The sequence below is a fragment of the Rhizobium albus genome (genome assembly GCA_030160035.1).
Lineage (GTDB): Bacteria > Pseudomonadota > Alphaproteobacteria > Rhizobiales > Rhizobiaceae > Georhizobium > Georhizobium albus.
In genome coordinates, this window is sequence record BSNO01000001.1 from 1534381 (window position 1) to 1589469 (window position 55089).

General features: G+C 62.3%; 55 protein-coding genes and 1 tRNA gene (2 of these 56 cut by a window edge). 33 read left to right on the forward strand and 23 right to left on the reverse strand.

The window, feature by feature from the left end; all coding sequences use genetic code 11:
- The 3 genes in view from QQL76_RS07390 to QQL76_RS07400 are tightly spaced (at most 42 nt apart) and all read right to left on the reverse strand, a layout consistent with a single transcriptional unit that may run on beyond the window.
- On the reverse strand, positions 1 to 421 hold the 5' portion of the coding sequence (locus QQL76_RS07390; protein WP_499207014.1) for a type II toxin-antitoxin system VapC family toxin. Its footprint begins 8 nt before the window's first position; only the first 421 of its 429 coding nucleotides appear in the window; the start codon lies at positions 419 to 421; its stop codon lies off the left edge, out of view.
- 10 nt (positions 422 to 431) lie between these two features.
- Complete coding sequence (locus QQL76_RS07395; protein ID WP_499207015.1) at positions 432 to 638, reverse strand: hypothetical protein; 207 nt, start codon at positions 636 to 638, stop codon at positions 432 to 434.
- 42 nt (positions 639 to 680) lie between these two features.
- Complete coding sequence (locus QQL76_RS07400) at positions 681 to 1613, reverse strand: DUF4238 domain-containing protein (RefSeq protein ID WP_499207016.1); 933 nt, start codon at positions 1611 to 1613, stop codon at positions 681 to 683.
- A 135-nt stretch (positions 1614 to 1748) separates the two neighbouring features.
- Here QQL76_RS07400 and QQL76_RS07405 point away from each other — a divergent pair, with 135 nt between their 5' ends.
- The gene (locus QQL76_RS07405) at positions 1749 to 3926 is read left to right on the forward strand and encodes a DUF1217 domain-containing protein (protein ID WP_499207017.1); all 2178 of its coding nucleotides are present in this window, start codon (positions 1749 to 1751) and stop codon (positions 3924 to 3926) included.
- Positions 3927 to 3963: 37 nt separating this feature from the next.
- Here QQL76_RS07405 and QQL76_RS07410 read toward each other — a convergent pair whose 3' ends face one another.
- From QQL76_RS07410 to QQL76_RS07420, 3 genes are all read right to left on the reverse strand, one after another.
- Positions 3964 to 4695 carry a cobalamin B12-binding domain-containing protein gene (locus QQL76_RS07410; protein ID WP_404861709.1) on the reverse strand — a complete coding sequence of 244 codons (732 nt, stop codon included), beginning with the start codon at positions 4693 to 4695 and terminating at the stop codon, positions 3964 to 3966.
- Between the two features lie 375 nt (positions 4696 to 5070).
- Positions 5071 to 5904 (reverse strand): S-formylglutathione hydrolase, encoded by an 834-nt coding sequence (gene fghA / locus QQL76_RS07415; RefSeq protein WP_126010111.1) that lies wholly within the window; start codon positions 5902 to 5904, stop codon positions 5071 to 5073.
- Positions 5905 to 5946: 42 nt separating this feature from the next.
- The gene (locus QQL76_RS07420) at positions 5947 to 6417 is read right to left on the reverse strand and encodes a YaiI/YqxD family protein (RefSeq protein WP_499207018.1); all 471 of its coding nucleotides are present in this window, start codon (positions 6415 to 6417) and stop codon (positions 5947 to 5949) included.
- 212 nt (positions 6418 to 6629) lie between these two features.
- Here QQL76_RS07420 and rpiA point away from each other — a divergent pair, with 212 nt between their 5' ends.
- The 6 genes from rpiA to QQL76_RS07450 all read left to right on the forward strand — a co-directional run bounded on the left by rpiA (position 6630) and on the right by QQL76_RS07450 (position 12823).
- Positions 6630 to 7340: a ribose-5-phosphate isomerase A gene (rpiA, locus tag QQL76_RS07425; RefSeq protein WP_499207019.1), complete on the forward strand. Its 711-nt coding sequence runs from the start codon at positions 6630 to 6632 to the stop codon at positions 7338 to 7340.
- A gap of 7 nt (positions 7341 to 7347) precedes the next feature.
- Positions 7348 to 7935, forward strand: a complete 588-nt coding sequence (locus QQL76_RS07430; protein ID WP_126010114.1) for a DUF2059 domain-containing protein — start codon at positions 7348 to 7350, stop codon at positions 7933 to 7935.
- Positions 7936 to 8054: 119 nt separating this feature from the next.
- The gene (gene gor, locus QQL76_RS07435) at positions 8055 to 9443 is read left to right on the forward strand and encodes a glutathione-disulfide reductase (protein WP_499207020.1); all 1389 of its coding nucleotides are present in this window, start codon (positions 8055 to 8057) and stop codon (positions 9441 to 9443) included.
- A 98-nt stretch (positions 9444 to 9541) separates the two neighbouring features.
- The gene (locus QQL76_RS07440) at positions 9542 to 10594 is read left to right on the forward strand and encodes a TadE/TadG family type IV pilus assembly protein (RefSeq protein WP_499207021.1); all 1053 of its coding nucleotides are present in this window, start codon (positions 9542 to 9544) and stop codon (positions 10592 to 10594) included.
- Positions 10595 to 10680: 86 nt separating this feature from the next.
- On the forward strand, positions 10681 to 11331 hold the full coding sequence (locus QQL76_RS07445; protein WP_499207022.1) for a gamma-glutamylcyclotransferase family protein: 651 nt from the start codon (positions 10681 to 10683) through the stop codon (positions 11329 to 11331).
- A 112-nt stretch (positions 11332 to 11443) separates the two neighbouring features.
- Positions 11444 to 12823 (forward strand): class II 3-deoxy-7-phosphoheptulonate synthase, encoded by a 1380-nt coding sequence (locus QQL76_RS07450; RefSeq protein ID WP_499207023.1) that lies wholly within the window; start codon positions 11444 to 11446, stop codon positions 12821 to 12823.
- Positions 12824 to 12834: 11 nt separating this feature from the next.
- On the opposite strand, the gene QQL76_RS07455 is transcribed toward QQL76_RS07450, so the two are convergent.
- From QQL76_RS07455 to QQL76_RS07470, 4 genes are read right to left on the reverse strand one after another with little or no spacing between them, the layout of a single operon-like run.
- A complete protein-coding gene (locus tag QQL76_RS07455; protein ID WP_499207024.1) occupies positions 12835 to 13446 on the reverse strand; it encodes an ATPase in 612 nt (203 codons plus the stop codon).
- Positions 13430 to 13666, reverse strand: coding sequence for a hypothetical protein (locus tag QQL76_RS07460; RefSeq protein WP_499207025.1), 237 nt, complete (start codon positions 13664 to 13666; stop codon positions 13430 to 13432). The genes QQL76_RS07455 and QQL76_RS07460 overlap by 17 nt, the downstream gene beginning before the upstream one ends.
- 60 nt (positions 13667 to 13726) lie before the next feature.
- Positions 13727 to 14383, reverse strand: coding sequence for a DsbA family oxidoreductase (locus QQL76_RS07465; protein WP_499207026.1), 657 nt, complete (start codon positions 14381 to 14383; stop codon positions 13727 to 13729).
- 39 nt (positions 14384 to 14422) lie between these two features.
- Positions 14423 to 16252 (reverse strand): extracellular solute-binding protein, encoded by a 1830-nt coding sequence (locus QQL76_RS07470; protein ID WP_499207027.1) that lies wholly within the window; start codon positions 16250 to 16252, stop codon positions 14423 to 14425.
- Positions 16253 to 16588: 336 nt separating this feature from the next.
- Between QQL76_RS07470 and QQL76_RS07475 the strand changes: the two genes are divergently transcribed.
- Entirely contained in the window at positions 16589 to 17230 is a 642-nt protein-coding gene (locus QQL76_RS07475) for an invasion associated locus B family protein (protein WP_499207028.1), read from the forward strand.
- A gap of 82 nt (positions 17231 to 17312) precedes the next feature.
- Here the strand turns inward: QQL76_RS07475 and hspQ are convergent, their stop codons facing one another.
- A complete protein-coding gene (gene hspQ / locus QQL76_RS07480; RefSeq protein WP_499207029.1) occupies positions 17313 to 17642 on the reverse strand; it encodes a heat shock protein HspQ in 330 nt (109 codons plus the stop codon).
- 126 nt (positions 17643 to 17768) lie between these two features.
- Here hspQ and QQL76_RS07485 point away from each other — a divergent pair, with 126 nt between their 5' ends.
- On the forward strand, positions 17769 to 18731 hold the full coding sequence (locus tag QQL76_RS07485; protein WP_499207030.1) for an AEC family transporter: 963 nt from the start codon (positions 17769 to 17771) through the stop codon (positions 18729 to 18731).
- Here the strand turns inward: QQL76_RS07485 and QQL76_RS07490 are convergent.
- Positions 18675 to 19913 carry a UbiH/UbiF family hydroxylase gene (locus tag QQL76_RS07490; protein WP_499207031.1) on the reverse strand — a complete coding sequence of 413 codons (1239 nt, stop codon included), beginning with the start codon at positions 19911 to 19913 and terminating at the stop codon, positions 18675 to 18677. The two genes, QQL76_RS07485 and QQL76_RS07490, sit on opposite strands and share 57 nt — an antisense overlap.
- Before the next feature lie 217 nt (positions 19914 to 20130).
- Here QQL76_RS07490 and pcsA point away from each other — a divergent pair, with 217 nt between their 5' ends.
- The 6 genes from pcsA to QQL76_RS07520 all read left to right on the forward strand — a co-directional run bounded on the left by pcsA (position 20131) and on the right by QQL76_RS07520 (position 26741).
- Complete coding sequence (gene pcsA, locus QQL76_RS07495; RefSeq protein WP_126010127.1) at positions 20131 to 20886, forward strand: phosphatidylcholine synthase; 756 nt, start codon at positions 20131 to 20133, stop codon at positions 20884 to 20886.
- Positions 20887 to 20916: 30 nt separating this feature from the next.
- Positions 20917 to 21894 (forward strand): quinone oxidoreductase family protein, encoded by a 978-nt coding sequence (locus tag QQL76_RS07500; RefSeq protein ID WP_499207032.1) that lies wholly within the window; start codon positions 20917 to 20919, stop codon positions 21892 to 21894.
- Between the two features lie 95 nt (positions 21895 to 21989).
- A complete protein-coding gene (locus tag QQL76_RS07505) occupies positions 21990 to 23564 on the forward strand; it encodes an ABC transporter ATP-binding protein (protein ID WP_499207033.1) in 1575 nt (524 codons plus the stop codon).
- Positions 23554 to 24675 (forward strand): ABC transporter permease, encoded by a 1122-nt coding sequence (locus tag QQL76_RS07510; RefSeq protein ID WP_499207034.1) that lies wholly within the window; start codon positions 23554 to 23556, stop codon positions 24673 to 24675. Before QQL76_RS07505 ends, QQL76_RS07510 begins: the two co-directional genes overlap by 11 nt.
- The gene (locus QQL76_RS07515; RefSeq protein ID WP_499207035.1) at positions 24675 to 25595 is read left to right on the forward strand and encodes an ABC transporter permease; all 921 of its coding nucleotides are present in this window, start codon (positions 24675 to 24677) and stop codon (positions 25593 to 25595) included. The genes QQL76_RS07510 and QQL76_RS07515 overlap by 1 nt, the downstream gene beginning before the upstream one ends.
- Before the next feature lie 69 nt (positions 25596 to 25664).
- The gene (locus QQL76_RS07520; RefSeq protein WP_499207036.1) at positions 25665 to 26741 is read left to right on the forward strand and encodes a BMP family ABC transporter substrate-binding protein; all 1077 of its coding nucleotides are present in this window, start codon (positions 25665 to 25667) and stop codon (positions 26739 to 26741) included.
- A gap of 169 nt (positions 26742 to 26910) precedes the next feature.
- Here QQL76_RS07520 and QQL76_RS07525 read toward each other — a convergent pair whose 3' ends face one another.
- The gene (locus tag QQL76_RS07525) at positions 26911 to 30003 is read right to left on the reverse strand and encodes an efflux RND transporter permease subunit (RefSeq protein ID WP_499207037.1); all 3093 of its coding nucleotides are present in this window, start codon (positions 30001 to 30003) and stop codon (positions 26911 to 26913) included.
- On the reverse strand, positions 30000 to 31214 hold the full coding sequence (locus QQL76_RS07530) for an efflux RND transporter periplasmic adaptor subunit (RefSeq protein WP_499207038.1): 1215 nt from the start codon (positions 31212 to 31214) through the stop codon (positions 30000 to 30002). Before QQL76_RS07530 ends, QQL76_RS07525 begins: the two co-directional genes overlap by 4 nt.
- A gap of 195 nt (positions 31215 to 31409) precedes the next feature.
- Between QQL76_RS07530 and QQL76_RS07535 the strand changes: the two genes are divergently transcribed.
- The gene (locus QQL76_RS07535) at positions 31410 to 31973 is read left to right on the forward strand and encodes a TetR/AcrR family transcriptional regulator (protein WP_245451272.1); all 564 of its coding nucleotides are present in this window, start codon (positions 31410 to 31412) and stop codon (positions 31971 to 31973) included.
- A gap of 7 nt (positions 31974 to 31980) precedes the next feature.
- On the opposite strand, the gene QQL76_RS07540 is transcribed toward QQL76_RS07535, so the two are convergent.
- From QQL76_RS07540 to folE, 3 genes are all read right to left on the reverse strand, one after another.
- Positions 31981 to 33000 carry a patatin-like phospholipase family protein gene (locus QQL76_RS07540; protein WP_499207039.1) on the reverse strand — a complete coding sequence of 340 codons (1020 nt, stop codon included), beginning with the start codon at positions 32998 to 33000 and terminating at the stop codon, positions 31981 to 31983.
- 85 nt (positions 33001 to 33085) lie between these two features.
- Positions 33086 to 33535, reverse strand: coding sequence for a phosphoribosyl-AMP cyclohydrolase (hisI, locus tag QQL76_RS07545; protein ID WP_499207040.1), 450 nt, complete (start codon positions 33533 to 33535; stop codon positions 33086 to 33088).
- 33 nt (positions 33536 to 33568) lie between these two features.
- Positions 33569 to 34198: a GTP cyclohydrolase I FolE gene (folE, locus tag QQL76_RS07550; protein ID WP_126010137.1), complete on the reverse strand. Its 630-nt coding sequence runs from the start codon at positions 34196 to 34198 to the stop codon at positions 33569 to 33571.
- Between the two features lie 280 nt (positions 34199 to 34478).
- On the opposite strand from folE, the gene QQL76_RS07555 reads away from it, so the two are divergent.
- From QQL76_RS07555 to thrS, 3 genes are all read left to right on the forward strand, one after another.
- On the forward strand, positions 34479 to 34928 hold the full coding sequence (locus QQL76_RS07555; RefSeq protein ID WP_499207041.1) for an iron-sulfur cluster assembly scaffold protein: 450 nt from the start codon (positions 34479 to 34481) through the stop codon (positions 34926 to 34928).
- Complete coding sequence (gene yidD / locus QQL76_RS07560) at positions 34928 to 35230, forward strand: membrane protein insertion efficiency factor YidD (protein ID WP_499207042.1); 303 nt, start codon at positions 34928 to 34930, stop codon at positions 35228 to 35230. Before QQL76_RS07555 ends, yidD begins: the two co-directional genes overlap by 1 nt.
- A gap of 187 nt (positions 35231 to 35417) precedes the next feature.
- Positions 35418 to 37406 carry a threonine--tRNA ligase gene (gene thrS / locus QQL76_RS07565; RefSeq protein ID WP_499207139.1) on the forward strand — a complete coding sequence of 663 codons (1989 nt, stop codon included), beginning with the start codon at positions 35418 to 35420 and terminating at the stop codon, positions 37404 to 37406.
- A 49-nt stretch (positions 37407 to 37455) separates the two neighbouring features.
- Here the strand turns inward: thrS and QQL76_RS07570 are convergent, their stop codons facing one another.
- A complete protein-coding gene (locus QQL76_RS07570; RefSeq protein WP_499207043.1) occupies positions 37456 to 38403 on the reverse strand; it encodes an RgsD C-terminal domain-containing protein in 948 nt (315 codons plus the stop codon).
- Positions 38404 to 38516: 113 nt separating this feature from the next.
- On the opposite strand from QQL76_RS07570, the gene QQL76_RS07575 reads away from it, so the two are divergent.
- Together QQL76_RS07575 and QQL76_RS07580 are read left to right on the forward strand one after the other, a co-directional pair.
- Entirely contained in the window at positions 38517 to 39107 is a 591-nt protein-coding gene (locus QQL76_RS07575) for a nitroreductase family protein (protein ID WP_499207044.1), read from the forward strand.
- 3 nt (positions 39108 to 39110) lie between these two features.
- On the forward strand, positions 39111 to 39731 hold the full coding sequence (locus QQL76_RS07580; RefSeq protein ID WP_499207045.1) for a flavin reductase family protein: 621 nt from the start codon (positions 39111 to 39113) through the stop codon (positions 39729 to 39731).
- A 13-nt stretch (positions 39732 to 39744) separates the two neighbouring features.
- On the opposite strand, the gene QQL76_RS07585 is transcribed toward QQL76_RS07580, so the two are convergent.
- Positions 39745 to 40632 (reverse strand): HpcH/HpaI aldolase/citrate lyase family protein, encoded by an 888-nt coding sequence (locus QQL76_RS07585; RefSeq protein WP_499207046.1) that lies wholly within the window; start codon positions 40630 to 40632, stop codon positions 39745 to 39747.
- Positions 40633 to 40822: 190 nt separating this feature from the next.
- Here QQL76_RS07585 and QQL76_RS07590 point away from each other — a divergent pair, with 190 nt between their 5' ends.
- A complete protein-coding gene (locus tag QQL76_RS07590; protein WP_499207047.1) occupies positions 40823 to 41965 on the forward strand; it encodes a DUF2336 domain-containing protein in 1143 nt (380 codons plus the stop codon).
- On the opposite strand, the gene parE is transcribed toward QQL76_RS07590, so the two are convergent.
- Positions 41966 to 44023 carry a DNA gyrase/topoisomerase IV subunit B gene (parE, locus tag QQL76_RS07595; RefSeq protein WP_499207048.1) on the reverse strand — a complete coding sequence of 686 codons (2058 nt, stop codon included), beginning with the start codon at positions 44021 to 44023 and terminating at the stop codon, positions 41966 to 41968. It lies immediately after the preceding gene.
- A gap of 190 nt (positions 44024 to 44213) precedes the next feature.
- On the opposite strand from parE, the gene QQL76_RS07600 reads away from it, so the two are divergent.
- The 5 genes from QQL76_RS07600 to sugE all read left to right on the forward strand — a co-directional run bounded on the left by QQL76_RS07600 (position 44214) and on the right by sugE (position 46410).
- Positions 44214 to 45107, forward strand: a complete 894-nt coding sequence (locus tag QQL76_RS07600) for an alpha/beta hydrolase (RefSeq protein ID WP_499207049.1) — start codon at positions 44214 to 44216, stop codon at positions 45105 to 45107.
- 76 nt (positions 45108 to 45183) lie between these two features.
- The gene (locus QQL76_RS07605) at positions 45184 to 45396 is read left to right on the forward strand and encodes a YMGG-like glycine zipper-containing protein (RefSeq protein WP_499207050.1); all 213 of its coding nucleotides are present in this window, start codon (positions 45184 to 45186) and stop codon (positions 45394 to 45396) included.
- 144 nt (positions 45397 to 45540) lie between these two features.
- Positions 45541 to 45616 (forward strand) — tRNA-Lys (locus tag QQL76_RS07610).
- Positions 45617 to 45711: 95 nt separating this feature from the next.
- The gene (locus QQL76_RS07615) at positions 45712 to 45849 is read left to right on the forward strand and encodes a hypothetical protein (protein WP_499207051.1); all 138 of its coding nucleotides are present in this window, start codon (positions 45712 to 45714) and stop codon (positions 45847 to 45849) included.
- Positions 45850 to 46092: 243 nt separating this feature from the next.
- Complete coding sequence (sugE, locus tag QQL76_RS07620; RefSeq protein ID WP_126010190.1) at positions 46093 to 46410, forward strand: quaternary ammonium compound efflux SMR transporter SugE; 318 nt, start codon at positions 46093 to 46095, stop codon at positions 46408 to 46410.
- Positions 46411 to 46523: 113 nt separating this feature from the next.
- On the opposite strand, the gene tyrS is transcribed toward sugE, so the two are convergent.
- The gene (gene tyrS / locus QQL76_RS07625) at positions 46524 to 47777 is read right to left on the reverse strand and encodes a tyrosine--tRNA ligase (protein WP_499207052.1); all 1254 of its coding nucleotides are present in this window, start codon (positions 47775 to 47777) and stop codon (positions 46524 to 46526) included.
- Between the two features lie 117 nt (positions 47778 to 47894).
- On the opposite strand from tyrS, the gene QQL76_RS07630 reads away from it, so the two are divergent.
- The gene (locus QQL76_RS07630; RefSeq protein ID WP_499207140.1) at positions 47895 to 49040 is read left to right on the forward strand and encodes an anhydro-N-acetylmuramic acid kinase; all 1146 of its coding nucleotides are present in this window, start codon (positions 47895 to 47897) and stop codon (positions 49038 to 49040) included.
- On the opposite strand, the gene QQL76_RS07635 is transcribed toward QQL76_RS07630, so the two are convergent.
- A complete protein-coding gene (locus QQL76_RS07635) occupies positions 49006 to 49464 on the reverse strand; it encodes a GNAT family N-acetyltransferase (RefSeq protein WP_499207053.1) in 459 nt (152 codons plus the stop codon). The genes QQL76_RS07630 and QQL76_RS07635 overlap by 35 nt on opposite strands.
- 20 nt (positions 49465 to 49484) lie before the next feature.
- Positions 49485 to 50162, reverse strand: coding sequence for an alpha/beta hydrolase (locus QQL76_RS07640; protein WP_126010193.1), 678 nt, complete (start codon positions 50160 to 50162; stop codon positions 49485 to 49487).
- 420 nt (positions 50163 to 50582) lie between these two features.
- Between QQL76_RS07640 and QQL76_RS07645 the strand changes: the two genes are divergently transcribed.
- The 5 genes from QQL76_RS07645 to sufD all read left to right on the forward strand — a co-directional run.
- Complete coding sequence (locus tag QQL76_RS07645) at positions 50583 to 51743, forward strand: cysteine desulfurase family protein (protein WP_499207141.1); 1161 nt, start codon at positions 50583 to 50585, stop codon at positions 51741 to 51743.
- Positions 51744 to 51864: 121 nt separating this feature from the next.
- The gene (gene sufB / locus QQL76_RS07650; protein WP_499207054.1) at positions 51865 to 53334 is read left to right on the forward strand and encodes a Fe-S cluster assembly protein SufB; all 1470 of its coding nucleotides are present in this window, start codon (positions 51865 to 51867) and stop codon (positions 53332 to 53334) included.
- A 205-nt stretch (positions 53335 to 53539) separates the two neighbouring features.
- Positions 53540 to 53881, forward strand: a complete 342-nt coding sequence (locus tag QQL76_RS07655; protein ID WP_499207055.1) for a GIY-YIG nuclease family protein — start codon at positions 53540 to 53542, stop codon at positions 53879 to 53881.
- Between the two features lie 145 nt (positions 53882 to 54026).
- Entirely contained in the window at positions 54027 to 54782 is a 756-nt protein-coding gene (gene sufC / locus QQL76_RS07660; RefSeq protein WP_499207056.1) for an ABC transporter ATP-binding protein, read from the forward strand.
- Between the two features lie 28 nt (positions 54783 to 54810).
- Positions 54811 to 55089: the start of a SufB/SufD family protein gene (gene sufD / locus QQL76_RS07665; protein WP_499207057.1), read on the forward strand. Its footprint extends 978 nt past the window's final position; the window shows 279 of its 1257 coding nt (coding positions 1-279); its start codon is at positions 54811 to 54813; the stop codon falls past the right edge of the window.

Below are 55089 nucleotides of genomic sequence, written 5' to 3' on the forward strand. Positions count from 1 at the left end.
GGATAATTTGAAGGTAGTCGGACGCGGCGAGTTTCAGCATCACGGCATCGCGGCTGACGATCGGTATCCTGCGATGTCGAGCAGTGGCGATCAGGTAGCAGTCACCGGGGTCGCGGTGGTCGGTTTCGACTGCGGCCTGCGCCGCCAAGCATGCAATCCGCTGGCCGACGGGAATGACTTTGGCGCCGATCGCTCTTATGGCCGCCGAGAACCAGGTGCCAGCAGACGCATCGCCGAACGACGTCGGGTTCTTGTGCGCGGGTTTCGCAGCAGCGATCGCCAGCTCCCATGCGGAGATAGGCGAAACGAACAGCGCATTGGTCGACTGGGCATCTGCGATCGTCACGAGAGCGGCATCGGTCATCACATCGGCGGACGTGACCAGCCAGTAGAGGGCATGCGTATCGAGCAATACCCCCATCGATCTTCGTTTACTTCTCGACGTCTTTGCGCCGGCCCGGCGTTTTGTGCTTGGCTGCCTGCTCGGCAATCGGGCGGGTGAGGTCGATCCCCTCGCGTAGTGGCAGTTCCACCGACTTCATGGAGTCGGCGCCTCTTAGTTCGACGAACCGTCCCATGGCGGCGTCGCGAATGACGCGCTTGGTCGGCTCTGCTGTGGGGCGATGGAGCTTGTTCATGTGGAGACTGTAGCGGCTTTGTGGTAAATGGACTAGCGGCATCTACAGCATGCCTGCCGACCGCGCTGCTCGGCGACGCCCCACCACGTTCTCAATGACACGGGGTTGCGGATTCCGGCCGAAGCGGTTCTCGACAAAACGCCGGTGGCTTGCGTCAGCTCCCCAAACATACCTCTTCGCTCCCTCCACGACCTGGCGGTTGATCTCCTTGACTAGCTGGACAGGGTCTACCAAGCGAGTCTGCTCGAGAAAGTTTGCATCTCTTGCGCCTATCCATATCGACCTCGGCCCAATCGGCAGCACCACGTGCGCATGCTTCTCTGCGAGCAGTGTGCGGATAACCGGCCTATCGGAAGTTAGTAAAGACGGTGCATGCGGTGCCGTCTCAAGGACACGCCAATGCATTCTATTGAGCGTCAAGCCGACGCTTTCGTGGTCGATCAGCGTGTACAATACCTCAAACTGATGGCGCTCCTTTTCTGCCAGCGGCTGGGAAGCGAGATACTCCGAAAAGGTCTCCGGGTCGCCCAGCTTGCGAACCGCTTGATATCGCAGTTCCGCTACCGCATCGGTCTTCGAGAAATCTTCGTGCCACCATTCTCGAAACATCATGATGTCCTCTGGACAGCGTGTAAGTAGCGAGAGAATGAATCGGCTCCATGCAGAGCGGCTATGACCGTCCCACGGAGCATTATGGCCTTGCGCCTTTAGCATCTGTAGCGACTGAGATGCCCATAGGTCTAGCTGCTTGAAGAAAGTCTCCTCTACTTGTTGGGCTAGTTTAGGCTCATAGCCCTTCAGTTCGTATAATCGCGTTTCGTAGCCTGTTGCTTCTGCTGTCACCTCCTTGACCGCGATTTTGCGATTATGATGATTGGAATATTCCGTCAGCTTGGCCGTCGTGTCCCGTTCCCACGATCGTAGATAAAACGCCGGGATGAAGTGATGTTTGGTAGGTGGATTGGCAGGCTTCATCTTTTTATCATAGCATCGACATTCGCGCCCTTGAATGTCCTTCACACTGGCGATTGGCCGCGTCCCATACCCCCACCAGCCCCACGCAAGCCCAATCCCTGACACTCCGCCAACCTTCTCCGGCGGAGTCGCTGCATGCTTTCGACCTATCTCAGTTACAACCTTATCGATCGCGACATGTCGCGCAGCATCGGGCGGGTGGCGGATGATGCGGTGGTGGCGCGGGAGGCGCAGTATTATCGCGAGACGATCGGCAAGATTTCCACGGTCGAGGAGTTTCTCGACGATTACCGGGTCTATTCCTATGCGATGAAGGCCTACGGGCTGGAAGAGATGACCTATGCGCGCGCCTTCATGCGACAGGTGCTGGAAAGCGATCTCTCCGACAGCGACAGTTTCGCCAACAAGCTCGAGGACGAGCGCTATCGGAACTTCGCAAAGGCGTTTTCCTTTGCCGGCAACGCAGAAGCGCAGGTGAAGCCGGACATCCAGTCGGACCGGCAGACCGAGGATCTCATCGGGCTTTACGATGTGAGCGTGCAGAATGCCGGCCGTGCCTATGCGGCGGAATTCGAGAACTACAAGGCGCGCATCGGCCAGATCACCAATGTCGACGAGTTCCTGGCCGACCGGCGACTGGTGGAGGTGGCGCTCAAGGCCAATGTGATCGATACGCGCTATTATTCGGCCGATTTTCTGCGGGAGATTCTCACGAGCGATCTCTCCGATCCGACCAGTTTCGCCAACCGGCCGGAGAACCGGAACTATCTTTCGCTGGCTCAGCAATACAATTTCCAGGCGGACGGGTCGCTGGCCGACGGTGTTCCTGCGCAAACGACAGAGCAGGTGCGCAAGACGACGGAGGACTATCTGTTCGACGTGCCGGACCGGATCGTGCCGCTGGCCGCCGATCTGATGACCAGCTATTTCAACGAGAAGATCGCCACGATCACCAATGTCGACGATCTGCTGGCCGATCCGAAGCTCGTCAATTATCTCTGGACCGCCTACGACCAGCCGGCTTCGCTGACGCGGCGTGCCGATATCCGTGCGGCGCTGACGAGCGATCTTTCCGACCCGACGAGCTTTGCGCGCACGACGCCGAACAGCGCGCTTCGGGAGATGGCCCGCCTCTTCAACTTCGGCACGGATGGTGAGGCGGTCGGCCCGGCGCAGACGACCGAGCAGCGGACGACGCTCAACCGGGCATTCATGTCGAACTACGACAACGCCGGCGAACGCCGCGACGCGACGCGCGAAAGCGTGTTCCGCTCGGCCATGGCGACGGTGAATTCCGTCGATGCGCTGATGCGCGATGCCGCGCTCTACAATTACGTCATGCAGGCCTATGGGCTTGATCCTGTCACGGAAACGAAGGATGCGGTGAAGCGTGCGCTGACCAGCGACCTCAACGATCCGAACAGCTTTGCCAACCAGCCGCGCAATGCGCGCTTCCGTGGCCTTGCCGAGGCGTTCAACTTCGGCGCGGATGGGCTTGCGACCACGGCGCGGCGCGCGCAATCGGAAGCGCAGGTCAACGCCTTCACCGCCGACTATCTCGAACGCGCCGAGCTTCTGGGACTGACGGAGGATCAGGCGGAAACCGAGGTGCGCTACTATCGCGAGCAGATCGCCAAGGTCTCGTCGATCGACCAGCTTCTCGCGGATCGGCGCGTGGTCGCCGTTCTGCTGCAGAGCCAGGGTTATGATCCCGAGGTCATCGACACCCGCACGCTGCGCGACGTTTTGACGAGCGATGTGGACGATCCGGACAGCTTCGTGAACACGCAATCCGATCGCAGCCTGCGGCTTCTGGCGGCGAGCTTCAATTTCAACACCGACGGGACGATCGACCGGGAAGTGACCGGCAAGGTGCAGTCCGAAGCCGACATAATCCAGACGGAAGAATTCTATCTGCGCCAGACGCTGGAAGAAGAGGCGGGCCTGGAAAACGAGGGCGTGCGGCTTGCGCTTTATTTCAAGCGCATGGCGGGCGAGATCAAAAGCCCGTTCGACATCCTGGCGGATCCTGCGCTGCAGCAGGTGGTGCGCGTGGCGCTCGGCCTGCCGCAGGAGATCGCCCAGTCCGACATCGACGCGCAGGCGCGCATGATCGAGGACCGGCTGGATCTGGCGTCCTTCTCCGATCCACGCGAGCTCGACAAGTTCCTCGTGCAGTTCGCCGCGCTGTTCGACATGGAAAACAACAATTTCCAGGATCCGGCGCTGGCACTCTTTTCGTCCAATGCCGGTGCGGCGCTCGGCGCGGACATGCTGAGCAGTCTCGCGCAGATCAATCGTCGCGGGTTCTAGCCTGAGGCGTTGATCTCAGAGCGTTGATCTCAGGCGGTCAGGCGCAGGCGGAACGCAGCGCCTCTGCCTTGGCGACCGCCTCACGGCCATCACGGGCGAGCGCATCGGCGCCCATGCGCCCGGCCTCTGACGGGTCGCGCGAGAAGGCTGCGCCCCCGGTGAGGATCCCGACCTTGGGGTTGCGCGAGCGGGCGCGCACCTTGCCGATGTCGGCACGGGTCGCGTCCACATGTTCCTCGAAGCCGACGGACAGGCCGACGACCGCATACCATTCTTGGCCGACCATGCGGATGAGCGGCGCGCCGCTTTCCACATCGGGCCCACCATCCACTTCCCAGCCGGCAAGCCGCAGGAATTCGGCAACGATGAGTAGCCCGAAGGCGTGCTGTTCGTTACGGGCGGTGGCCAGCACGATGCGGCGGGTGGCATCCTGATTGAGCGCGCCGTAGCAGCTGTCGCTGGTCAGTTCATGAACGAGCGACTGCAGGCGCGCGAGCCCGACCGTCACGTCGATGAAGCTCAGCTCGTCGCGCTCCCACATGAGGCCGAGGCGGTGCGCAACGGGAGCGAGCAGGCCGAGATAGACCGTCTCAAGCTGCATGCCCCGGCTGCGGCGGCTTTGCAGATATTCGACACATGCGGCGGTATCGGCCTCGACGACGATGTGCAGAAGCTCGTTCACGTCGCGTGCCGAAGGCCGTGAGACGTCGCTCGCGATTTCGTGCGGCTGACGCAGGGCGGCGCTTTCGGCAATGAGAAGGCGCGGCACGACCTGGTTTTCAATGACTGATCTTAGGAATGTCCGATCGGAATCTGTCTGCGCCGATCCGCAATCGACATGTCCCACAACTGCATCCGATGCGGCGCCTGCCGATTGATCGACAGGTCCACGGCGGCTATGCCCCTCCGACATATGCTACCCCTTGGTATGTCGCATCCTCCCGAAGGTGCGACATATTGGATGCTATGCCTGTAGAATTGCGTTGACGACGGTGGAAATCGCCACCGATTTTTTCCGATATTTTGAATATATCGCCAAGTGCTAATTAATGCGCATGCGGCCTAACACAGCTGCATTTGACCAATCGTTCGAATTTACGAGACTTTAGCCGGCTTTGTTAAAGCACATGCTTACGATGCCGGACTAGAGGCGCGCGCGGTGCCAGCGCAGATGATCGTCCATGAAGGTGGAGATGAAGAAGTAGGAGTGGTCGTAGCCGGGCTGCATGCGAAGCTTCAACGGAATGTTCGCGGCATTGCAGGCTTCCTCGAGAAGCCAGGGTCGCAGACCGTTTTCTAGAAAGCCATCGGCATCGCCCTGATCCACGAGAAACTCGGCGAAGCGGTGGCCGTTCTCGATCAGCCGCGTGGCGTCATAGTCTCGCCATGCCGACGACTCGGCACCCAAATATTTCTCAAAGGCACCTTTCGACCAGTCAGCCGTGCTCGGCTGCACGATCGGCGCGAAGGCCGAGCAGGACTTGAAGCGATCGGGATTGCGCAATGCCATCACCAGCGCGCCATGCCCGCCCATCGAGTGGCCGAAGATGCCCTGGCGATTCATGTCCGCTGCAGGAAACTCGGTGGCGATGAGGCCCGACAGTTCGTCCAGGATGTAGCTGTACATGCGGTAATGCTGGGAATAGGGCGCCTCGGTCGCATCGACATAGAAGCCGGCGCCCTTGCCGAATTGCCAGTTGTCGGGCTCGTCGGCCACGTCGTCGCCGCGAGGGCTGGTATCCGGGCACACGATGATCAGGCCGAGTTCGGCCGCAAGCCGGCGATACTCGCCCTTGTCCATGACGTTCTGATGGGTGCAGGTGAGGCCGGAGAGGTACCAGAGAACCGGAGCCTTGGCGCCTTCAGCCAGCGGCGGCACGAAGACGGCGAAGGTCATTTCGCAATTGGTGACGGCGGAGGGATGGGAATAGACGCCCTGGATGCCGCCATGGGCCTTGGTCTGCGAAACTGTCTTCATGGGCTGTTACCTCGAATGCTGTTGGCGGCTGTCGCAACCATATCATCTCGATCGATCGGACATAGCCCGACGAAGGAGCCGGTCGAGCGTTTCCAGAAAGGCGGATCGGTCGCGCTGGGAAAACGACGGATTGTAGCCCTTGATCGCACCCGATTCGCGCAGGTGCTGGCCAAGATCGCGCATCGCGGTCGCCATGCCGATGGATGTCTGGTCGAAGATGCGACCCGTCGGGCCGGTCACATGGGCGCCAGCTTCCACGCAGCGCCCGGCAAGCGGCACGTCGGCGGTCACGACAACATCCCCCGGCTTGACGGTATCGGCGATCCAGTCGTCGGCAGCATCGAAACTTGCCGATACGACGACATTGACGATCATCGGATCACGCGAAGGCCGGAGGCCGGAATTGGCGACGAACACCGTCTTGACCCCATGGCGCTCGGCGACCTTGAGGATCTCGGGCTTCACCGGGCAGGCATCGGCGTCCACATAGATGATGGGGTTCTCAGCACCCATGGTCCTCGGCACGTCCTTCCATGCAGGGATCGCCCACGGCAATCCTAATTCCGGTCTGTTCCGGCCTCTTCCGGCGTGATCAGGGCCTTGGGTATCCGCCGTTGGGGCTCGGTTCAAGCCTTGGCTTGATCCTGCTCGTCATGGTAACAGCGGCGCACGCATCAAAGAGGCCGGTAGCGGCCCGTTCATCGAGGCAAAGGCGAAAGACACGCATGGATCCACGTGACAGCAAGATCGAAGCCGCACGCGCGGCGCTCGGCTATGTGGAAGACGGCATGCGTCTCGGCATTGGCACCGGATCCACCGCGGAAGAGTTCGTGCGGCTTCTGGCCGAAAAGGTCGAGGGCGGGCTTTCGATCAAGGGCGTGCCGACATCGGAGCGCACCGCTCGGCTGTGCATGGATCTCGGCGTGCCGCTCTTCTCGCTCGACGAGGAGCCGGAACTCGACCTGACGATCGATGGTGCCGACGAAGTCGACCATACACTGCGCCTGATCAAGGGCGGTGGCGGGGCGCTGCTGCGCGAGAAGATCGTCGCGGCGGCTTCCAAACGCATGATCGTTATCGCCGATGCATCGAAACTGGTCGACACGCTGGGTGCCTACGCGCTGCCGATCGAGATCAACCCGTTCGGCATGACGTCCACCCGGATTGCGGTGGAAAAGGCGGCTGCGAAGCTCGATCTTTCCGGGGGATTGACGATCCGTCCCGGCAATGACGGCGCCTATGAAACCGACGGCGGCCACCACATTCTCGACGCATCATTTGGCCGTATTCCCGATCCAGAAGCGCTATCCGCCGCGCTGCATGCCATCCCCGGGGTTGTCGAGCACGGTCTATTCATAAATCTGGCCTCGGTGGCGATTATCGCCGGCGAACACGGCGTTGAAACGCTGACGGCTGAGCAGGAACACAGGAGCTGATCCTCACATGGCAATCTCGAACGGTCTCTTTCGCGGTGCAGGTGCCGCCGCTCTCATCGCCTTCGCCCTGGCGGGCGGGACTGCGCATGCGCAGGAACAGCTGAGCGACAGCCACCGGGCCGCGGCACGTGCAGCCATCGCGGCGCTTGGTGCCACCGACCAGTTCGACCAGATCCTGCCCGGTACGGCCGAGCAGCTGAAGGCGGCGCTCATCCAGAGCACGCCAAACTTCGAAGCGGAAATCTCCTCCACGATCGACGACGTTGCAGTCTCGCTGGCATCGCGGCGTGGCGACCTCGAGCGTGAGGCGGCCGAGATCTACGCCCGCACCTTCACGGAAGAAGAGCTGAACGCGATCACGGAGTTCTACACGTCGCCGGCCGGTCTCAAGCTCCTGGAAAACGGCATCACCGTTACGCAGGAGCTGATGCGTTCGGCTGAAATCTGGGCGACTGGGATCTCGCGCGATCTCGCCGTCGAGGCCGATGCAGCGCTCGAGCAGCGTCTGGGCGACCAGGCGCCGACCGCGGAAGATGCCGGCATCGATCCCGAGACCGGTACAGTGGCCGATCCGGCTGCCACCCCTGCACAGTAGGCTCAAAGAGCACTAGATAAGATCTCAAAAGCCCGGCCAAGTGCCGGGCTTTCATTTCACAAGAACCGTCTCGGCGTCGGATACGCGGCGTCGACAAGACCACGCGCAGGATCGATCCCATGGCTGAGTACGACTACGACCTTTTCGTCATCGGTGGTGGCTCGGGTGGTGTTCGGGCAGCGCGGGTAACGGGTGCGCTCGGACGCAAGGTGGCGCTTGCGGAAGAGTACCGCTATGGCGGCACCTGCGTGATCCGCGGCTGCGTGCCGAAGAAGCTCTTCGTCTATGCCTCGCATTTTTCCGAAGCCTTCGAGGACGCCGCCGGATATGGCTGGTCTGTCGGGGAATCGTCGTTCGACTGGCCGACGCTGATTGCCAACAAGGACCGCGAGATCGAGCGTCTGGAAGGGCTCTATCGCAAGGGGCTGACCAGCGCGAATGTGACGCTATTCGACAGCCGCGCCGTGCTCGTGGATGCCCACACGATCGAGCTCAAGGCCACGGGCGAGCGCGTCACGGCAGACAAGATCCTCATCGCCGTCGGCGGGTATGCCAATCCGCACGCTTCGCTGCCGGGGCATGAGCTCTGCATCACCTCGAACGAGGCGTTCCACTTGGAGACGCTGCCAAAGGCGATCGTCATCGCCGGCGGCGGCTATATCGCGGTCGAGTTCGCCAACATCTTCCACGGGCTCGGTGTCGACACGACGATCATCTATCGCGGCAAGGAAATTCTCGGCCGCTTCGATGGCGACATGCGCCGCGGGCTTCATGCGGCGATGGAAAAGAAGGGCATCCGCATTCTCTGCCAGGATGTCTTCGCAAAGATCGAAAAGAGCGACGATGGCAGGCTTGTGGCGCACACCAAGAACGGCGAGGTGCTCAAGGCCGACCAGGTGATGCTGGCGCTTGGACGCGACCCGAATACCGAAGGTCTCGGGCTTGAGGCTGCGGGCGTTGCTGTCGATCACAAGGGCGCGGTCACCGTCGACGATTATTCCCGCACCAATGTCGAGAATATCTATGCCGTCGGTGACGTGACCGATCGCGTGCAACTGACGCCGGTCGCCATCCACGAGGCCATGTGCTTCGTCGAAACCGCCTTCAAGGACAATCCGACCAAGCCGGACCATCAGCTGATCGCGACGGCTGTCTTTTCGCAGCCGGAGATCGGAACGGTGGGCCTGTCGGAAGAGGATGCCTGCAAGGATTTCGAGGAACTCGAAGTCTATCGCGCCGAATTCCGGCCGATGAAACACGTGCTTGCCGGCCGGGAAGAGCGGACGATCATGAAGATCGTGGTGAATGCGCTCGACCGAAAAGTACTGGGTGTCCACATTCTCGGGCCGGAGGCGGGTGAGATGGCGCAGCTTCTCGGCATTGCGCTGAAGGCGGGTGCGACCAAGGACGACTTCGATCGCACGATGGCGGTGCACCCCACGGCTGCCGAGGAACTGGTGACGATGTACAACCCGACCTATCGCATCAAAGGCGGCAAGCGGGTCTAGGCGCCGGCGATCATTAAAATTCGATACAATATCGAAGTCCGACCGTAAGGCCTCGTCGCTAGGGTCACCCCGAAACGTCCAAAAGACGGGGTTGGGTGATGCATATTCTACGGAGATTTCGCCAGGAGAAGTCTGGCCAGTTCGGCATTCTGTTCGGGCTTCTGCTCGTTCCTGTCGCGGGAGCCGCAGGCCTTGCGGTGGATTATACCAAGGCGTCGAACATTCGCTTTCAGATGAAACACGAGGCCGACAAGATCGCGCTCGCAGTTGCCGCCAACGGCGTCAATGCCGACGACGCGGCGTTGCTGGACGGGTTCAGAAGCAATCTGAGCGACAGGTTCGCATTCAGAGGCGATCTCGCCGATGTGGTCCTGGATGGCGAATGGGTGTCGATCAGCGACTTCCAGGTGACGGCCGCGCTGACGATGCGCACTTCGATCGGCAGCATCCTGCAGACCGGGCCGGTCAGCATCGGCGCCACGAGCACGGCGCGCTACAAGGGCGCGGCTTACGTCTACACGGCGCCGAAGGTTGCACAGCTTGACCCCGAGGCATGGGACTATAACCGCGTCTCCGTCTATTGTTTCGATGCCCGCAAGGCCGCCGATGCCAAGGCCAATGCCGGTCGCGGCAGGGGCGGCTCTTCTGCTAACGGCGATAAGTCGCCCGGCCGCTCGCAGATGACACCGATCGCCGACAACAATGGCGGCCATTACAACGTCGAGATGCCCGTTTGCGGGGCAGGCGAGGCGTTGAGCCTGAAGCTCTGGAACGTCCGCGAGGCCAAGCATTATGGGGATGATCCCGATAAATCGACGCGGCGGCAGTATACCTACTACACCGATACGGTGATCGAGAACGGCGTGGAAAGCTATGATCTCGGAGGGCTTCGTCTCGTGGAGACGGTGCTGTGCGACACGTTCGAGCAGTGCAAGCCGAAGAGCAGCGGCGGTGTCATCCCGGAAGGAAAGAACCGCAACCCGCAGATCTCGACTGCGGCATGCGCGCCGGGCAAGTTTCGCTATTACGGCTTCGAGGACCGTCCTCCGGAGAATGGCGGCAGCGACCGCGATTACGATGATATCCGAGTGATCATCGAGTGTCCCGTCGATGTGCTCGTTGGACCGGAGACGGTGCGGCTCGTTCAGTAGAAGCTCCAAATCCAGCGCCTCGGGTTGAGCCGCGTGTAACCGCATGGCATGAGCGCCCCGCAAAGGTCGAACAGGAGCGGGGCAACATGCAGGATCATCCGGTGGATGACGGGACGCTTTCGCGCTTGGCCGCGGAAGGCGCGCTGGTCGCCTATTTCGGCTACGGATCGCTCGTCAACCGCGAGACGCTGCGCACCCACATCGTCGGCGCGCGGCCTGCGCGCGTTTCAGGCTGGCGGCGCGAATGGCAGCCACGCCCCGACGCGGGGCTTGCCGCCGATCACGCCGTGCATGCATCGCTTTTGACCGTGCGGCCTGCACCGGAAAGCGCGATCGACGGGCTTCTGGTATTCGACCATGTGGACAATCTCGCGGCGGTGGATCTGCGCGAAAACGACTACCAGCGCCGGCACGTGCCGCTCGAAACGCTGACTGTTTTCGGCGACGGGGTGCCGGACGGGTGCCCGATCTATATCTACGAGGCCGATCCGCCGGAGGAGAGCCCGGAGGACTGCCCGATCCTGCAATCCTATCTCGATGCAGTGCTGAAGGGCTTCCTGCGCGAGCACGGGTTGGCAGGGCTTCAACACTTCATTCGGGGAACCGCCAACTTCGACACGCCAATCCTCGGCGACCGGGATTGGCCGATCTATCCGCGCGCGGTCAGCCTCTCTGCAGAAGATCGCGCGCTCTTCGATCGGCTGCTGCAAGAAAATGGCGCGCGTTACGTCGCCTGAAGTCTATTCGTTGCGCGCTCTTTGCTTGGGGAGCGCTTTGGGTTTATAAGCCCGGCTTCGAACGGCGGGCAGGGCATGTCCGTCGTCAGGGAAGAGCCGACAGGTGAGCGTTATGGCACAGACATGGAACCCCGCAAGCTGGCGCGACAAGCCGATCCAGCAGGTCCCCTCCTATCCGGATCTGGAGGCGCTGAAGACTGCCGAAGCGCGTCTGGCCAGCTTCCCGCCGCTCGTTTTTGCCGGTGAGGCCCGCAAGTTGAAGACGTCGCTTGCCCGCGTGGCCGAGGGCGAGGGCTTCCTGCTCCAGGGCGGCGATTGCGCCGAGAGCTTCGCCGAGCATGGCGCTGACAACATCCGCGACTTCTTCCGCGTGTTCCTGCAGATGGCCGTCGTTCTGACGTTCGGAGCGCAGCAGCCTGTCGTGAAAGTCGGCCGCATTGCCGGCCAGTTCGCCAAGCCGCGCTCGTCCGACAACGAGACGAAGGACGGCGTGACGCTGCCTTCCTACCGCGGCGATATCATCAACGGCATCGAGTTCGACGAAGCGTCGCGCATTCCGAGCCCGGAGCGCCAGATCATGGCCTACCGGCAGTCGGCCGCAACGCTGAACCTGCTGCGCGCTTTCGCGCAGGGTGGTTACGCCAATCTCGACAACGTGCACCAGTGGATGCTCGGCTTCGTCAAGGACAGCCCGCAGGCCGAGCGTTACCGCAAGCTCGCCGACCGGATCTCCGAGACGATGGACTTCATGAAGGCAATCGGGATCGATTCCGAGAGCAACCGGTCGCTCAACGAAACCGATTTCTTCACCAGCCATGAAGCACTGCTGCTTGGCTATGAAGAGGCGATGACGCGCGTCGATTCCACATCGGGCGACTGGTACGCCACTTCGGGTCACATGATCTGGATCGGCGACCGCACACGCCAAGCCGATCACGCCCATATCGAGTTCTGCCGCGGCATCAAGAACCCGATCGGCCTGAAATGCGGACCGAGCCTGCAGCCGGACGATCTGCTCAAGCTGATCGACATCCTCAATCCGAGTAACGAAGCCGGCCGGCTGACGCTGATCGCGCGCTTTGGCCACGACAAGGTTGCCGAGCACCTGCCGAAGCTGATCCGCGCCGTGGAGCGCGAAGGCAAGAAGGTCGTCTGGTCCTGCGATCCGATGCACGGCAACACGATCACGCTGAACAGCTACAAGACGCGGCCTTTTGAGCGGATCCTGTCGGAAGTTGAAAGCTTCTTCCAGATTCACCGGGCCGAGGGTTCGCATCCGGGCGGCATCCACATCGAGATGACCGGCAAGAACGTGACCGAGTGCACGGGCGGTGCGCGCGCGGTTTCCGCCGACGACCTGTCGGACCGCTACCACACCCATTGCGACCCGCGCCTCAACGCCGACCAGGCGCTGGAACTCGCTTTCCTCGTCGCGGAACTGCTCAAGGGCGGCCGCGACGACCAGTCCCGCAAGGTGGCTGTGAACGGGTGAGATCGCGGGCTTTAGCTGCTCTGCTGCTCGCGAAGCTGGGCAGAGCGCTGAAGTGCCAGTGCAAATCGGCGGTGGAGACCATTGCCGGGTAGCAGATCATTGGTGGTCACGATGCCGGAAGCCATCGCGATCACCAATGCCGGTTCGAGACCGGTATTGTCCACGAGCAATACTTCATCGGCGAGTGCCATTGCTCGTGGCAGATTTTCGAACGATGACTCATATCGACGCGTGATGGCATCCGGCGCGATGTGGTGACCGCCGAGCTTGACCCGCTCCTGAACACGTCGAATGTGAAGCTCCGCATTCTCCAAGGCGATGAACAGCAGGGAAATCTGGTAGCCGGACGAATGACACTGCTCCATGAGTCGCAGCGACTGGCGGCTGCTCAATGTCGTTTCGTAGACCAGGCTTTCGCCGGCAGCCATCAATTGGGACAATTGGTTGAGTGCTTCGCGGCCCGCGCTGATGGAAACCCCTTCCGGATCCCGCGGATTAATTTGTCTGGCGATAACGTCGGCGTTTACAAACTGTCCGCTCGGTCGCAGCAAATCGTAGACGGTCGATTTCCCGCTTCCATTCGGACCGCCGATAATGGTGCAGATCTTATTCTGCTGGTTCACGACGCAGTGATCTGGAAGGAAGTGCGGCTTTAACGACGTCGATGCCGTCGATGATTTCGATCAGGTGGCGTTCGCCGTCAGGCATCTCACGAATGATACCGTCAGCAAGAGACGGGTCGGTGTAATAAACGGCGATGCCCGCCGCCTGTGCCTTGGCTCGTGCCACACGGCCCGACTGCTCGATTTTCGATCGGTTGTGTTGCCATTTTTCAATGAGCATCTTCGGACCATCTCATCCCGGTTTATCGCATAATAGCCGAGAGCGAAATTTTCGCCAATCTCAGGCTGCAGCCGCTTCGGCGACGACCTGGCGGATGGCGTCGGCGAGCGTTGCTGCGGGCTGGGCGCCGCTGATGGCGTATTTGTTGTTCAGGATGAAGCAGGGCACGCCCTGGACGCCCATGCGGCCGGCGTTTTCGATCTCGGCGGACACCGTTGCCCGGTCGAGTTCGCCGGCGAGCTTCGTTGCGACGACGGCGCGGTCGAGGCCCGCTTCCTCGGCGCAATCGAGCAGGGTCTGGTCGTCGCCGATATGCGCACCTTCGGTGAAGTACTTGCGAAACAGGCTTTCGACGACCCGGTCCTGAGCCATGCGGCCTTTTTCACCGGCCCAGCGGATCAGGCGGTGGGCGTCAAGCGTGTTGGCAGAGACTGGTATCGCGTCGAAGTCGAAGGGAATCCCTTCTTCGCGGCCTGCCTCGCGCACCCGCTCGTAGATGGCTGCGGCGCGCTCGGGCCCGCCGAACTTCTCTTCGAGATAGCGCGCGCGGTCCTTGCCCTCTTTAGGCAACGTCGGATCGAGCTGATAGGGGCGCCAGTTGATCTCGACGGCTACATCGCCATCAAGCGCTGCGACGGCGCCTTCAAGCCGGCGCTTTCCGATATAGCACCAGGGGCACATGACATCCGAGATCACGTCGATGCGGATTGTCTTCATGGTGATCGTCTCCTCGGATGCGCTTTTTGCGTTCGGCGCCTATTCGCCGGCCACGCGGCCGTCCCACCATGTGGGCAGCGTGTATCCATATATGGGTGTTGTTTCCGGCCGTTCGATATGGGCCCAACGTGCGACCCATTGTTCTTCGACGTGGTAGAGCGGCACCATGTACCAGCCCGACAGCAGCACTCGATCGAAAGCCCGGACAGCAGCGGTGAATTCTTCGTCGCTGCGGGCGTTGAGCATCGCATCGATCATGGCATCGATCGCCGGGTCGGCGGCACCGGCGAAGTTGAAGGTGCCTTGCGGATCGCGCGAACTGGAGTGCCAGCGCCAGTTCTGTTCGGCGCCGGGAGAAAGGGTCGACGGGTAGGACTTGACGATCATGTCGTAGTCGTAGGCGAGGCTTCGCTGCTGGTACTGCGCGTCGTCGACCGTGCGGATGCGCATGGCGATGCCGAGAGAGGTGAGGGTGCGCTGGTAGGCGAGCGCGAGTTTTTCCTGGCCTTCGTTTTGCGTCATCACCTCGAAGGACAACTGCCGGCCGTGCTCATCGACCATGCGACCGCCCTCGATATGGTAGCCGGCTTCTCGCAGCAGATCATAGGCGGCACGCTGGCTTGCGCGGTCGCGGCCGGCGCCACTGGTGCGTGGCATGGTGAAGCTGCCGTTCATGATTTCGGGCATCACGGCATCGGAGAACGGTGCGAGGAGGTCCTTCTCCAGCGCATTGGCGGGTGTTCCGAGGCTCGAGAAGTCTGAACCCTGCCAATAGCTCTGCGTGCGCGTATAGGCGCCGTCGAAGAGCGTGCGGTTTGCCCATTCGAAATCGAAGAGCATGGCAAGCGCCTGGCGCACCTGCCGGTCGGCGAAGATGTCGCGGCGCGTGTTGAAAACGAAGCCCAGCATGCCGGAGGGAAGCTGGGGGCGGAACTTGTCCTTGACGATCCGGCCATCTTCGACGGCGGGGAAATTGTAGGAGCGCGCCCAGGCGGTGGGGCTGCCCTCGGGAAAGACGTCGAACAGGCCGCGCTTGAACGCCTCGAACTGAGAACTCGCCGAGAGAAAATACTCCACCGTTACGGTGTCGAAATTGTCGTGGCCGCGTTTGACCGGCAGGTCACGGGCCCAGTAATCGGGGTCGCGTTCGAAGGTGATGCGCTGGCCGGGCTCGACCTTGGAGACCAGATAGGGGCCGGAACCGATCGGGGGCTTGAGCGAGGATCGGTCGAAGGTCTCCGCATCGATCGCGTGCTTCGGCAGGATCGGGCTCATTGCGATCAGCAATGGCAGCTCGCGGCTCGCATCGTCCCCGAAGGTGAAGCGCACGCCGCGCTCGCCGATTTTTTCGAGCTTCTCGACGAAGTTCAATCGGGTGGAATAGGGCGGACGGCCTTTTTCGGCGAGCAATTCGAAGGAGAAGATCACGTCTTCCGGCTTGATGGGCTCGCCATCGGAGAAGCGCGCTTCCGGGTGGAGCTGAAACTCGATGAAGCTGCGCTCCTCATCCCATTCGGCGGTCTCGGCGATCAGGCCATAGAGCGTGAAGGGTTCGTCGCGGCTGCGAAACATCAGCGATTCGTAGACGAGGTTGCCGTATTCCTGATCGATCACGCCACGGGCCGTGGTGCGCATGGACTGCAGGATGAACGGGTTGAGGCTGTCGAACGTGCCGACCACGCCATAGGCGATGCTGCCGCCCTTCGGCGCGTCGGGATCGACATAGGGCAGGTGCTCGAAATCCGGGCCAAGGGCCGGTTCGCCGTGCATGGCTATGGCATGAACCGGTTCGGCGGAGGCAGGCGACAGAAGCGCCGGCAGGAAGGCGGCGGCAATGGCGAGCGCCACGGTCGGAGAAAAGCGACCCATGAATGAAACTCCGGCGGCGTATCAATGCTGATTTGATTCGCGAAACCCTAACACGATCGCCACTGGTCTCGCATGAGGTCATGCCTGAGCTTGTGTTGGGGCGATATGATGGTGGTCGCTGCAATCGCTATTGCCGATCGGGTTCTAGTGGATATTGGGATCAAACGGGTGTAACGAGGCCCGTGACGTATCGCCGAGGCAATTCTGCGAGCCATTGTAATGCCGTATTTGGCCAACAGGACGGGGCGATATCGGGGGCGTGCGAGACGGGATTCGTCGTCGCGGGGCCGGATCGAACACACTCTTGAAGAGACGATTGAGGAGACGTAGAAGCCAATGAGCGTCAGGAACGCGATCAGCACCAAGACGGCCGCCGCGGGCAGCGCAGTCTTTGCAGCGGCCATGGGTTTCGCCGTGATGGCTTCGCCCGCCATGGCGCAGGCACCGGCTTCCGGGCAGGCACCCCAGGGCTGGTACAAAGCCTGCACCCAGCAGGCTGAAAACGACGTCTGCGTCGTCCAGAACATCGTCGCCGCCGGAAATGGCCAGCTCCTGACCGCCGTCGGCCTGATTTCGGTCGAGGGCCAGGTCAATCAGCGCGTCATGCAGGTTTCCGTGCCTTCGGCGCGCCTCGTCCAGCCGGGCATCAACATGCAGATCGATGGCGGACAGGCCACCAAGCTCGATTTTGCCGTCTGCATGCCCGACAAATGCGTGGCGGAAGTTCCGCTGACTGATGCGATGGTCGCCGAGTTCAAGCGCGGCGGTGAGGTCGTCTTCACATCTGTCAACTTCCAGCGTGCGCCGAACCCGATCAGCATCTCGCTGTCGGGCTTCACCCAGGCATTCGATGGGGAAGCCATGGCGCAGTCGGAACTGGAAGAGCGCCAGCGCGTGCTTCAGGAAGAAATGCAGCGCAAGGCTGCCGAAGCGCGCCAGCGCCTCGAGGAAGCCCAGGAAGCCGCCAAGTCGAACTGATCGGCGCGATTTTCGGAGTTTGAATACCAAAAGGCCCGGGTCGCACGTACGACCCGGGCCTTTTGATTCTATGAGATAAAAATTAGTGACCGATGGGGCCGCGGGGCCGATAGCTGCCGTCAGTCGGCCCTTCGAACACCTCCAGAACCTGAGGATGCCTCACGGGCTGGGCGTTCTCATCGGGCACGAGGTTCTGCTCCGAAACATAGGCAATATATGAGGTTTCGGCATTCTCGGCGAAGAGGTGATAGAAGGGCTGGTCCTTGCGGGGGCGCACTTCAGCGGGAATGGCGTTCCACCATTCCTCCGTGTTCGAGAATGTCGGGTCGACATCGAAGATCACGCCGCGAAACGGGTAGACCCGGTGTCGCACGATCTGGCCTATACGGAATTTCGCCTGTCTTTCTTGCATCGATTTCACGTCCATTTCTGACAGCTTAAATGGGCGGCGGGCAGGGCGATGGCAAGAGGTGCGACTTGACGCATACGCGTGACGCCGCCTAGTCAGGACTCCCCTGTCACGTGGCGATCCCCCTCCATGGCCGAAGTTTTCGCACTCGTTCTGCCATTCTTCGGCATGATTCTGATCGGCTACATCGCCGCGCGCATCGTGAGGCTGCCGGAGGAGGCGCTTGGCTGGTTCAACGTCTTCATCATCTATGTGGCGCTGCCGGCGCTCTTCTTCCGGCTTCTGGCCGATACGCCGATCGAGGACCTGGCGCGGTTCGATTTCATCGCAGTCAACATCGCTGTCACCTTCGCGATCTTTCTGGCGGTGTTCTTCGTGGGCCGGCGCCTGCGTGGGGCGCCGATCGAGGATGCGACCATTCAGGGGCTAGCGGGTGCCTACGGCAATATCGGCTATATGGGCCCGGCGCTGGCGATCCTGGCCTTCGGTGAACGCGCGGCAGTGCCGGTGGCGCTTATTGTCTGCTTCGAAAACATCCTGCATTTCTCGGTGACACCGATGCTGATGGCGACGGGGCGCGGCCGGGACAGGCGGCCGCTGCAGCTGGTGGTGACGATTGCAAAACGGATCGCATTCCACCCATTCATCATTTCTATGGTGCTCGGCATAGCTGTCGCCGCCTCCGGGCTGACACTGCCTGGCTCCGTCTCACGCCTCGTCGAATATCTGTCGCAGGCAGCCGCACCCTCGGCGCTTTTCGTCATGGGGGTGACGCTTGCATTGCGGCCGCTGAAGCAGCGGCCGGTCGAGCTTGGCTATATCGTTCCGGTAAAGCTGATCGTTCACCCGCTTGCCATGTATGTCGCACTGTCGGCGGCCGGCGATTTTCCAGCGATCTGGGTGTTCACGGCGGTTCTTCTGGCAGCCTTGCCGACGGCGACGAATGTCTTCGTGCTGGCGCAGCAATATGGCGTCTGGATCGAGAGGGCGTCGGCGACGGTGCTGATCACCACAGCCGGCTCGGTCGTGACCGTGTCAGCGCTGCTGCTCGCGATCACGTCCGGCACGCTGCCGCCAGATCTGTTCCCGTAAGCGACCGCCGAAGCCCGAGAGTGCGCTGCCTGGCTTCATGCCTTCCTTCAGCGCCAACTGTCGTACGGGACCGGTTCCGGCGAGCAGGGTGAGGCCAGCCGCGCGGGCAAACTGCACCGGGAGCAAACCATTGAGCAGCGACCGGTTGAGAAGATCGACCGCCTGGGTGCGGCTGACGATATCGGGACGGCGCGCGCGATCAAATTTGGCGATCGCGGCCTCGACGCTCGCCCGGTCTTCCAGATGAGCCGGCAGATTGCGCAGCTCCGCCACATCGCGCATGCCGAGATTAAGGCCCTGCGCGCCGATCGGCGGGAAGAGGTGAGCTGCTTCGCCGACAAGCGCGATGGCGCCGCGACCGAAGTTTTCAGCCACCATGCCGGACAGTGGAAAGCGCTGGAGTTCGCTGTCGACCGTGACGGCGCCCAGGATCGACTGCAGGCGGTCTTCGATCTCGCGGTTCAGCGCATCCGGCGAGAGCGCCATGATGCGCTCGGCGTGGTCGGGTTTCACCACCCAGACGAGGCTCGATCGGTTGCCGGAAAGCGGAACCTGGGTGAATGGACCTTCTTCCGTGTGAAATTCGGTCGAGACATCGCGGTGGGGCAGCTTGTGCGCGAATGTCAGAACGATCGCCGATTGCGGGTAGGACCAGACACGGGTCTTGATGCCCGCAGCCTCACGCGCCACGGAATTGCGGCCATCGGCCGCGACGATCATTCGGCCTTCGATTTCCATGCGGTCCGCGAGGGTGACGATGGGTGCTGCAGCTTCCGGCGAAACGGAGCGTGCCGGCCGATCGAAGCGCGTGATGGCCGGCGTCTCGGCGATCCGGTCGTCGAGCGCGGCGAGCAGATCGGCATTGGCGACGTTGTGGCCGAAGGCATCCTCGTCGATCTCCGAGGAATGAAACGAGACGGTCGGTGCGCGCAACAGCCTGCGGCTCGCATCGGCGATCCGCATGGTGCGTAGCGGCGCTGTCTTGCCGCTGAGGTGCGACCAGACGCCGAGTTCGTCCAGAAGCGCGATCGACGGCATCAACAGGGCGGTGGTGCGGCCATCCTTGACCGGTGCCTTCGGCGCGACGAAGCCGATCGAGCGGCCGCCCTGGGCCAGTAGAAGCGCGGCGGCACAGCCGGCAAGGCCTCCACCGATCACGACCGCATCGAATGTCTTCGTCATGGTGTCACGCTCCAGCCTTTTGCTGCTTCAGCATCAACGCTGAAAATGGGATCGTCGATCCCGGCTGCAATGGGCAGGGATCAAAAGCCGCAGCGGCAACATAATTGTGTATGTTGTCAACAGGTTCTAGCCATCGACGCACCTATCGCGCATTGGTTTCCGGGCGTCGGTGATCGCCGGCGTTGCCTGTCCGCTCTGACATGGATAGCCTCATCGCATGACCCTTTTGCGCCGCATCGGCACCAAACTCTACAGCTACCGGCGTCTGCCCTATGCCGAGATTCGTGCCTTTTCGGTGCATATTCTCACTGCCTCCGGCGCGTATCTCGCATTTCTTGCCGTGGTGGCGGCGGCGGAACTGCGCTTCGTCGACATGTTCTGGTGGCTTGGTTTCGCGCTGCTCGTGGATGGCATCGATGGTCCGATCGCGCGGCGGCTGAACGTCAAGGAAGTTCTGCCGGGCTGGTCGGGCGAACAGCTCGACAATGTGATCGATTACGTGACCTACGTGCTGATCCCGGCATTCGCGCTCTATCAGAGCGGGATGATCGGCGAGATCATGTCGTTCGTCTGCGCGGCGCTAATCGTGATTTCGAGCGCGATCTACTACGCCAATATGGGCATGAAGACGTCCGAGAATTTCTTCTCCGGCTTCCCGGTCGTCTGGAACATGCTGGTGTTTACGCTTTTCGCGATCGAGGCGAGCGAATGGACGGCGATGATCGTTGTGTTCGTCGCAGTGATCCTCACCTTTCTGCCGATCTATTTTCTGCATCCGGTGCGCGTCATCCGCTTGCGGGCGCTCAATCTTCCGATCTTCCTGATCTGGTGCGTGCTGTCCGGTTGGGCGCTGCTCCTGCATTTCGACAGCCCGCTTTGGCTGCAATGGGCAGTGAGTCTCAGCGCGCTCTACCTGTCGGTGATCGGCGGCATCATGCAATGGTTTCCAAAGCTCGGCGCGCGCGCTGCCTGAGCATTTCTGACGGCTTTCGAGGAGGACAAAATGACCAAGGCGATTGTGGTTCATGCGCATGGCGGGCCGGATGCCCTGGTTTATGACGACGTGACGGTGGGCGCCCCCGGCAAGGGCGAGGCGCTGATCCGTCAGGCGGCGATCGGCCTCAACTTCATCGATGTCTATTTCCGCACCGGTCTGTACCCGGCACCGAACGGCCTGCCCGTGATCCCGGGGGGCGAAGGCGCCGGCGAGGTGGTGGCGCTGGGCGAAGGCGTGGATTACCTGAAGGTCGGCGATCGCGTTGCCTATGTCAGCGCGGTCGGTGCCTATGCGGAAGAGCGGCTGATTGCGGCCGACAAGCTCGTCAAGGTGCCGGACGCCATCGACCTGGAAACGGCCGCCGCGATGATGCTGAAGGGCATGACGGTGGAATATCTCTTCTGCCGGACGCATGAGCTGAAAGCCGGTGAGACGATCCTTTTCCACGCCGCAGCCGGTGGCGTCGGCCTCATTGCCGGCCAGTGGGCTCGCGCGGTTGGAGCCACCATCATCGGAACCGTGAGCTCGCCCGCCAAGGCGGATCTGGCGCGCGCGGCCGGCTACGACCACGTCATCGATTATTCCAGCGACGATTTTGTCGCACGCGTGAAGGAGATCACCGGGGGACGCGGCTGCGACGTCGTCTACGATTCCGTCGGCAAGGACACTTTCTCGGGTTCGCTGGATTGCCTTCGCCCGCGCGGTCTCTTCGTCAGCTTCGGCCAGTCATCCGGGCCGATCGAGAATTTCGATGTGGGTCTCCTGTCGCGCAAGGGCTCGCTCTACATGACGCGGCCGACGCTTTTCACCTACAACGCGACGCGGCCTGAACTGGAGGCGTCCGCCAAGGCGCTGTTCGACATGGTCGAAAGCGGCAAGGTGAAGATCGATGTGAACCAGCGCTACAAGCTGGCCGATGCCGCTCAGGCACATCGTGATCTGGAAGCGCGGAAAACAACGGGTACGACGCTGCTGATCCCTTGAAATCGCCGGTGGAATGGTGAAGCATTGTGCAGTTGCGTTCATTGCACAATCGGTGGCCTAGAGTGGTAACCATCGTGCTGTCAGGATCTTGAAGCGTGCAGGCAAGCGATACCCGATCTTCAGCGCCATTGCTCGCGCTTGCCGGTCTCACGAAGATTTTCGGCACGCTCAAGGCCTGCGACGCCATCAGCCTCGAAATCGCGCCCGGCGAGATCCATGCGCTGCTTGGCGAGAACGGCGCCGGCAAGTCGACGCTCGTCAAGATGCTGTTCGGGGTGCTGGCGCCCGATGCCGGCCAGATCGTCTGGAAGGGCGAGCCTGTTTCGATCAATAGTCCTTTTGCGGCGCGCCATCTCGGCATCGGCATGGTGTTCCAGCACTTCTCGCTGTTCGAAGCTCTGACGGTTGCAGAGAATATCGCGCTTTCGCTCGATGACAGCGTGCCGATAGGCCAGATCGCCGAACGGGCGCGGGCCCTGTCGGAAGGGTACGGCCTGCCGCTCGATCCGTACGCGCTCGTGGCGGATCTTTCGGTGGGCGAACGCCAGCGCATCGAGATCGTGCGAACCCTTTTGCAGGATCCGCAGTTGATCATTCTCGACGAACCGACATCGGTGCTGACACCGCAGGAGGCGGACCGGCTGTTCGAGACGCTGGAGAAGCTGCGCAGCGAAGGCCGCTCGATCCTCTATATCAGCCACCGTCTGGAAGAGGTGCGGCGCATCTGCGACCGCGCGACCGTCTTGCGTCACGGCAAGGTCGTGGGCGCCTGCGATCCGCGCCAGGAGACGGTCGCTTCGCTGGCACGGATGATGGTCGGCGGGGATGTGGCCGACGTGACGATCGGGGCGAATGCCGGCGACGGCAGGGTGCTGATCGAAACGCGTAGACTGAGCCTCCCGGCGCGCACGCCGTTTGCGGTGTCGCTGAAGGACATCGATCTTACCGTCCATAGCGGTGAAGTGGTCGCGATCGCGGGCGTGGCGGGCAACGGGCAGAGCGAGCTTTTCGATGCGCTGTCAGGCGAGGTGACCACCAGCCGCGCCGATGCCGTGCGGCTCGCCGGTCAGGATGTCGGCCGCAAGGGCATCACCGAGCGGCGCCTGCTCGGCTGCGGATTCGTGCCGGAAGAGCGCCACGGGCACGGCGCCGTCTCGCAGATGAAGCTTTCCGACAACATGGTGCTGGCGCGCCATGCATCGGATGCGAAGACCTTTCTCGGCGGCGGGCTTGGCCTGTTGAAGCGCGATGCCGTCTGGGCCGCGACCGAGCGGGTGATCAAGGCGATGGATGTGCGCAAATCCGGCGTCGATCCGCATGCATCGGCGCTGTCGGGTGGCAATCTGCAGAAATTCATTATGGGGCGTGAGCTCGACCGCAATCTCTCCGTGCTGATCGTCAACCAGCCGACCTGGGGCGTGGATGCCGGCGCCGCAAGCCGCATTCGTCAAGCGATCGTCGATCTGGCAAAATCCGGCGCGGCGGTGGTGGTGATCAGCCAGGATCTCGACGAAGTTTTCGAGATCGCGCATTCGATCGCCGTCATCCATCACGGGCGGCTGAGCGCTTCGGAGCCGGCCCGGACATTGACGCGCGAACGGATCGGGCTGCTGATGGGCGGTGCGGCGCCCGAGGCCGATACGGTGCCGGAGGCTGCCCATGCGCATTGAACTGGAAAAGCGTCCGGAGCGATCCAAGCTCTTTTCGATCCTGTCGCCCTTCATCGCGCTCGGCCTGACGCTGATCGTCGGGGCGGTGCTGTTTCTGGCGCTCGGCAAGAACCCGGCCGAGGCGATGTTCTATTTCTTCATCGATCCGCTGCTCGTCGGCTGGTCGCTGCATGAGCTTGCCATCAAGGCAACGCCACTGATCCTGATTGCGGTCGGTCTTTCGGTGTGTTTTCGCTCCAACAACTGGAATATCGGCGCCGAAGGCCAATTCGTGATGGGCGCCATCGCCGGCTCGATCATTCCGGTGATGTTCCACGGGTGGGAATCGCCGCTCGTGCTGCCGCTGATGATGATTTCCGGAGCGATCGGCGGCGCGCTTTACGCCACGATCCCGGCGCTTCTGAAGGCACGGTTCAACACGAACGAGATCCTGACGAGCCTGATGCTGGTCTATGTGGCGCAGCTCTTTCTCGACTGGTTGGTGCGCGGGCCGTGGCGCAATCCGGAAGGGTTCAACTTTCCCGAGACGCGGAATTTTAATGCCTCCGCTATCCTGCCGGAGATCCTCGATGGCGGGCGCGCGCATTGGGGCCTGATCTTCGCGATCGTCGCCGCGCTCGCGACCTGGTTCATGATGCGCAGCACGCTCAAGGGCTTCGAGATCTCCGTGCTGGGGCAATCGGCTCGGGCAGGGCGCTTCGCCGGCTTTTCGGCCACCAAGATGGTGTTCTTCGCCTTTCTCTTCTCCGGTGCGATGGCCGGTCTTGCTGGTATCGCAGAGGTGTCCGGAGCCATCGGGCAGCTGCGGCCGGTGATCTCGCCAGGCTATGGCTTCACGGCGATCATCGTTGCGTTCCTCGGTCGTTTGAACCCGCTCGGGATCGTCGCCGCAGGCCTCGTGCTCGCGCTCACCTATCTCGGCGGCGAGGCGGCGCAGATTTCGATCGGCGTCTCCGACAAGGTCGCGCGGCTCTTTCAAGGAGCGCTTCTGTTCTTCGTGCTGGCCTGCGACACGCTGATCCACTACCGCATCCGCCTGCGCTCCACCGCCAAGGTGGCGAATGTTGCGGCGGCACCTGTCCAGTCCCCCGCACCGGTGGAGGCACGCTGATGGGCTTTTACGAAGCCGTTCTGATCTCGGTGATGACAGCCGCGACACCGCTGGTGCTCGCAGCCATCGGCGAACTGGTCGTCGAGCGGTCAGGCGTCCTCAATCTCGGCGTCGAAGGCATGATGATCATGGGCGCGGTGTGCGCCTTTGCCGGCGCGCAGATCTCCGGATCCCCGTTTATCGGCGTGCTCTGCGGCATGATCGCCGGCGGGGCGTTTTCGCTGCTCTTCGGTTTCCTGACGCTGACGCTCGTTGCCAATCAGGTGGCGACCGGTCTTGCGCTCACGATCCTGGGGCTCGGGCTTTCCGGCATGATCGGGGAGAGCTTTATCGGGCTTCCGGGCGTGCGCCTGCCGGTTCTCGATATTCCCTTCCTCAGCGACATCCCGGTGATCGGCCGGATCGTGTTCGGGCAGGATCTTCTGTTCTACGCGTCGATCGGTCTGGTGATCGGTGTCGCCTGGTTCCTGTTCAGGACGCGCGCCGGCCTCAGGCTGCGTGCGATCGGCGACAATCACGGTTCCGCCCATGCGCTCGGTGTTTCAGTCATCCGCGTGCGGTATCTTGCGGTGCTCTTCGGTGGCGTGTGCTCGGGCCTTGCGGGCGCGCATCTGTCGCTCGTCTACACGCCGCAATGGGTAGAGAACATGTCGGCCGGGCGCGGCTGGATCGCGCTGGCGCTGGTGGTCTTTGCTTCCTGGCGGCCGCTTCGTCTTCTTGCCGGTGCCTATCTCTTCGGCGCTGTCTCCATCGGCGGACTGCATGCCCAGGCACTTGGTGTCGGCATTCCCTCGCAGTTCGTATCGATGCTTCCCTATCTCGCAACGATCGTCGTTCTCGTCCTCATTTCGATGGATCGCCGCCTGACGCTCATCAACCGTCCCGCCTCGCTCGGCCAGCCTTTCGTTCCGGAAAGATAGGTTGAGGCGATGTCACAGAAGGACGGATCGGGATTCCAGTTCAACCTCCAAACAACCAAGGGCAACAACATGAAAAAAACGCTCCTCGCTCTCGCCGCTTCGGCCAGCGCGATCATGCTCGCCGGTCCCGCAGCCGCACAGATGGACCAGGTCAAGGCCTGCTTCATCTATGTCGGCCCCGTCGGCGATTTCGGCTGGTCCTACCAGCACGACCAAGGCCGCCTCTTCGCCGAAGAGCATTTCGGTGACCGCTTGGAAACGGCGTTCCTCGAAAGCGTGCCGGAAGGCGCCGATGCCGAGCGCGCCATCGAGCGCTTCGCGCGGTCGGGCTGCAACATCATCTTCACGACGTCCTTCGGCTACATGGACGCCACCAACGCCGTCGCCGCGCGCTATCCCGACATCAAGTTCGAGCATGCGACCGGTTACAAGCGCGACCATCCGAACGTCGCAACCTACGATTCGCGCTTCTACCAGGGCCGTTACATCATCGGCCAGATCGCGGCCGAGATGTCGGAAACCGGTTCGGCCGGCTACATCGGTTCGTTCCCGATCCCGGAAGTCGTTCAGGGCATCAACGCCTTCATGCTCGGCGCACAGTCGATCAATCCGGACTTCGAGCTGAAGGTCGTGTGGGTCAACACCTGGTTCGACCCGGGCCGTGAAGCCGATGCCGCCCGTGCGCTGATCGACCAGGGCGTCGACATCCTGACGCAGCACACCGATTCGACCGGCCCGATGCAGGTGGCAGCCGAGCGCGGCATCTTCGCTTTTGGCCAGGCATCGGACATGATCGAGTTTGGTCCCGAGACACAGCTGACCTCGATCATCGACGATTGGGGCCCGTACTACGTCGAGCGCATCGAGGCTGTTATGGACGGCACCTGGGAGCAGCAGGCAACCTGGGACGGTCTTGCCGAAGGTCACGTCGTGATGGCGGAATATGCCAACATGCCGGACGACGTTAAGGCACAGGCCGAAGCAACCGAGGAGTCGATCCGTTCCGGCGCGTTCCACCCCTTCACCGGCCCGATCAACAAGCAGGACGGCACTGAGTGGCTCGCCGAAGGCGCAGTCGCCGACGATGCGGCTCTGTCGAGCATGAACTTCTACGTCGAAGGCATCGACGACCAGCTGCCGCAGTAAGCGTCGCTCTCTTACTGCTCGGAAATGCAAGAAACCCGCCGGAGCGATCCGGCGGGTTTCTTTTTGGTCTTGCTCGGGAGGTCAGACCGAACGGGCGAGAGTAGTTTGTCGCGTTTCCGAAGGGCGAACCGGTATCCACTTCGCCTGGAAACGCTTCAGCGCCCGTTCCTCACTCGGCCGGAGCCGGTGAAGGGGAGTGGCCGGTGGCCACATCTTTCTTGTCATGCCGCTTCATCGCCGATTCCGGCTTGGCGATGTAGGTGTAGAACATCGGCACGACGAAGAGCGTGAACAGCGTTCCGATGCACAGGCCGGAGAAGATCACGAGACCCATGGCCTGGCGGGCGGCTGCACCGGCGCCGGACGCGATCATCAGAGGCACGACGGCGAGCGCAAGAGCGGCGGTGGTCATCAGGATCGGGCGCAGGCGGACCTTTGCCGATTCCACGATCGCTTCGCGGATCGGGAGCCCTTCCTCACGCCGCTGGTTGGCGAATTCCACCAGAAGGATGCCGTGCTTGGTGATGATGCCGATCAGCGTGATCAAGCCCACCTGAGTGTAGATGTTGATCGTGCCGAGCCCGAGATTGAGCGGGAGGATCGCACCGAAGATCGAGAGCGGAACCGACATCATGATGATGAAGGGGTCACGGAAGCTTTCGAACTGCGCCGCGAGCACGAGATAGATGACCACGATGGCGAGCGCGAATGCGATCAGGATCGTGTTGCCCTGCTGGACTTCCAGACGCGACTGGCCGGAATATTCCAGGAAGAAGCTGTCTGGCAGAAGCGGATTGGCGATATCGACGATCGTCTGCAGGCCTTGGCCGGTGGTGACGCCGGGCAGGGGCAGGGCCGAGATGGTGGCTGCATTCAGCTGGTTGAACTGCTCGATGGAGGCAGGTGCAGAGCCTGTCTCGACGCTGACGACCGAGGACAGCGGGATCATCGTGCCCGTGGTGGAGCGGATGAAGAAGTCCGTCAACGCCTGGGGGTTGTCGCGATATTCCTGCGGCACCTGGGTGATGATGTCGTAGCTGTTTGAATCGCGATCGAACTGCGCAACGGCACCGCCGCCGACGAGCACGTTCAGCGTGTTGCCGATGTCGCTGATCGGGACATTGAGCGCTGCTGCACGGTCGCGGTCGATCGTCATCGTGATCTGCGGGCTGTCGTAGGACAGCGAGTTCTGCACAATGATGAACTGGCCGGAGGCCTGGGCTTCCTGACGGATCTGTTCGGCCACTTCGTAGACCTGGCTCGGATCGCCGGTCGACTGGACGACCATGGAGATCGGTAGCCCGCCGCCGGCGCCCGGGAGCGAAGGCGGTGCGAAGACAAGCGCCTGAACGCCGTTGACCGGTGCGATGCGGCCCTGGATGTCCTGCTGGATTTCGGCCTGGGACCGCTCGCGGCTGCCCCAGTCCTTCAGGCCCCAGACCGCGAAGCCGCTGTTGGTTTCGCCGCCCATGCCGACGATGGAGAACTGCGCACGCACTTCGTCGATATCGCTGGTCGCATCGGCCAGCTGGTCGACGAAGGCACTGGTGTATTCGCTCGTGGCGTAACGGGGAGCGGTCACCAGGGAGAAGAGGGCGCCTTCGTCTTCCTCCGGCGCGAGTTCGCTCGACGTCTGCATGAAGAGGAAGCCGGTCAGTGCCATCAGGCTGATAGTGACCATCATCGTGATCGGCCGGTAGTTGAGCGATCCGGAGACCATGCGCTCGTACCAGTTCGCCAGCCGTTCGAAGGTGCGGTCGATGAAGCGCTGGAAGCGGCTGTGATTGCCGGCTTTCAGAATACGGGCGCTCATCATCGGGGTGATGGTCAGTGCGATGATGCCCGAGATGATGACGGCGCCTGCGAGCGTGAACGCGAACTCGCGGAAGAGCGAGCCGGTTAGACCGCCGGTGAAGCCGATGGGTGCGAAGACGGCAGCGAGCGTGATCGTCATGGCCACGATGGCGAGCGAGATCTCCTCCATGCTCTTCTTGGAGGCCGCCATCGGATCCATGCCTTCTTCGATATGGCGGTGGATATTCTCGACCACGATGATGGCGTCGTCGACGACGAGGCCGATCGCGAGGACCATGGCCAGCAGCGACAGGAGGTTGATGGAATATCCCAGCACCAGAAGGAAGAAGCAGACGCCGATGAGCGACAGCGGGATCGTCACGATCGGCATTAGCGTGGAGCGGAACGAGCCGAGGAACAGCAGGATGACGACGATCACGATGACGACGGCTTCAGCGATCGTCTTGAAGACCTCCTCGATCGAGGAGCTGATGGTCTCGGTGGCGTTGTAGACCATCTCGATGGACATGCCATCCGGCAGCGTGTCGCTAATGGCTGGCAGTTCAGCGAGAACGGCATCGGCGGTGTCGAGCGGGTTTGCCGACGGGGTCGGGAAGATGCCGATAAAAATGCCGGGTTCGCCATTGAAGTTGACGACCGTGTCGGTGCTTTCGGCAGCCAGTTCGACCTCGGCGACATCCGTCAGCCGCACGACGCTGTCGCCATTGGACGTGATCGGAAGTTGGCCGAACGCCTCCGGCGTCTGCAGTGTGGACTGCAGGGTGATCGCCTGGGCGACAAACTCGTTTTCAGTGCGGCCCGGCGCCGACAGGAAGTTGGAGGCGTTGATGGCCTGGGTGACTTCGGATGCCGTCACTCCACGGGCAGCGAGCCGGATCGGGTCGATCCAGACGCGCATAGCGTAGTTTGCAGCACCGAGGATCTGAATTTCGGCCACACCTTCGATGGTGGACATGCGGGGACGAACCACGCGCTCCAGATATTCGGTGAGCTGCTCGGCGGTCATGTTGGGGTTCTGGACCGCCAGGTACATGATCGCGAATTGCTGACCCGTGCCCTTGGTGATGATCGGGTCTTCGGACTGCGACGGCAGCTGGCCGCGGACCTGCTGCACCTTCGACATCACTTCCGTGAGCGCGATATCGGGATCGGCACCGAGTTCCATTTGCACGGTCACGGTGCTGCTCGACGCACGGCTTTGCGAGGTGACGTAGTCGATGTTCTCGGTGGTCGAGACGGCGGCGGCGATCGGGGCCGTGATGAAGCCCTGGATCAGCTCTGCGTTGGCGCCGGGATAGACCGTGTTGATGGTGACGACGGTTTCCTCGACCTCTGGGTACTGACGCACCGAGAGACTGAAGAGACCTTGGAAGCCGAGCAGGAGGATCAGGCAGCCGAGAACGGTGGACAGGACCGGGCGCTGAATGAAGGTGTTGGAAATATTCATTGCGCTACCTGCTCGGCTGTCTGCGGATTGCCGCCGTTCAGGGGGCTTTCGCTTTCATCGATGGTGACGAGCGCGCCGTTGGACAGGCGGTTCTGGCCGGCCGAGACGACGATGTCTCCTGCCGAGAGACCTTCGGCAATTTCGACCAGCGAACCGTTGCGGCGACCAGTCGTCACGAAGACCTGACGCGCCTCCATCGTCGGGCCCGCATCTTCTGCCGGGGCAGGCGCAGCGGCTGCTGCCTCGGGCATTTCCTCGGCCTGTTCCGCTGCCTGTTCGGCAGCCTGCTCCTGCTCTTCCGACGCTTCGCGCACGACATAGACGAAGTCGCCGTAAAGGCTCGAGACGATGGCCGTCTGCGGCAGCGCGATGACGTCAGGCTCCTCGGGCAGCTCGACACGCACGCGGGCGAACTGGCCTGGATTGAGGGCTTCCTCGGTGTTTTCCACCTCGGCGCGGATGGAAACGAGACGGGTCGCCGGATCGATGCGCGGCTCGATGCCGACGATTGTGCCGCTATAATCGAAGCTGCCGTTTTCCGTGCCCACGCGAATGGTCTGGCCGATCTGCAACTGGCTGCGCTGCTGCTCAGGAACCGAGAAATCGACGCGCATGCGCGACAGGTCCTGAAGCGTGGCGACGACCGTGCCTGTGGTGACATACTGGCCGGCTTCCACCTGCGGAATGCCGATTGTGCCCGAGAACGGTGCTTCCAGCGCCTTCTGGCTCAGGGTTGCGTTCAGCGAGGCGATTTCAGACTGTGCTGCCTGAGCGTTCGCTTCCGCTTCTTCCAGGCTCGATTCGGCGCTGACGCCGCGCGTGCGCAACTGCTGGGCACGGGCAAGCGTCTGTTCGGCCAAGGTAAGGTTGGCGCGTGCCGCGATCAGGTTCGACTGCTCAATCTGGTCGTCGATCTGGACGAGCACGGTTCCTTCCTCGATCGCGTCGTTCGACGTGAAGTTCACCTCGCGAACGACACCGCCGGCTTCAACGGCGAGGTCAACACCGCGGACAGCGCTGACGGTGCCGATCGCCTCGATGCCGGGCTGCCAGCTCGCCGGTTCTGCCGTAACGGTCTGCACCGGCAGGGCGGGCTGCTGCATCGTGGCGAAGAAGTTCTCGATCGCCTGATTGCGGAAGATGTTGAAATAGACCAAGCCCCCGCAGACCACCGCGAGCAAGACGAAGGCGATCAGGAATCTTTTTATCATGGCTCGAAATGCTCCGGGGGAGTGTCGCTGAAAATCACAGAAAAAGCGGCGCGCAAAATCGATGCTGCACCGCACTATGTCTTATGTTGTGCTTAACTGTACCGGCTGGACGGTATTGTCAAGCCGTGATAGGCAGCGTCGGCACGATATCTTTTGGAGATTGGCATCATCACCCGGAATTCAAGACAACGCATATTGGAAGCCGCCAATGAGCTTGCTCGCGACGTCGGTCCCGGCAATCTGTCGCTGGATGCGGTCGCCCAGCGGGCAGGTCTGTCGAAAGGCGGGCTTCTCTATAACTTCCCGACGAAGGCGAAGCTGATGGAGGCGCTGGTCGAGATGCACATCTCACAGCATCGCCAAGCGCTCGAAGCCGCCCAGCTGCGGCACCGCGGGAAGCCGAATGCGCTGTCTCTCGCCGTCGTGGATACGTTTCTAGCGGAATGCGGGTCCAAGCAAAAGCCAGCAAGCGGCGTTCTCGCAGCGATTGCCGAAGATCCGAGCTTCATTGAGCCCATGCGGCTTTATCAGCGAGAGCTCGTGGCGCGGTTGAAGGCAGAGTCCGACGATCCGGACCTCGCCCATCTCGCATTTCTTGCGATCGAAGGCTTGAGATGCCTGCAGCTCTTCGAAGTTGACGCCTTTTCGGCGGACGACAGCCGGCGGCTTCTTTTGCGGATGGTGCAGATGGTGGCGCGGGAACTGGGGCTCGAAGCGCCGCTGGAGCCTGCGACAGCCACGGTCGAGGCATCTCGCTGACAGTCGCCTAGCGCACGAGCACGCGCTGGAGCCGATCGATTTCCCGGATGTGCGCTCGCGCGTCCTCGTAGCCACGCGCGATGGCTTCGTCCGCGCGATGGAATTCCGAAAGACCGATGTCGGACAACTTCGGCAGGATCGAGAGATCGGGCGGGTCGCCGGCAAGACGCGCGCGCGAAATGCGATCCTGAATGATGTTGTAGGCCTCCACCATCACGCCGGTCATGCCGAAACGGCGTTCGGCGCGGTCCGTGAATGTCGTGCGGTTCTCGGCCTGGCGGCGGCTGAGGGACACTTCGTCGGGCGAGGGCGCCGAGGCGCTGTGCTTGATGACAGCGGAACGACCGTAGAGATCGTAATGCAGGTTGACCGCGACGACCAGCGGCTCCTCGTAAGCGCGGCAGATGGAGACCGGAACGGGATTGACGAGCGCGCCATCTACCAGCGTGCGGCCATTGCATTTGACCGGCTCGAAGATCCCCGGCAGCGCATAGGATGCCCGGATGGCGGTCACGAGTGAACCGCGCGTGATCCACACTTCGTGGCCTGTCGTCACCTCGGTGGCGATCGCGACGAAGGGGCGGTCGAGATCCTGGATGTCGATGCCTTCGAGGTGCTCGTTCATCCGGTTGTTGAGCCGCATGCCACCGAAGAGGCCGCCGCCTCGGATCGTGAAATCGAGCAGCCCCGCGATGCGCCGCATGGTGAGGCTGCGGGCGAAGGCCTCCAGCTCATCGAGCTTGCCTGCGAGATAGCAGCCACCGACCAGCGCGCCGATCGAGGTGCCGGCGATCATGCCGATCCGGATGCCGGCTTCGTCCAGCGCCCGCAGCACGCCGATATGGGCCCAGCCGCGCGCTGCACCTCCGCCCAGTGCAAGAGCGATCGGCGCGCGCTTCTGATCGGGTTCGGGCGAATGAGGTGGCATCAAGGGAGGAGGTGTCGTCAATTGTGGATCGGAGAAATCCCGGTCAGGCGCCTCATGGACGATTTCGCCCCCACTTCGTCTGCCAGACCAGTTCATCATGCGTCTCACTCCCCGACACGCTCCGTCCCGGTTTCATCATCCGGCAAACATGGTTTCGGTTTGGTGAAAATAACGCGGATGTCGTCTATTTCTGATAGACCATCGTCGGATCAAAAAGTGGCGCCTCGGTGTCGGTGACCAGGCGGTGGTTGCCCGCTGCTTCTGTCTCGACCTTGCGATAGAAGCAGGACCGTCGCCCCGTATGGCAGGTCGCGCCGTGACCATCGACATCCACCTTGAGCCAGACCGCGTCCTGATCGCAATCGACGCGCACTTCGGTCACGCGTTGCAGATTGCCGGAGCTTTCGCCCTTCTTCCAGATCGCCTGGCGGGAGCGGCTGTAATAGTGGGCGATGCCCGTGTCGAGCGTGAGCGCCAATGTCTCGGCGTTCATGTGCGCAACCATCAGCAAAACGCCGTCGCGACTGTCGGTCACGACGGCGGTCACCAGTCCGTCCGCCGAGAAGCGGGGTGTCAAAACCAAACCTTCTTCAAGCTCGGCCTTGCTGGCAGGTTTTTCAAAGGCAGTCGTCATGGGGAAGCTCCCGGAGGAGGGAGCCTTCCAAGATCAATGACCGTTGTGGCTCCGCAGCATTGTCATGAACCGTGCCTGCTGATGCGGGTCGGTCTTGAACTGACCGGTAAAGGTGGTCGTCAGCGTTGTCGAGCCCTGCTTGCGGATGCCGCGCATGGCCATGCACATATGCTCTGCCTCGATCATGACGGCGACGCCCAGAGGACGCAGCGTTTCATCGATTGCCTTCGACACCTGGGCGGTCATGGATTCCTGCGTCTGCAGGCGACGCGCATAAATGTCGATCACGCGAGCGATCTTCGACAGGCCGAGCACCTTGCCATCGGGCAGATAGGCGACATGCGCCTTGCCGATGATCGGCACCATGTGGTGCTCGCAATGGGAAAAGAACGGAATGTCTCGGACAAGGACCATATCGTCATAGCCTGCGACCTCCTCGAAGGTGCGGCCGAGAACATCTTCAGGGTCTTCGTCATAGCCGCCGAACAAATCCTTGTAGGCCTTGGCAACACGCTTCGGCGTATCGACAAGTCCTTCCCGGTCCGGATCGTCACCGACCCAGAGGAGCAAAGTACGGACAGCCGCCTCGACTTCCGACTGAGAGGGACGGGCGTCTTTTTCGTCCTGATCTTTTCCGGGGAAGGATTTTACAATTGCGTCCATTTTGAACTCCCGCTTTTTCACCTTCTACGGTGCCTTTTTATTATCGGACCAACGCCGCCGGCCGAAATGTCCGAGAACCGAACACGGGGTCTTGCAGGCAGGTTCCGAGGCTCTCGGAATGGTCCTCAAGCACGGTTTCCCTAATTGTGCCGTCTCTTGCCGTTGAAAGCCGTCAAAAGCGCCACAAAATACGATATAGGTTCCAACCTGGTGAGAGAAAGTGGCGAGGCCCCGAAATGTGGGATTTGCCGTCCGCCGGGCACACGCAATAGGTAGAGCGATGATCGACGACGTCTATAACAGCAAGATCCTGGAACTTGCTGGGAACATACCCCGGCTCGGTCGCCTCGACGACGCGGATGCCACCGCAATGGCACATTCCAAGCTTTGCGGCTCCAAGGTCACCGTTTGGCTGAAAACGGATGACGGAATCGTGACCGATTTTGCCCATGACGTGAAGGCATGCGCGCTCGGGCAGGCGTCGTCATCGGTGATGGCACGCAATGTGATCGGCGCCACTGCCGACGAGGTGCGGAAAGGCCAAGCCGAACTGCGCGCCATGCTGAAAGATAACGGGCCTGCGCCTTCCGGGCGTTTCGCCGATCTCAAATATCTGGAGCCCGTGCGCGACTACAAGGCACGCCACGCATCCACGCTTCTGACCTTCGACGCTGTGGTCGATGCGCTTGACCAGATTGCGGCGAAGCGGGCGGACGAAGCTGCAGCCTGATGTGTCAGGGCGAGGAGCATAAGCCGGTCCCGATGGGACGCACGCGGAATTACGAAGGCCCGTGGCCCCGCACGCCGGCACGCGTTTTCGGCACCAGCCTGATCCGGCTTTACCAACTGACCCTGTCCGGGTTCGTCGGCAATTCTTGCCGCCACCTGCCGACCTGCTCCGAATATGGCTACGAAGCCGTGGCCCGCCACGGCCTGTTCAAAGGCAGCTGGCTTGCGCTGAAGCGCGTGGCAAGCTGCGGACCTTTCGGAAGCCGGGGCTTTGATCCGGTTCCGCCGCCAAAGGCCGATTGAGCCAGTCTGGCCGCACCTGCCGCCTTTACGTCCATCACACCAGTCGTTAAAGAGGCCGCGCGCCGCTCGATGAGTTTGGCGTTTCCGAACGGTGAACCGGTATCCACTTCACCTGGAAACGCTGATGCAGCGCTTTACAGGCAACCACCCGCGACCGTTGGCGGGACTGGATGAAGAGGATGACGACATGGTCGAAGCCATTGCACTGACCTTCCCCGACAATTCGATCCGCAATTTCGATGCCGGCACCACGGGCCGGGAGGTGGCGGAGTCCATCTCCAAGTCGCTGGCCAAGAAGGCAGTGGCGATCACCATCGACGGCGACCTGCGTGATCTTTCCGATCCGGTTGAAACCGGCGCCATCGAGATCGTGACGCGCGAGCATCCGCGCGCGCTGGAACTCATTCGCCATGACGCGGCCCATGTGATGGCCGAGGCCGTGCAGGAGCTCTGGCCCGGCACGCAGGTGACGATCGGCCCGGTTATCGAGAACGGCTTCTATTACGACTTCGCGCGCTCCGAGCCATTCACGCCGGACGATCTGCCCGTCATCGAAAAGAAGATGCGCGAGATCATCGGGCGCAACAACGCGTTCACCAAGGAGATCTGGTCGCGCGAGAAGGCCAAGCAGGTCTTCAGCGACAAGGGCGAGGCTTACAAGGTCGAACTGGTCGACGCGATCCCCGAAGGCCAGGATCTCAAGATCTATGCCCAGGGCGAGTGGTTCGATCTCTGCCGCGGCCCGCACATGGCCTCGACCGGCCAGATCGGCGGCGCCTTCAAGCTGATGAAGGTGGCCGGTGCCTATTGGCGCGGCGACAGCAACAACCCGATGCTGACGCGTATCTACGGCACCGCCTGGGCGGAGCAGAAGGATCTCGACGCCTATCTGCATATGCTGGCCGAGGCCGAGAAGCGCGATCACCGCAGGCTCGGTCGTGAGATGGATCTCTTCCATTTCCAGGAAGAGGGGCCGGGCGTCGTCTTCTGGCACGCGAAGGGCTGGCGGATGTTCCAGTCGCTCGTCTCCTACATGCGCCGCCGCCTCGACCTCGAAGGGTACGAAGAGGTCAACGCGCCGCAGGTGCTCGACAAGTCGCTCTGGGAAACGTCCGGCCACTGGGGCTGGTACCGCGACAACATGTTCAAGGTGACGGTCGCCGGCGACGAGACCGAGGACGAGCGTGTGTTCGCCCTGAAGCCGATGAACTGCCCCGGCCACGTGCAGATCTTCAAGCACGGCCTGAAGTCCTACCGCGAGCTGCCCGTGAAGCTTGCCGAATTCGGCAATGTGCATCGCTACGAGCCATCCGGTTCGCTGCACGGACTGATGCGCGTTCGCGGGTTCACGCAGGACGACGCGCACGTGTTCTGCACCGACGAGCAACTGGCATCGGAATGCCTGCGCATCAACGCGCTCATCCTCTCGACCTACGCCGATTTCGGTTTCGACGAGATCACGGTGAAGCTTTCCACCCGTCCGGAAAAGCGCGTCGGCGACGATGCGCTTTGGGACCGTGCAGAAAGCGTGATGGCCGAGGTGCTTAAGACCATCGAGGCGCAGTCCGGCGGCCGCATCAAGACGGACATCCTGCCGGGCGAGGGGGCGTTCTACGGACCGAAGTTCGAGTACACGCTGAAAGACGCGATCGGCCGTGAATGGCAGTGCGGCACGACGCAGGTGGACTTCAACCTGCCGGAGCGGTTCGGCGCCTTCTATATCGATCGCGACAGCGAGAAGCGCCAGCCCGTCATGATCCACCGCGCGATCTGCGGCTCGATGGAGCGGTTCCTCGGCATTCTGATCGAGAACTTCGCCGGGCACATGCCGCTCTGGATCGCGCCGCTGCAGGTGGTGGTGGCGAGCATCACCTCGGATGCGAACGATTATGCCGAAGAGGTTGCCCGCGAGTTGAAGGCGGCCGGTCTCGTCGTGAAGACCGATACGCGCAACGAGAAGATCAACTACAAGGTCCGCGAGCATTCCGTCACCAAGGTGCCGGTTATCGTCGTGTGCGGCAATCGCGAGGCGGAAGAGCGGTCGGTCAACATCCGCAGGCTCGGCAGCCGGGATCAGACGGCGATGTCGCTTGCAGATGCCATTGCGGTGCTGAAGGACGAGGCAACGCCACCGGACCTCAAGCGCCGTGCGGAGCGCCAGCAGTCGGTCGGCTGACGCCAACGGGAACAGGCAAGCAAACGATAGAGGGGCCTTCGCGGCCCCTTTATTCTGCCATCAACACTTCGACGTCGGTGTTGCGGCCGGCCTCGACCTTGAAGTCGCGCTGGAACACGCGCTCCTTGTTGCGGGCAATGGCGGTATAGTCGCCTTCCGCGAGAATGATCGTGGAGAACGCGCCGACGCTTTCGCCGATAGGGTCGCCCGACGCGGTGAGAATGGACCAGGCCGTGTCGGCGATCGCTTCGCCACCGGGCTCGGAGACGAGCTTCAGCGTCAGTTCCGCCGCACGGTGCTCGATCGTGGCTTCCGTCAGCTTGCCGGCCTCGATGTGGATGTCGGAACGAATGCTGGCGTTGTGCGCGCCGTAGTCGGACACGACGTGATAGGTGCCGGCGTTCAGCCGGATCACCGTATCGGGCCGCACATCGGCAACGATCAGTCCGCGCTCGCCTTCGAGATCGGGCGTTGCGGTGTAGATCGAAAACGTCAGGTCTTCCGGCGGAATGCGCATGTCTTCGCCGGACAGCGCATTGAGCACGAGGCCACCGGCATTGAGCGTCAGCGACTGTGGGGGCACAGGGCCGCTTGCCGGCACAGTAAGGCGTTTGGAAACGGCGGCACGGCCGAAGGCAACGTGCAGGAAATAATCACCGGGCGGGAACGCGAATTCGGCATTGCCGCCCTCGGAGCTGGCGATCAACGGCAACTTGCCGTCGCGGCCGGGCACCGAATCGAAGACACGCCAGACGAGGCCGTCGCTGATCGTCTCACCGCCTTCGACCAGCCGCGCGTCGAGCGACACCGAACGGAAATCGGTCGCCATTGCGCCATCGGGCACTGTCGGGGCGTATTGATTGAGCCCGGGAAGCTCGATTGCCGGCATGTCCGGATCGATCTCGCCAAAGGCGCTTTGCGCGAATGCGGAGGAGGTCATGGCGAAAGCGGCGCACGCCAGAATGACGGCCCGGCGGTAGCATGCGTGATAGGGCATCAATGGCATCGTCACTGTTGACAAGCTTCTAGACAGGCGCCACTTGAACCGAAAAGCTTAGGCAATTTCAAGGCCTGCTCATATTTCCCCCAATTTGCGAGAGGTTTCACGCAATGCAGGAGCATGCACTCAACGCGCGCCCGGATCTGAAATCCTATCTCAATACAAGGCGTTCGGTGCCTGCACTGCAGATGAGTGAGCCCGGCCCCGACAGGTCGCAGATCAACGAGATGCTGAGGCTGGCGACGCGGGTGCCCGACCATGGGAAGCTCGCGCCTTGGCGCTTCGTCGTGATCTCAGGCGAATCGCGCACGCGCATCGGCGCCGAACTCGCGCGGATCGCAACCGAGCGACGGGGCGATCTTTCGGACAAGGAAGTGGAGATCGAGCGCGAACGGCTGGCACGCGCGCCGGTCGTCATCGCCGTCATCAGCACGGCGGGTGAGCACCCGAAGATCCCCGTCTGGGAGCAGCAGCTGTCCGCCGGTGCCGTTTGCCTCAACCTGTTCATGGCAGCCAACGCGCTCGGCTTTGCCGCAAACTGGCTGACGGAATGGTATGCCTATGATGCGGCGACCCGGCCGCTTTTCGGCCTCAAGGATGGCGAGCAGATCGCCGGCTTTCTCCATATCGGCACAGCCGAGATGACGCCGCCCGACCGTCCGCGTCCCAACGTGGATGCACTGACCACATTTCTGGATTGATCGATGTTCTATAAGACCGACACCAACCGGCATGGGCTTGCTCATGACCCATACAAAGCCATCATCTCGCCCCGGCCGATCGGCTGGATCGGGACGAAGTCGAAGGATGGCAAGCTCAACCTTGCGCCTTACTCCTTCTTCAATGCGGTCTCGGATCGTCCGAAGCTTCTGATGTTCTCGTCTGCCGGCTACAAGCACAGCGCGCGCAACGCGGAAGAGACCGGTGTGTTCACCACCAATCTGGTCGGTCGGGCGCTGACCGAGCAGATGAACATGAGTTCGGTGGATGCGCCGGATGGCGTCGACGAATTCGAGCTGTCGGGCCTGACGGCGAAGACCGGCGATCTGGTCGACGCGCCTTATGTGGACGAGGCCTATGCGGTTCTCGAATGCCGCACCACCGATGTCTTCCGGCCGAAGGGCCTCGACGGGCAGCCGTCGGAAAACTGGATGGTGCTGGGGCAGGTCGTCGGGATCCGCATCCGCGATGAGGCGATCCGGAACGGCCGGCTCGACATGGCGCTCGTCGCGCCGCTCGCACGTCTCGGCTACATGGACTATTGCGACGGCGGCGACACGTTCGAGCTGTTTCGCCCGGAATGGGACGCCGTCAAGCGCGCCTGAACGTGCGGAAGCGTCAAGCGTTCAAGCCGGCGGCCGCAGCCCGCTTCAGGATGCGTTCGGCCTGCCGCAGATGCGGCCGGTCGATCATCTGGCCTTCGAGGCTCATGACGCCCGCATCCTCGCCGGCACCCTCGAAGAGTTCCACGATGCGCCGCGCGCGGTGAACCGCCTCGGAGCTTGGCGTGAAGACGCGATTGATCACTTCGACCTGCGCGGGATGGATGGCGAGCTTGCCTGAAAAGCCATCGCGCTCGGCGGCGAGGCATTCGCGTTCAAGGCCATCCATATCGCGAAAATCGGTGAAGACTGTGTCGATCGCCATGATCTGCGCAGCAGCGGCTGCAAGCAGTGTCATGGAGCGAGCGAGGCGGAACACATCTGTGTAGTGGCCGTCATCGCCCCGGTTGCGTGCAGCACCGAGATCGGCCGCCAGATCCTCGCCGCCCCAGGACAGCGCCTCGAGCCGCGCCGACGCGCCGCGGTAGCCGTTGAGATTGAGCACGCCGGCCGCTGTTTCGGCTGCGAGCGCGTGGATGCGCAGTTGGCCCTCAGGAATGTCGTTCTCGGCTTCCCGAACGGCGATGAGTGCCGAAAGGTGCTGGATGGCCGCAGGGCCTTCGGCCTTGGGCAGCAGAATGCCGTCGGGCTTCGCGCCGACGACGGCATCGAGATCCGCCTCGGCATGGCCGCTGTCGAGGGCGTTGATGCGCACGATGAGCTTTGGGTGGCCTTCGCCGCGCTCGGCACCATTGAGAAACGCGGCAGCCATTGCGCGGGCCTCGATCTTGCGGCGCGGCGATACGCTGTCCTCCAGGTCGATCAGGAGGCAATCCGCGCCGGAGGAGGGTGCCTTTTCCAGCTTTCGATCGGAATCACCCGGCACGAACAGATAGGACCGCATCTTCCATTTCCTCCCAGTATCGATCGAGGTGCTGCTCTTACGCACCGCGCTCCTCCTAACTGCTTTGGCGGCCAGGGAAAAGCGAAGTCCGTCCAGCTGTTCGGCGAAAACATGGTGAACCAAACGTAAACCTTTGGCGCCTAGCCTTGTCTCCACTGGGAATCGCATCGTCTTTGGGTTGGGGCCATCCATGATCATCGCCGCATTTCTCCGCTGGACCGAAACGGCGCCGGCTGCCGATCGGGCGAAGGCGGCGGGCTCGCTGGCGCGGGCTTTCGTCGAGCGCACACTTGCCGCCGACGACCGTCAGGCGGCCGAGGTGGCGCTGACCTATCTGCTGGACGATCCTTCTCCCAAGGTGCGGCTCGCAATCGCTGATGTCATGGCGCAATCGACCGAAGCGCCGCGGGCGATTATCTACGCACTGTCGCGCGACCAGATCGAGGTGGCGGGCCGAATCGTGGCGTTCTCGCCGCTGCTCAGCGATGCCGATCTCGTCGACCTCGTCGGCGAGGATGTGGAGGATCTGCAGCGCCTCGTCGCCTTGCGCACGGGTCTTTCCCGCTCCGTAGCCGCTGCAATCGCCGAGGTCGCCGGTGCGGAGCCGATCTGTGATCTCCTTCAGAATCGTTCGGCCGCAATCGCGCCGTTTTCGCTTCGCCGCATTGCCGAGCGGTTTTCAGCCGATACGGCCGTACGGGCTTTGCTCGTGGAACGGGACGATCTTCCGGCCGATGTCCGCCATCGGTTGATGGGCGCTGTTGCGACCGCGCTCTCGCAGTTCGATCTCGTTCGCAACGTGATTGGCGAGCGGCGGGCCGAGCGCTTGGTGACGGAGACGCAGATGCAGGCGACACTGACGCTTGCCGGTGACGGCAATTCCGCTGCCTTGCCTGGTCTCACCGAGCATCTGCGCGGTGAGGGGCGCCTGACCCCCGCCTTGCTGATGCACGCACTCGCCAGCGGCAAGCTTGATTTCTTCGTGGCCGCCGTGGTTGCAATTTCCGGACAGCCCGAAGCCCGGGTGCGCGCCATCGTCGTCGATGGGCGCGTGCCGGCCATCCGGGCGCTCTATGGTTCGATCGGCCTGCCGGGGCGCCTGTTGACCGTCTTCATTTCAGCGACGCTCGTCTGGCGCGACGCCTCGAGCAGAGGCAGGATCGCGACGCCGTCGCATCTCGCCCGCACATTGATCAAATTGCATCAGCGCGACGCGGCCGAGCATCCGGAAGTGGCGGAGCTTCTGACGCTCGTCGAGAAGCTCAATCTCGCCCATCGCCGCCAGTGCGCGCGCGCCGACGCGCTTGCGCTCGCAAGCGTTCGCGCAGCCTGATCAGATATCCAGATTTTCGGCGAAGGCCGCACGCTCCTGGATGAAGCGGAAACGCGCCTCGGGTTTCGTTCCCATCAGGTCGTCGATCGCGATTGCGGTGCCCTCCAGATCCTCGGCATCGATGGCGACGCGCAAGAGCGTGCGCTTGGCCGGATCCATGGTTGTTTCCTTCAACTGCGCCGGCAGCATTTCGCCAAGGCCCTTGAAGCGTCCGATCTCGACCTTGCCGCGACCCTTGAACTCGGTTTCGAGCAGTTCCACCCGATGCGCGTCGTCACGGGCATAAAGCGTGCGTGAGCCCTGCGTCATGCGATAGAGCGGCGGGATGGCGAGGAAGAGGTGGCCATTGTCGATGAGGCCGCGCATTTCCTGGTAGAAGAACGTGATGAGCAGCGACGCGATATGCGCGCCGTCGACATCGGCGTCGGTCATGATGATCACGCGGTCGTAACGCAGGTCATCGTCACGATATTTGGCACGCGTGCCGCAACCGAGCGCCTGGATGAGATCGCCGATCTGCTGGTTTGCCGTGAGCTTGTCGCGGCCGGCGCTCGCAACGTTCAGGATCTTGCCGCGGAGCGGCAGGATCGCCTGCGTCTGCCGGTTGCGCGCCTGCTTGGCCGAGCCGCCGGCCGAATCGCCCTCGACAATGAAGAGTTCAGCGCCTTGCGCCGCCGTCTGCGTGCAATCGGCGAGCTTGCCGGGCAGGCGCAGCTTCTTCACCGCACTCTTGCGGTTGATTTCCTTTTCCTTGCGCCGGCGCACACGCTCATCGGCGCGGTCGAGCACCCAGTCGAGCAGCTTCGCCGCTTCGGCCGGCTGGTCGGCGAGGTAGTGGTCGAATGGATCGCGCAACGCGTTTTCCACAAGGCGCTGCGCCTCGACAGTGGCAAGCTTGTCCTTCGTCTGGCCGACGAACTCCGGTTCGCGCACGAAGACCGAAAGCATGGCCGCGCCGGAGATCATCACGTCTTCCGTGGAGATGATCGAGGCACGCTTGTTGCCGGTGAGCTCCGCATAGGCCTTGAGGCCACGCGTCAGCGCGATGCGCAGGCCCGCCTCATGGGTGCCGCCCTCGGGCGTCGGGATCGTGTTGCAATAGGACTGGACGAAGGGATCGCCACCGAACCAGGTCACGGCCCATTCCACGGTGCCGTGTCCGCCGGTCTTGGTCGTCTTGCCGGCAAAGATCTCGTTGGTGACGGTGAAATCCTGGCCGAGCGAGGCCTGCAGATAATCCTTCAGGCCGCCGGGGAAATGGAAGACGGCCTTTTCCGGCACGTCGGGCTTTTCGGCAACCAGCTCGGGCGCGCAGGACCAGCGTATTTCGACGCCGCCGAAGAGATATGCCTTGGAGCGCGCCATGCGCATGAGCCGGGCCGGATCGAACCGCGCGTTCTGCCCGAAGATCTGGTGGTCGGGCTTGAAGGAGACGCGCGTGCCGCGGCGATTCTGGACCTCGCCCACTTCCTCCAACGGCCCAAGCGTTACGCCGCGCGAGAAGCGCTGGCGGTAGAGCTTGCGGTTGCGCGCAACTTCGACCGTCAGTTCCTCCGACAGCGCGTTGACGACGGAGATACCGACGCCGTGGAGGCCGCCGGATGTTTCGTAGACCTTGCTGTCGAACTTGCCGCCCGCATGGAGCGTGGTCATGATCACTTCGAGCGCGGAGCGGTCCTTGAACTTCGGGTGCGGGTCGACCGGGATGCCGCGCCCATTGTCGGTGACGGACAGGACGCCGTCGGCCGACAGTTCGACATCGATGAAATTGGCGTGGCCGGCCACGGCCTCGTCCATGGAGTTGTCGATGACTTCGGCGAAGAGATGGTGGAGCGCCTTTTCGTCGGTGCCGCCGATATACATGCCCGGCCGGCGACGCACCGGCTCCAGGCCCTCCAGCACCTCGATGTCCGCAGCCGAGTAATCGCCTTCGCCATCCCGCGGCTTTTGCGCCTTCGGCGCCTGGCGCTGGGGCTCGGCAATGGCCGGCCGCTTTGCCGGAGCGGCCGCTGGACCGGCGCTCGGGATTGTTGCGAAAAGATCGTTGCTGTCGTCCATGGCTATGCTTCAGTCCCAAGGCGTGAATTGTGGCCGAATCACCTGCGCAGTGTGACAGATGGCGTACTGGCACGCGAGCCGTGTTCTCTATGTGTTCACGGTCCTGCGCACGGTTGCCCACATGAAAGGATGGCCGGTAGCGGCACGAATAGGGGATATCGAGCCAATGAGAAAGGGGAGACGCCGGGTCATGACAATCACGTGGTGGACGATCGTGGGACGGGCGGTGCTCACATGCCTGATGGCGCTGGCGGCGGCGGCTCCCGCCGCGGCGGCTGACATAGCGCCGTTCAAGGACGACCTGTTCGCCCATCCGGCGGTGATCGAGGAGAGTGCGGATGGCAATTTCCGGCGCTATGACTACCGGGAGATGCGCGACATCAATGGCCGGGACGAGATACCGGAACGTCGCGCCAAACGGGCCTATGTCGATCTTTCGGTCAATCGCGCGGCGCGCGAACGCGCCATCGCAACCGAGGCAGGGCAGATCACCGTCAACGAGTTTGGCGTGGAGATGGACGCACGCTTCGTCGTCATCTTCGTGCACGGCCGCGACGGCGACCGCAGGCTCGGTTCCGACGACTGGCGCTTCGGTGGCAACTTCAACCGGCTGAAAAACCTCGCGACCCGCAATGGCGGCACCTATTATGTGCCGAGCTTCCCGGATTTCGAGGCTGGCGGGCAGGGGGTGATCAGAGCACTGTTTGCCCATTCGAGGCAGGTCTCGCCGCAAGCGCCGATCGTGCTCGCCTGCGGCTCTACGGGGAGCGCGCTGTGTGTTGCAGCTGCGCGCGATGGAGCGCTGGCCGCTGGGCTCGGCGGGCTGGTTCTGCTTGGCGGCATGCCGGACGCGTCCTTGGTCGATAGCGCGGCAGCGCGCGCAAGGCTGCCGATCGTCTTCGCGCATGGTGAAAACGATCGCGTCTATGATTGGCGCAATCAGCGCGCCGTCTTCGACGGGCTGCGCTCGATCGGCGGCTATCCGACACGGTTTCACCTTTTCGCAACCGGCAGCCACGGCACCCCGATCCGGATGATCGACTGGCGCGAAACGCTCAACTTCGTGCTTCGGACAGCCCATTGACGGGATCGATCGGAGTTCCGGGAACTCAAACCGCCGTTGCGGGTTAGATGATCGATCCCTTGAATAGGAGAGTTCCATGATGATGAAGAAAATGGCCACGCTTTCGCTCGTCGCGGTCGCGACCCTTGGCGCAGCTGGATGCACGACCGGCCAGAAGACCGTTGGTGGCGCCGTCGTCGGTGGTGTCGGCGGAGCGGTCGTCGGTGACGCGATTGCGGGCACCGGCGGCGCAATCGTTGGCGGCGTCGGTGGTGCCGTGGCAGGCGGCGCGATCGCTCGTAACCTCTAAGGTTCAGCCCAAAGTTTTGGCGCGTCCGGGGCGAGATGAAAAGTCCTGGTTCTGGACGCGGCAAACTGCATTTTTGCGGTTGACCCCCGGCAGGCGCCTGCCTATGTTCCGCGCCAATTCCCCGGGCCTGAAATGCCCCGGCGGGAGCCTGTAGCTCAGCTGGTAGAGCAACTGACTTTTAATCAGTAGGTCCAGGGTTCGACCCCCTGCGGGCTCACCATTTTCCGATATTGAAAAAACACCAGACATTGCTTGTCGGCGTCCTCCGCTGGATCAATCTGGCGGGATTCTTGTCGTCAATGGCAGCGCATTGTCATGCCGTCCATCTGCTTTGCTCTTGGCCTTGCGCATGTCGACTTCGTGTTCCGCCGCTTCGGTTGCCATGGTGCGATCGGCAGTGTCCGGCTGATCGACATCTGTCGGTTGGGCCGGACCACGATCATGCTGCGCTGAATTCCCGTCCTTCGACATCGTTTTCTCCTGTATCGGCGATAGTCGTCCAACACCGTAATGCGGCTGAAGTTCCGGAGCGGCGCGGACACGGGCGTGGAGCCCCGACGCAATCCTGCGTAAAAATTTGGCAAATGCACTTGATTTGAGCGTTTAGGCGTCCGATATCGGGGGTGCGAAGACGACTTCGCCAGCTCTGACAATGTAACCGAACGGGGACGGCCCCTTCCTTTAATGGAGGCGGGCATGGCCTGGCTTATTCTTGTTGTTGCAGCACTTTTCGAAATCGGTTGGGCGGTCGGGCTGAAAAGTCTCGATGGCTTCTCCCGACCGACCCCCGTCATTCTGACAATCGGCGCGATGGCGATCAGCATCTGGTTGCTGTCCATCGCCATGCGCGATCTGCCGCTCGGCACGGCCTATGCCGTGTGGACGGGGCTCGGTGCCGTCGGCACGGCGACGTTCGGCATTCTCTTTTTTGGGGAACTGGCATCGCCGGCCCGAATCGCCAGCATCGGCCTCATCGTTCTCGGCATCGCCGGGTTGAAGCTCGCAAGCAGCTGATCATCAGAATCACACGGTCATCCGCGGATTTGTCCCGGGGATGGCCGTTTCCGTGTCTATCGTAGCCCTTGGCCGAGGCTGAGGGCTGCAAATTTCTGTATTTGCCTTAACGCTCAAGCGGCGCGCACCAGCATGTGTTTCTTGCGGCCGAGCGAGAGCTTGATCACGCCATCGGCGTTGAGATCGGACGCGCCGATGACATGCTTGTCGTCGGCGACCGGCACGTCGTTGATCTTCACCGCGCCGCCCTGGACATGGCGGCGGGCTTCGCCGTTCGATGTGGCGAGACCGGCGCGGACGTAAAGCGCCAGGACGCCGATGCCGCTTTCAAGCTCGGGAAGCGGAATGTCGATCGACGGCAAAGTGTCGGCGAGCGCGCCTTCCTCGAAGGTCTTGCGTGCGGTTTCGGCAGCTTCGTCGGCGGCCGCGCGGCCGTGCAGCATCGCCGTCACCTCGGTTGCGAGGATCTTCTTGACTTCGTTGATCTCCGATCCGCCGAGGCTTGCGAGACGCGCGATCTCGTCCATCGGCATCGTCGTGTAGAGCTTGAGGAACCTGGCGACGTCGGCGTCTTCCGTGTTGCGCCAGTACTGCCAGAAATCATAGGGGCTCAGCATATCGGCGTTGAGCCAGATGGCGCCACCGAGCGACTTGCCCATCTTGGCCCCGGAGGCGGTGGTGAGCAGCGGCGAGGTCAGTGCGTAGAGCTGCAGCGTGCCCATGCGGTGGCCGAGATCGATGCCGTTGACGATGTTGCCCCACTGGTCGGAGCCGCCCATCTGCATGCGCACGCCATGGCGCTTGTTGAGCTCCACGAAGTCGTAGGCCTGGAGGATCATGTAGTTGAATTCGAGGAACGACAGGGACTGCTCGCGGTCGAGACGCAGCTTCACGCTGTCGAAGGAGAGCATGCGGTTGACCGAGAAGTGGCGGCCGACATCGCGCAGGAATTCCACATAGTTGATGCCAAGCAACCAGTCGGCGTTGTTGACCATCATCGCATCGGTCGGGCCATCGCCGAACTGCAGGTAGGGCGCGAAGGCGCGGCGGATGCCCGCGAGGTTCTCGTCGATGCCCTCGGCCGTCAGGAGCTTGCGCGCCTCGTCCTTGAAGGAGGGGTCGCCGATCATGCCGGTGCCGCCGCCCATCAGCGCGATCGGCTTGTGGCCGGTCTGCTGCATCCAGTGCAGCATCATGATCTGGATGAGGGAGCCCACATGCAGGCTGGGCGCCGTCGGGTCGAAGCCGATATAGGCTGATACCGTTTCTGTCTGGAAAAGCTCGTCGAGGCCGGTATCATCCGAGATCTGGTGAATGAAGCCGCGCTCGTCGAGCGTGCGGAGGAAATCGGATTTGAACTTCGACATGACAGGCTGTTCCACGCGACTGGGAGGGACGGCCGACTTGGCATGCGGGCCGATGGCGCGGGCGATTAGCACGCTTTTGCGTGAAGTTCACCCCTTCGGGACTGGAAATCGAGCGTGATGGGACGGGTCGAGGCTGAGAGCCGGCTGACGGCCATCGGGCTGATGAGCGGCACGTCGCTCGATGGCATCGACATCGCGCTCGTCTCGACGGATGGCGAGGCGGTCGTGGAGCGGGGACCTGCGGCAGGCTATTCCTACGAGCCCGCGTTTCGGCGCCGCCTGGCGGATGCGCTGGAAACGGCCAAGGCCATAACTAAGCGCGAGGATCGGCCGGGGGATCTCGGTGCGCTCGAGCGCGACCTGACGCTGCGCCATGCCGAGGCCGTGCGGCGGTTCGTGACGGACAACGGTCTGCGGCTTTCCGACATCGACGTGATCGGGTTCCATGGGCAGACCGTCTTGCATCGGCCGGGGCAGGCGCTGACGGTGCAGCTCGGTCTCGGGCAGCTGCTCGCAGACGAGCTCGGTGTGCCCGTGGTCTACGACATGCGGGCCAATGACATGGCGCATGGCGGCGAGGGGGCACCGCTGGTGCCGGTCTATCACCGGGCGCTCGCCGCCGCGCTCGAGGAGCGGCCTGTGGTTTTCGTCAATATCGGCGGTATCTCGAACGTCACCTATGTCGGCGAGAGCGGAGAACTGGTCGCCTTCGACAGCGGGCCCGGCAATACGCTGATCGATCAATGGGTGGAGCGGCATGCCGGTGTACCGTTCGACCAGGGCGGTGCGATCGCCAGCGAGGGTGGCGTTATCGCGGCGCTTGCCGAGAGATATCTGGCTTCGGACTTTTTCACGGCAGACATTCGCCGATCACTCGATCGCAACGATTTCCCTCCACCGGCCGATCACGAAGCGGAGCTCGCCGATGGTGCGCGTACGCTTGCGCATGTGAGCGCTGCCGCCATCATCAGGGCGGCCGATCATTTTCCCACACCGCCAAAGCGCTGGATCGTCTGCGGCGGTGGGCGGAAGAACCGGGTGATCGTGGAGGATCTGCGCACCATGGCGGCGGCATCCGGCGGGAAGGTCGCGGTGGCCGAGGATTTGGGTCTGGACGGAGATGGCATGGAGGCGGAGGCCTGGGCCTATCTTGCCGTGCGCTCGCTGAAGGGGCTGGCGCTCACATTTCCCGGCACCACGCGCGTCGATGCACCGGTCACAGGTGGCGTCACGGCCTATCCACATAGAGCCGAAAGCCCATGAAGCCTTCGTCGATGATATCCGCTTCGATCGGTTCGAAGCCCATGCGGCGGATGAGCGCCAGCGATGCCAGATTGTCGGGTTCGACATAGCTGTCGATATAGCGGACCTCGGGCGCCAATTCCGGGATGGTGTGCAGCAAGGCCGCGCGACCGACACCGCGGCCGCGGCTGTCGGGTCGGACGCTGATCAGCAGCGAGACGCGGTCAAAATCCTCGAAATCATACTGCACGACGGCGATCAGATCGACGTCCTGAACCAGCGTGAGGCAATAGCAGCGATTGCCCTGGTCGGTGCGCGAAACGTGCTCCAGCCAGAACCCATCCGGCGGATCGATGCGGCGCCGCAGTTCCTCGTCCTCGAACCAGGCGGCGTAGATGGGAAGGTCTGCTGCTTCGAAGGGGCGGGCGTTGAGAGCGATGGTCATCGTCCGTTCCCGCCCGTCGATCAGCGGATGCGCTTGGCGGCGGGCTCGGGTACCAGCTCGCCACGCAGGCGAGCATCGAGATAATCGGAGCATTCGCCCATCAGGGCATCGACCTGTCCGGAGAAGAAGTGGTTGGCACCGGGCATGGTCTTCTGCGTGATGAGAATGCCCTTCTGCGTCTTCAGCTTCTCGACCAGACCCTGAACATCCTTTTCCGGAGCGACGCGGTCGGCGTCGCCATGGATGATGAGGCCGGAGGAGGGGCAGGGCGCCAGGAACGAGAAGTCGTATGTGTTGGGCTGCGGCGCGACCGAGATGAAGCCCTCTATTTCGGGGCGGCGCATCAGGAGCTGCATCCCGATCCACGAGCCGAACGAATAGCCGGCGACCCAGCAGCTCTTGGAATCGGGATGGAGCGACTGCACCCAATCGAGCGCGCCGGCGGCGTCGGACAATTCGCCCGCGCCATGATCGAAGGCGCCCTGGCTGCGGCCGATGCCGCGGAAATTGAAGCGCAGGGTCGTGAAGCCGCGCTGCTGGAACATATAGAAGAGCTGATAGACGATCTGGTTGTTCATCGTCCCGCCGAACTGCGGGTGGGGATGCAGGATGATCGCGATCGGCGCGTTTTTCTGCTTGGCCGGCTGATAGCGGCCTTCGAGACGGCCGGCAGGGCCGTTGAAGATGACTTCAGGCATCGTAACTCCATCGCGAAGCGGCGCGGTGCCCTTTGCTGTCCGGTCCGGATCAGCATATCCGACGGCGCCGGGTGAGATGGCGCATCCAGAAGCAGGGCAATGGTGAACGCAGACGCTCGCCTTGCGATCCGTCGTCGGACCGCGAATGATCGGTCGCCTCTCTTAAGGCAAGCGGGCTTTCCGTTTCAACAAAAATGCGCAAAGCCCTGCCGGGCGGGAAAATGCTTGCGTCATGCTGTCCAAGCACCACCGCCTGACACCTCGAACCTTGACGCCCGGGGGTCTGCGGCCTACAACAGTTTAGAATGGTTCGAAACTGCGAGGCCCATCCGCTTTCATGCGGTGGCGGCTCTCAAGAAGCAGTTCGAGACGCGATCAGAACCAACTGAATTTATGCAGCACACATCGATCTGGACCGATATGCCGGGCGAACGCTCATATCTCGATTACAATGCGACGGCGCCATTGCTCGATGGCGTGCGTGAGGAGATGATCGCCGCTTTCTCGGTCGTGGGCAATCCGTCTTCCGTCCATGCAGAGGGGCGAAAGGCGCGGAAGCTTATCGAAGATGCGCGCTTGAAGGTCGCGACGCTCGTCGGCGCGGATGCTGCCAATGTGATCTTCACGAGTGGCGCGAGCGAAGCGGCAAGCCACGTGCTGACACCGGATTTTCGCATGGGGCGGTCGCCGCTTTCGATCGGGCGGCTTTATGTTTCGGCGATCGAGCATCCTTGCGTGCTGTCGGGCGGTCGTTTTTCTTCGAACGCGGTCGAGCGGCTGCCGGTCGATCGCAACGGCGTTCTGGATCTCGGAGGGTTTGAGGCGGCTCTGGACGCGCACGATACCTCGCTCGGGCTTCCCATGGTGGCAGTGGCGCTCGCCAACAACGAGACGGGCATTATCCAGCCGATTGCCGAGATTTCTGCCGTGATCCGCAAGGCGGGCGGGGTGCTGGTCGTGGATGCCGTGCAGGCTCCGGGGCGGCTGGCGATCGACATTGCTGCGCTCGGTGCGGATTTTCTTTTGCTGTCGGCGCACAAGATGGGTGGCCCGAAGGGGATCGGTGCGCTTGTCTCGCGCGGCCAGCAGCTGATGCCGGCGCCACTCGTATCCGGCGGCGGGCAGGAATCCGGCCATCGATCGGGTACGGAAAACTTGAGCGCCATTGTCGGTTTTGGTGTCGCAGCCCATATGGTGGGCGAGGCCTTGACGTCGGAGGCGGAGCGGCTGCGCCGCCTGCGTGATCGGTTCGAGATGGGTCTCTTGAAGGTCGCTCCGGACGCCGAGATCGTGTCGTCGGGAGCCAACCGGTTGTGCAACACCACCTGTGTGGCGCTGCCGGACATGAAGGCCGAGACCATGCAGATCGGGTTCGATCTCGAGGGGCTTTCGGTATCCGCTGGCTCGGCCTGTTCGTCGGGCAAGGTGGGTCGAAGCCATGTGCTCGAAGCGCTTGGGCTCGACGCGGAAGCTGGAGCGATCCGCATAAGCACCGGCTGGCAGACGAACGAAGCCGAGGTAGATCGCTGCATCGACGCGTTTTCGCGGCTTGCGGCACGACGGCGCAGAGTTGCGGCCTAGCATGGCTGCCTTGCACCGGAACTGATTTCGCCGGCGCCGGCTTTCTGTTAGCCAGCGTCGCAACTGACAGGGAAACCATCCGCCGCTTTCGGCGGTGGTGACAAAATGACGGAGTATGGCGATGCCTGCAGTGCAGGAAACCATCGAACGCGTTCGAAAGATTGATGTCGATCAATATAAGTACGGTTTCGAGACGATCATCGAAAGCGACAAGGCTCCCAAGGGCCTGAGCGAAGACATCATTCGCTTCATCTCCGCCAAGAAGGAAGAGCCGGAGTGGATGCTCGAATGGCGCCTCGACGCCTACAAGCGCTGGTTGACGCTGGAAGAGCCGAACTGGGCCCGCGTCGACTATCCGAAGATCGACTTCAACGACATCTACTACTATTCGGCGCCGAAGAAGACGCCGGGTCCGAAGAGCCTGGACGAGGTCGATCCGGAGCTTCTGCGCACCTATGAGAAGCTCGGCATTCCGCTCGGTGAACAGGAAATCCTGGCCGGCGTCGAGAATCGCCGCGTTGCCGTCGACGCCGTCTTCGATTCGGTGTCGGTCGTCACGACTTTCAAGGAAGAGCTGAAGAAGGCCGGCGTGATCTTCATGTCGTTTTCCGAGGCAGTCCGCGAGCATCCGGAACTGGTGCGTAAATATCTCGGCACGGTCGTTCCGACGACGGACAATTATTACGCGACGCTTAATTCGGCGGTCTTCACCGATGGGTCGTTCGTGTTCGTGCCCAAGGGCGTGCGTTGCCCGATGGAGCTCTCGACCTATTTCCGCATCAACGAGAAGAACACCGGCCAGTTCGAACGCACGCTGATCATTTGCGAAGAGGGCGCCTACGTGTCCTATCTCGAAGGCTGCACGGCACCGCAGCGCGACGAGAACCAGCTCCACGCTGCGGTGGTCGAACTGGTGGCGCTCGACGATGCCGAGATCAAATACTCGACCGTCCAGAACTGGTATCCGGGCGACAAGGAAGGCAAGGGCGGCATCTACAACTTCGTGACCAAGCGCGGCGATTGCCGCGGTAAGAACTCGAAGATCTCGTGGACGCAGGTCGAGACCGGCTCGGCGATCACCTGGAAGTACCCGTCCTGCATTCTGCGTGGCGACAATTCGCGTGGCGAGTTCTATTCGATTGCCGTTTCGAACGGCTATCAGCAGGTCGATAGCGGCACCAAGATGATCCATCTCGGCAAGAACACGTCGAGCCGCATCATCTCCAAGGGCATCTCGGCCGGCAATTCCTCGAACACCTATCGCGGCCAGGTTTCGGCGCACCGCAAGGCGGCAAACGCGCGCAACTTCACGCAGTGCGACTCGCTCCTGATCGGCGATCAGTGCGGCGCTCATACGGTGCCCTACATCGAGGCGAAGAACGCCACGGCGCAGTTCGAGCATGAGGCGACGACGTCGAAAATCTCCGAGGATCAGCTGTTCTACTGCATGCAGCGCGGCATTCCGGAAGAGGAAGCCGTCGCACTCATCGTCAATGGCTTCGTGCGCGAAGTCATCCAGGAACTGCCGATGGAATTCGCCGTCGAGGCCCAGAAGCTCATCAACATCTCGCTCGAGGGAAGCGTCGGCTGATCCGCTGGCAAGGCAAAATGGTAGGTTGGTGTCGCCGACGCAGAGTGGGCTGATGGGCCAGTAGATCCTCGGGACAAGCCCGAGGATGACGGAATTAGACTGGAGCTATCGATTGATAGGGTGCTCTGCGAAGGTGAGATTAGCTACCCCGGACGTCATCCTCGGGCTTGTCCCGAGGATCTACCGGCTGAATGCCTAGGTTCGGATGTCCGGCTTCGTCTACATGATGTCGGACAAGCCGCGCGGAGTGATTTACACGGGTGTGACCAGCGAACTTCTGGGGCGCGTATGGGAACATCGAAACGAGGTGAGGAAGGGATACACAACTAAGTACAATGCGAAACTGCTGGTGTGGTTTGAGCTCCATCCGAACATCGTCCTTGCGATCCAACGAGAAAAGTCTCTCAAGCGGTATCGCAGGGATTGGAAAATTCGGCTCATAGAAGGTCTCAATCCAACATGGCTCGATCTCTACGATCGTATCGATGAGATCGAGAATATTTATAAGCCACATCCCGGCACTGTGCATTGGCCTCACTACAATTGATGACCGGTAGATCTTTGGGGCGAAGCCCGAGGATGATGCGATTTAGAAGAATGTCCTCGGAAGATTGGGACATCGACACGATAACAGTCAAAGCGGAAGCGGCCGTTCATTCGGTCCATCCGCTCGATGAACAGGAAGACGCACGATGCTTGAAATCAGGAACCTTCACGCCCGCATCGCGGATACGGAAACCGAGATCATCCGGGGGCTGAATCTGACGGTCAAGGCGGGTGAAGTGGCGGCGATTATGGGGCCGAACGGGTCGGGCAAGTCGACGCTGTCCTACATCCTTGCCGGCCGCGAAGACTACGAAGTCACTGAGGGCGACATTCTCTTCAATGGCGAGAGCATTCTGGAGATGGATGTGGCCGAGCGTGCGGCATCGGGCATTTTCCTCGCTTTCCAGTATCCGGTCGAGATCCCGGGTGTGGCGACGATGCAGTTCCTGAAGGTGGCGCTCAACGAGCAGCGCAAGGCGCGCGGCGAGGATGAGCTGTCGACGCCGGACTTCCTGCGCCTCGTCAAGTCGGCAAGCGCCGACCTGCAGATCGACACGGCGATGCTCAAGCGTCCGGTCAATGTCGGTTTCTCGGGCGGCGAGAAGAAGCGGGCCGAGATCCTGCAGATGGCGCTGCTTCAGCCGAAGCTCTGCGTATTGGACGAGACCGATTCCGGCCTCGACATCGATGCGCTGAAGATCGTTGCCGATGGCGTCAACGCGCTGCGCTCGCCGGACCGCGCGATGGTCGTGATCACGCACTATCAGCGCCTGCTCGAGCACATCGTGCCGGATACGGTCCACGTGCTCTACAAGGGGCAGGTGGTGAAGTCGGGCGGCAAGGACATCGCGCTCGAACTCGAAGAGAACGGCTACGCGGACATCATCGGCGCAGCCGCTTGATGCACCTGGAACAAAGGAGCGCAAGCCGATGAACATTCAAACGAAGCCGCCGCTGACGGCCGGCGAACAGGCCCTGTCGACGCATTTTGATGCGGTAAAGCAATCCCTGCCGGGTGGCGACGCAGCGCTGTCGCAGCGCAGTGCGCTGTTCGGTGCGTTGCTCAGCCGTGGACTGCCGACGCGTCGGGTGGAAAGCTGGCATTATACCGATTTCCGGTCGCTGCTGCGCGACGTGCCGCAAGGTGCGGGACTGTCGCAGCGTGCGGTCGAGCCGCTGATCGCCGGCGCTACGGTGTTGGCATCGGGC

What these genes read in the sequence shown, in the direction of transcription:
- QQL76_RS07645 (WP_499207141.1), top strand. Translation starts at nt 50,583, where the DNA reads ATGCCGGGCGAACGCTCATATCTCGATTACAATGCGACGGCGCCATTG.
- hspQ (WP_499207029.1), bottom strand. Translation starts at nt 17,642, where the DNA reads ATGCAAGAAAGACAGGCGAAATTCCGTATAGGCCAGATCGTGCGACAC.
- thrS (WP_499207139.1), top strand. Translation starts at nt 35,418, where the DNA reads ATGGTCGAAGCCATTGCACTGACCTTCCCCGACAATTCGATCCGCAAT.
- QQL76_RS07450 (WP_499207023.1), top strand. Translation starts at nt 11,444, where the DNA reads ATGGCACAGACATGGAACCCCGCAAGCTGGCGCGACAAGCCGATCCAG.
- QQL76_RS07555 (WP_499207041.1), top strand. Translation starts at nt 34,479, where the DNA reads ATGATCGACGACGTCTATAACAGCAAGATCCTGGAACTTGCTGGGAAC.
- sufB (WP_499207054.1), top strand. Translation starts at nt 51,865, where the DNA reads ATGCCTGCAGTGCAGGAAACCATCGAACGCGTTCGAAAGATTGATGTC.
- QQL76_RS07520 (WP_499207036.1), top strand. Translation starts at nt 25,665, where the DNA reads ATGAAAAAAACGCTCCTCGCTCTCGCCGCTTCGGCCAGCGCGATCATG.
- QQL76_RS07655 (WP_499207055.1), top strand. Translation starts at nt 53,540, where the DNA reads ATGTCCGGCTTCGTCTACATGATGTCGGACAAGCCGCGCGGAGTGATT.
- QQL76_RS07440 (WP_499207021.1), top strand. Translation starts at nt 9,542, where the DNA reads ATGCATATTCTACGGAGATTTCGCCAGGAGAAGTCTGGCCAGTTCGGC.
- QQL76_RS07395 (WP_499207015.1), bottom strand. Translation starts at nt 638, where the DNA reads ATGAACAAGCTCCATCGCCCCACAGCAGAGCCGACCAAGCGCGTCATT.
- tyrS (WP_499207052.1), bottom strand. Translation starts at nt 47,777, where the DNA reads ATGTCGAAGTTCAAATCCGATTTCCTCCGCACGCTCGACGAGCGCGGC.
- QQL76_RS07585 (WP_499207046.1), bottom strand. Translation starts at nt 40,632, where the DNA reads ATGCGGTCCTATCTGTTCGTGCCGGGTGATTCCGATCGAAAGCTGGAA.
- QQL76_RS07405 (WP_499207017.1), top strand. Translation starts at nt 1,749, where the DNA reads ATGCTTTCGACCTATCTCAGTTACAACCTTATCGATCGCGACATGTCG.
- fghA (WP_126010111.1), bottom strand. Translation starts at nt 5,904, where the DNA reads ATGAAGACAGTTTCGCAGACCAAGGCCCATGGCGGCATCCAGGGCGTC.
- yidD (WP_499207042.1), top strand. Translation starts at nt 34,928, where the DNA reads ATGTGTCAGGGCGAGGAGCATAAGCCGGTCCCGATGGGACGCACGCGG.
- QQL76_RS07490 (WP_499207031.1), bottom strand. Translation starts at nt 19,913, where the DNA reads ATGACGAAGACATTCGATGCGGTCGTGATCGGTGGAGGCCTTGCCGGC.
- QQL76_RS07445 (WP_499207022.1), top strand. Translation starts at nt 10,681, where the DNA reads ATGCAGGATCATCCGGTGGATGACGGGACGCTTTCGCGCTTGGCCGCG.
- QQL76_RS07515 (WP_499207035.1), top strand. Translation starts at nt 24,675, where the DNA reads ATGGGCTTTTACGAAGCCGTTCTGATCTCGGTGATGACAGCCGCGACA.
- QQL76_RS07460 (WP_499207025.1), bottom strand. Translation starts at nt 13,666, where the DNA reads ATGCTCATTGAAAAATGGCAACACAACCGATCGAAAATCGAGCAGTCG.
- QQL76_RS07485 (WP_499207030.1), top strand. Translation starts at nt 17,769, where the DNA reads ATGGCCGAAGTTTTCGCACTCGTTCTGCCATTCTTCGGCATGATTCTG.
- QQL76_RS07430 (WP_126010114.1), top strand. Translation starts at nt 7,348, where the DNA reads ATGGCAATCTCGAACGGTCTCTTTCGCGGTGCAGGTGCCGCCGCTCTC.
- QQL76_RS07640 (WP_126010193.1), bottom strand. Translation starts at nt 50,162, where the DNA reads ATGCCTGAAGTCATCTTCAACGGCCCTGCCGGCCGTCTCGAAGGCCGC.
- QQL76_RS07420 (WP_499207018.1), bottom strand. Translation starts at nt 6,417, where the DNA reads ATGGGTGCTGAGAACCCCATCATCTATGTGGACGCCGATGCCTGCCCG.
- pcsA (WP_126010127.1), top strand. Translation starts at nt 20,131, where the DNA reads ATGACCCTTTTGCGCCGCATCGGCACCAAACTCTACAGCTACCGGCGT.
- folE (WP_126010137.1), bottom strand. Translation starts at nt 34,198, where the DNA reads ATGGACGCAATTGTAAAATCCTTCCCCGGAAAAGATCAGGACGAAAAA.
- gor (WP_499207020.1), top strand. Translation starts at nt 8,055, where the DNA reads ATGGCTGAGTACGACTACGACCTTTTCGTCATCGGTGGTGGCTCGGGT.
- QQL76_RS07540 (WP_499207039.1), bottom strand. Translation starts at nt 33,000, where the DNA reads ATGATGAACTGGTCTGGCAGACGAAGTGGGGGCGAAATCGTCCATGAG.
- QQL76_RS07525 (WP_499207037.1), bottom strand. Translation starts at nt 30,003, where the DNA reads ATGAATATTTCCAACACCTTCATTCAGCGCCCGGTCCTGTCCACCGTT.
- hisI (WP_499207040.1), bottom strand. Translation starts at nt 33,535, where the DNA reads ATGACGACTGCCTTTGAAAAACCTGCCAGCAAGGCCGAGCTTGAAGAA.
- QQL76_RS07465 (WP_499207026.1), bottom strand. Translation starts at nt 14,383, where the DNA reads ATGAAGACAATCCGCATCGACGTGATCTCGGATGTCATGTGCCCCTGG.
- QQL76_RS07500 (WP_499207032.1), top strand. Translation starts at nt 20,917, where the DNA reads ATGACCAAGGCGATTGTGGTTCATGCGCATGGCGGGCCGGATGCCCTG.
- QQL76_RS07470 (WP_499207027.1), bottom strand. Translation starts at nt 16,252, where the DNA reads ATGGGTCGCTTTTCTCCGACCGTGGCGCTCGCCATTGCCGCCGCCTTC.
- QQL76_RS07635 (WP_499207053.1), bottom strand. Translation starts at nt 49,464, where the DNA reads ATGACCATCGCTCTCAACGCCCGCCCCTTCGAAGCAGCAGACCTTCCC.
- QQL76_RS07590 (WP_499207047.1), top strand. Translation starts at nt 40,823, where the DNA reads ATGATCATCGCCGCATTTCTCCGCTGGACCGAAACGGCGCCGGCTGCC.
- QQL76_RS07475 (WP_499207028.1), top strand. Translation starts at nt 16,589, where the DNA reads ATGAGCGTCAGGAACGCGATCAGCACCAAGACGGCCGCCGCGGGCAGC.
- QQL76_RS07580 (WP_499207045.1), top strand. Translation starts at nt 39,111, where the DNA reads ATGTTCTATAAGACCGACACCAACCGGCATGGGCTTGCTCATGACCCA.
- parE (WP_499207048.1), bottom strand. Translation starts at nt 44,023, where the DNA reads ATGGACGACAGCAACGATCTTTTCGCAACAATCCCGAGCGCCGGTCCA.
- QQL76_RS07510 (WP_499207034.1), top strand. Translation starts at nt 23,554, where the DNA reads ATGCGCATTGAACTGGAAAAGCGTCCGGAGCGATCCAAGCTCTTTTCG.
- QQL76_RS07630 (WP_499207140.1), top strand. Translation starts at nt 47,895, where the DNA reads ATGGGACGGGTCGAGGCTGAGAGCCGGCTGACGGCCATCGGGCTGATG.
- QQL76_RS07570 (WP_499207043.1), bottom strand. Translation starts at nt 38,403, where the DNA reads ATGCCCTATCACGCATGCTACCGCCGGGCCGTCATTCTGGCGTGCGCC.
- rpiA (WP_499207019.1), top strand. Translation starts at nt 6,630, where the DNA reads ATGGATCCACGTGACAGCAAGATCGAAGCCGCACGCGCGGCGCTCGGC.
- sugE (WP_126010190.1), top strand. Translation starts at nt 46,093, where the DNA reads ATGGCCTGGCTTATTCTTGTTGTTGCAGCACTTTTCGAAATCGGTTGG.
- QQL76_RS07605 (WP_499207050.1), top strand. Translation starts at nt 45,184, where the DNA reads ATGATGATGAAGAAAATGGCCACGCTTTCGCTCGTCGCGGTCGCGACC.
- QQL76_RS07600 (WP_499207049.1), top strand. Translation starts at nt 44,214, where the DNA reads ATGACAATCACGTGGTGGACGATCGTGGGACGGGCGGTGCTCACATGC.
- QQL76_RS07530 (WP_499207038.1), bottom strand. Translation starts at nt 31,214, where the DNA reads ATGATAAAAAGATTCCTGATCGCCTTCGTCTTGCTCGCGGTGGTCTGC.
- QQL76_RS07400 (WP_499207016.1), bottom strand. Translation starts at nt 1,613, where the DNA reads ATGAAGCCTGCCAATCCACCTACCAAACATCACTTCATCCCGGCGTTT.
- sufC (WP_499207056.1), top strand. Translation starts at nt 54,027, where the DNA reads ATGCTTGAAATCAGGAACCTTCACGCCCGCATCGCGGATACGGAAACC.
- QQL76_RS07615 (WP_499207051.1), top strand. Translation starts at nt 45,712, where the DNA reads ATGCCGTCCATCTGCTTTGCTCTTGGCCTTGCGCATGTCGACTTCGTG.
- QQL76_RS07575 (WP_499207044.1), top strand. Translation starts at nt 38,517, where the DNA reads ATGCAGGAGCATGCACTCAACGCGCGCCCGGATCTGAAATCCTATCTC.